The sequence below is a fragment of the Microcoleus sp. AT8-A3 genome (assembly GCF_036705675.1).
In the GTDB taxonomy this organism is placed as follows: Bacteria; Cyanobacteriota; Cyanobacteriia; order Cyanobacteriales; family Microcoleaceae; genus Microcoleus.
This window is the reverse complement of sequence record NZ_JAUBVD010000050.1, coordinates 1-43,167: the sequence shown is the minus strand read 5'-3', so window position 1 is coordinate 43,167 and position 43,167 is coordinate 1. Positions and strand designations below refer to the sequence as shown.

The following is a 43,167-nucleotide window of genomic DNA, read 5'->3' as shown; positions in this document are numbered from 1 at the left end:
CACCAGTCACGACAACGCCGACACCAGTCACGACAACGCCGACACCAGTCACGACAACGCCGACACCAGTCACGACAACGCCGACACCAGTCACGACAGGAACAGGGAACCCAAACATATTCCCGATCGGATTACCCAACTCTAACGAAACTCCCTTGGGAATAACGGAACCTAACAATCAGATTCTTAGTATTCCCACGGTAAATTTTTCCCAAGCTACTTACAAAGTCAATGAAAGTTCCACAGGAGTCGTTCAGACAAAAATTACTCTCACTCGCACTGGGGATCTAAGTAATATTTCCAGGGTGTACCTAGAACCCCATACTGGTTCAGCTACTCGGGGAACAGATTGGAACTTTCCCCCCATGTTCTCTGGTGAACTCACCTTTAACCCAAACGAAAATAGTAAACCTTTCACAATTGACATCTTACCGGATGATCAGGTTGAGGGAACACAAGAAATTGAGTTTCGGATCACCGATCGGGGTAATGCCAATATTGGCTCTCAAAGCTCTGCTACCTTGCAAATTTTTGATCCTGACTCACAGTTATTTGATCCTGACTCACTTTTCACCGACACGAACGTTCCGATATCTGGTGTGGGTTCAGCCATCTGGGGAGACTACAACAATGACGGCAAACTCGATATCCTCGGAAGTAGCCGAATCTACGACAACACCCGAATCTTCAACAAGACCGACGGGAGTTCTACCGAATATGGCTTTAACGAATCTAAGCGAAAAGACTTGCCAGGTAGTAACTCAGCGTGGGGAGATTACAACAATGATGGGCTACTAGATGTCACGCTGAGCCGCTACGAATTTAACTCTACTTCGCGTCGTAATGCTGAAAGCACACAAATCTACCGCAACATAGACAATGACTTTAACATAGGCAATGACTTTGCGTTTGAGAGACAGCTACCTGATGTTTACCCGTACGATTCCCAAGTAACTTGGGGAGATTCTAACAATGATGGTCGTCTTGATATCTTGCGAACAGGCGTTAATAATTGGGGGGGGTTTAGTACCAATCTCTACCGCAACGAAGGCGCTGTCAACGATCAATACAGCTTTAATAATTGGGCTCTCCCACTATCACTACCACGCAGTGGCGGTGCCGCTTGGGCCGACTATGACAACGACGGTAAACTTGATATTCTGCTGACAGTGCCGAATTCCAACAACTATCCAACCGCCAAACTCTACCGTAACCTGGGCGATGGCACTTTCAGTGACATTGGTTTAAAACTGCCCGGTTTGGGATATTTCGATTTTGTCTCTTCGGTTGCTTGGGGAGACTCCAACAACGATGGCAAACTCGATATCCTGCTCACAGGTCTGGATGGTGAAGGAAAACCTATTGTTAAAGTTTACCGCAATCAAACCAGCATCAACGATCCTAAAGGCTTTTACGACAGTGGTGTGCAAATACCTGGTTTGGAATATGCTCAAGCGACTTGGGGAGACTACGACAATGATGGGAGGCTCGATATTCTGCTAAGAGGTCGCGATCGCCCATATTACGAAGCAGGACAGTACATAACCAAAATCTATCGTAATACAAGCAGTGGAAGCAGCGATAGCTTTGACGACGGTGTACAGGTATACAGTGATTTAGAGCCTTTTGGTGGTTATGATCAAGTCCCTTCTACCACTTGGGGAGACTATGACAGCGATAACAAACTAGATATTTTGGTAGTACACGGCTCCACCACCAAAGTCTTCCACAACAATACCTCTAATACGAACACTCCTCCCAGTCCACCCACAGGGCTGATGGTTGAACCTGATGGCCGAAATGTGACTTTTAAGTGGAACCGGGCGATAGATGCTCAAACTCCAAGTCTCGGTTTAAGCTACAACCTGCGAGTTGGCACTACGTCAGAGGGCAAGGATATTATTTCCCCGATGTCTCTCGATGACGGAACTCGGCAATTGGTGGGCTTGGGCAATGTCAATCAAAACACCCAGTGGCAACTTAAAGACTTGCCTTTGGGGACTTATCACTGGAGCGTGCAGGCAATTGACACTGCTTGGGCAGGTTCGCCCTTTGCCGAAGAAGGGAGTTTTACTCTTGCCAACAGCTCTACAGGGCTTAACCTCAGCGTTCCCGAGACATTGATCGGGACACTCAGCAGCACTGACCCCGACAACCCCGCTCGTACAGGCCGCTACCGAGACGACTACAGCCTTGTTGGAGTAACGCCGGGGCAGAAGGTGAAAATCAACCTCGATGCACCCTTTGACACCTACCTGCAACTGGTTAATGCAGATACTAACGAGGTAATCAAATTTAACGATGACTTTGGCGGAAGTGCGAACTCGCAACTTAGCTTCAAAGTGCAGCCAAACATCAATTACCTCGTGCGAACCACCAGTTACAGTAGCGGTACGGAGGGCGGCTATAATTTGAGCGCCACCAAGATTACTGAGAACAGCCCACCAGAACAGCAGATGCGTTTAGGTGGGAGCTACACTGAGTTTAACCAAGCCATCAAAGATGTATACACCGACCTCGATGGCGGCCCGATTAATTACCAGTTAACTCTACCTGATGGCAGTCCTTTAGAAAACGGTGGCTCAAACACCAATTGGCTCAGACTTCAATCCAACTCCTCGGAAAACACCATCACATTCACCGGAACTCCCCCAACCGGTTCGCAACCCTTCGAGGTGAAGTTAATAGCTACAGACTCTTACGGTGCCAGTAGCGAACAGACTTTCACGGTAACAACCAAAGATGGGCGCTGGGTGATTGACGGTTACATAGACGGTGCAACTGTGTTCTTAGACGCCAACAAAAACGCCGTCCTCGACACCAACGAACCATCCACCACAACCGACACAGGCGGTAAATTCAATCTCAACATCCCCTTCGAGACATTCGACACCAACAAAAACGGAGAAATCGACCCATCAGAAGGCAATCTAGTAGCCATAGGAGGCACTGACACCGCCACCGGCTTACCCCTAGAAACACCAGTCACCGCACCGCCAGATGCGAGTGTAGTCACCCTCCTAACCACCTTAATCGCCGACTTAATCGACAAAGGAATTGAACCAGAATCAGCCCAATCTCTAGTCAAAGCTGCCCTTTCTCTCCCCGGCGATGTTGACCTAACTAGCTTCGATCCAATAGAAGCTACCAACAACAACGTACCAGGCGGAGTCCAAGTCTTAGCCGCAATGGTGAAAGTCCAAAACTTCATCACCCAAACTAGCGGTTTGATTGACGGTGCATCCAGTGCAGTCAATACCGATATTGTCAAAGCTGTTGTCAGTTCAATTACCAATCAAATTCAATCTGGTACAGTCTTAAACCTCAGCAATGCCGCAGCCTTAGAACCAATCATTCAGCAAGCAGCCGCTAAAATCCAGCAAATAGACCCCAGTTTCAACTCTCAACAAGTCACCCAAATTACATCGCAATCCGCGACAGTAATGGCAACAGCCAATCAACGCATTGATGCGGCTGTCTCCAACCCAACAGGAACATCAATTCCTGAATCACTTGCCCGCCTCCAACAAGTAGCCTTGGGCCCAACAACTCAAGACTTCAAAGAAGTTGGTGCAGGAAATAAACCTATTTCCCAGCTAGTTGCTGACAATACTGGTACTGCTTTAGATAGCAGAATTGAAGCTGTAGTATTACCTGTTGGGATTGCAACTCCTGTTGTCAGCGGCGATGCTGATTTGGGCAGCAATTCCCCGGATGCAATTCTCGGTACCAATGGCGACGATATCCTGACGGGCGACAGCGCGAATAATGTGTTGATGGGCATGAGGGGCAATGATTCCCTCGATGGAGTTCTGGGGAATGACACTATTTTCGGTGGCAAAGGTAGCGATACAATCCTCGGAAGTAGCGGTGATGATGTCTTATTTGGCAACCGTGGTGCTGACATCTTGAATGGCGATGATGGTAATGATATTCTTTACGGAGGTAAGGGAGATGATTTACTCAATGGCGGTTTGGGAAGTGATACTTTGGTAGGAGGAATGGGAGTAGATAAGTTCTTACTCTCTACCAATTCCGGTACTGATACGATTACTGACTTTGAAGTCGGTCAAGACTTGTTAGTATTGGGTAACGGGTTGAGTTTCTCGCAATTGGCGATTGCTCAAGATAGCGGTGCAACTTTAATCCGGTTGGCACAAACAGGAGAGATTTTAGCTTCTCTCAGTGGTGTTTCTGCTAGCAGTATTAGTGCCGTTAATTTCGGATTGATTTGAGATTGGGTAGGGAAACGGCATTGCCCATTAGTGTCAACTTAAGCTTTTAGTCCGTTAGTCTTCTCGCTCATCCGTCAGTCCGCCAGGGGTTGAAACCCCTGTCTAATAGCTAAAGTCCTCTGAAGAGGACTAATGAGTTCTTCAGTCCTCATAGCGAGGACTTTAGCTTTGAGACAGGGAATTCATTCCCTGTCGGACTATTGGTTTTACCTTAAGTTGACACCAATTGCGCTGTTGCCGTGTCCTCAATTGCCGTGTTCTCGATCGTTATATCCGATCGCCCAATCGGGCAATTTCATCATCCAATCCGGTTGATTTTACCCATTACCCGAAATCAGGATACGGCTGTGCCTTGTCCCTACAATCGATCGCGTGATGCTTAAATCCGAGCGAGGAAAATTGATTATTTTAGGGTAGGGAAACGGCAATGCCGTGTCCTCCGTTGCCTTCAATCCGCGCAGGGGGATTTTGTCTGTGTAGACGCGGTTTCAACCGCCGAGTATCTGTATAAAATGCGGATTTAATCTAACATTCCAAATCAGCACCGCTGATATCGCATTCCCGGTAACTGCGAAACTAATCCCAACAATTCCAACTGCAAAAGTATACTAGAAACCGTTCCCGCTTCTAATCCCGCTGCTTCCACAATTACATCAAAAGAAATCGGCCCAGATACGATCGCACTTAACACCTTAGCCAATTCTGGCTCCAACAGCGGCCCTTGCTTCTCAACCGTCGGATTTGGAGGAAATAGCGACAACTGCTCGGCTCTATCCAATTTTGGCATAGCTCCGAGCATTTCCAACAACCTGTCTTCGCTTAAGTGTCGATCGCTACTCGGCAGAATCGGATGAGCACCTTTACTCAGCAACTCCAAACACCCAAAGGAACGCTCATCATCCAATCTTGCTGTCAAAACATACACATCCCGACAAAAATCATTCGCTTGATAAGCAGTAATTAAAGCACCAGATTTATGCGGAGCTTCTATCACGATTGTAGCGCGACTTAAGCCAGCAATTATGCGATTTCGGCGCGGAAAATTAGTTTTATTCGGTTGAGTCCCCGCCGGATATTCACTAATTACCAATCCCTGCTGCAAAATGCGATCGCACAACCTCTCATTTTGTTTAGGATATACAATATCTACCCCCGTCCCCACCACTGCGAAAGTCCTTCCTCCCGCCTCCAAACAGCCTGTATGAGCCTCTGTATCAATGCCCGCCGCCAATCCCGAAACCACAGTAAAACCGCTTCTAGCTAAAGCCGTACTAATTTTGCGAGTCCACCTTCTGCCGTATTCCGTTGGGCTGCGAGTACCAACCATTGCCACCGTCGGCGTAATTCCTTGATTCTCTTTGCGATCGACATTACCGCGATAATACAACACTGGTGGCGGATTGGGAATTTCCAATAATAAGCGGGGATAATCTGAATCGGCGGGCGTCCAAAAACTGGGATTTTTTATAAGATGTTTTTCGAGAAATTCTTCAGGATTGAGTTTAGTTCGTTCTTGGGAAATTGTTTCAATTATCTGCTTACCAAACCCTTCGACTCGCATGAAATCTACTGGTTTTGCCGTCCAAGCTTCTGCCAAACTATTGAAATTTTGGTGCAATCTTTGCAACAAAATCGGCCCGATACCGTTAATTTGCGACCATGCCAACCAGTAAGCGCGTTCTTCTACCAAGGAGTTACCCTCAACTTATATGAAAATAATTTTATCATTTTTGGTTGAATATATAGAAATCCTAAATCATTTGTAAATTTCTTACTCCCTCCCCGAACCCGCGGGGAGGGTTGGGGTGGGGCAAAAAAATACTACTCCTGCAAAGATTGCTATAAATATTTTTTACGAACCGCGAAGGCGCTAAGAAGGCGAAGGGAATTAAGAGGGAGGTTGACAATTACTGGCTAAGGATCGCGAATTAAATAACTTACAATTTTAATTGTTATTGTGGGATGGGCTCTTATAGCCCGTCCACTCATGACGGGCTCTTATAGCCCATCCCACTTTCAAGAGTGGAAGTTATTTAATTCTCATTCCTAAGCTTTCCAATCAACGAAACGCACGTAAATATAACCAATAATTTCTCCGATCACAGTCCGAAAACCTTCGCTCGATTTCCACCATTCTTGGGGATTGTAATCTTGCGGTTCAGCAGCTATAATCCCGACTTTAATGTCAGGATTCAGCACTTCTTTGAAAATAATCCAACTTCTGCGGGCGTGAGGGCCAAAAGAATAAAGATTAATTGACTCAACTTTTATGGCAGAAGCACCTAGCCAATCCTGAAGTGCGATCGCAGAAGCAGCAGTGCGGTGTTTGAGAACACTCGCTGCTGGTACTGCTACTACTTTGTTTTTATCAAATCCTAGCGCAATACAAGTCGCGGCAGCTAGTTCGGCATAATTTTTATATTCAGCAAGATAGTAGCCTTTACTTAAAGGAACTCCTGTGGTAACTAATTGGCGGTATTCGCCTTTTTTGAATTCGGCGATCGCACTTTGGATCGCATAATCGGGCAACCAGCCTTCGACAACCAAAACATCTGCTTTAATCGGCGCATTTACCGCCAAAAACGGATGGATATTTGTGATAATTAAGAGCATTGTAATTATTAATCCCATCAGAGCAATTACCCAACCTTCCTTGGTAACTGCCCACATTTCTCGGCGGCGGATTAGACGAATTCTCATTTTAACTAGCTCTAGATGTTTTAGGGTATGGAGGCAGATTCGGCGAGACTGAGAAAGAGGGAAATAGTGGGAAAGTGATAGAATTTCCCAATGCCCCATGCCCCATTCCCAATGCCCCATTCCCAAATTATTGGTGTTTCAGATACTCAAAAACGCTTTTATCCCCGATATCCTGCGGCATTGGTTGAAAAAACTTACGCACAGCAAAGATGATAAACAAAGCCGCCCAAACAGCCAGCAAAAATTGTTCATTTTCGGCTGACAAAAATCCGAAAATATGTCCTAAAATTAACAGAGGGACTCCCGGAGTCAAAAACTTAGTTTCGAGGCGATTAAAGCAGAATGCTTCCTTAAAATAAATGCCATTTAAGGCTGCAAAAGTAAAGCCAATTCCCCACAATGTGGCGGGATGTTCGTACACTGCTAAAGCTAGAGGTTGGCTGCTTTGTAGGGCGACAAACAATGCTGCCGCGCCGCCGATCGCCCAAAACGCCTGTAGTGTGCGGTGCAGCGCAATCATGTAAATGTGAATAGTTGCCAAGCTGACGCCTAAAGCTATCCAGAAACAAGCAAAAACAGGCGTTACAGCTTGGATTGCCATCGGGTTGTCGCCCTGTTGCAGCACCAGAGTAGTGCCGATCGCAAAACACAGCGCCGCCACCCCCAATCCGGCGCGGTAAATCAACACTCCCGTGCGATCGTTTTGAGTAATCGTAAACTCGCCGAATTGTCCTTGATAGACTGGCGATTCATCAGGTGATTTCAGTAGTTGCATTACAGCTTCCTCCTATCAGACACAATGTACTTCTGCCAAGATATACTTTATTGATAAACCGAGCCAGCGAGACCGAGCGATGCCTAAATTTAACAAGCCTAAACTTAACCAGCCTAAAGTTAACAAATCTAAAGTTAACAAATCTAAAGTGGACGATCGCCCAGAGCAAAGCCAATCCCTTCCTTCACAATCCGAACTTCCTCCAGTTCAGCTTGATGAAACCATTGTAGCAGGCAGAAGACCCAAACCGGTCAACGACTTTCAGAGGCTGCTGGAGGAATTATCCGAATTGAGAGCGGGGTTCGATCCAGAAATGTTAGCGCATCTCGATGAAAATCTCCCATTTAATACCAAGCAATTTGAAACTAAAATCAGTAAAATTTTGGGGTCAAAAAATATTGATTTCAGCCTAAAAAATTCCGTCAAATATCTAGAGTACATCAAGCAAAATATTCAACTACCCTGCCACGTTACCGGCATAGAAGAGTTTGAATGGGAAGAAGAATATACAATGGGTTCCGGCAGCAAAAAAGAATATGCACGGCTCAAAAAAACTCAACCTTCTTATACTGATAGATTCACAATTAATCGGTTGGAGGATTTGGTGCTTCAGGAAGAAGGCATATTTGTGGAAGTGCAGCGCGTCAGCGATCGCCAAAAGTTTATGTTGCCTTTATCAGAGTTAGAATCCGTTGATGTAATCTCCCGAAACAATCAGTTATTAGATGATTATGCCGTGTGGTTTATCAATTATTAAGGAAGAGTGGAAAAGTGAAAGAGTGGGGGAGTGGAAGAGGCGAAGACTGGGAGAAGGGGAAGAGCGAGGGATGGGAAAAATCTTCCTTCTTCCTTCTTCCTTCTTCCTTCTTCCTTCTTCCTTCTTCCTTCTTCCTTCTTCCTTCTTAATTAAATGGAAGCCGGCAAGTGCGATCGCGAAACCAAAGCCAAAGCTTCAACCAAACTGCGAACAGCCGCAATCATCGCCACTTCGCTATTAAGTTGGCTGACAGCAGAACCGACACCAACACCCGCAGCGCCGGCTCCAATAGCGAGGGGTGCGGTGACGCTGGAGATACCGGAAGCGCAGAGTACGGGGATGGATACGGCGCGGGAAATTTCAAAAGCGGAGGCCAAAGTAGGCGCTGCTTTTTCAATTAATCCCAAGGTGCCAGCGTGAATTGGTTGAGCGCTAGTGCCACCTTCGGTTTGGATGATGTTAGCCCCAGCTTTGACTAATTCAATTGCTAATTGCACTTGTTTGTCGAGTGTCAAAATGTGGGGAACTGTCACAGAAAGAGTGATGTTTGGAAATAGCGATCGAGTTTCGCGAGTCAACTGCAAAACTTCCTCAGCTTCAAAGCGGCGGCCTTCTGCGTAGAAAGCATCAAAGTTACCAATTTCAATCAAATCAGCCCCAGCTTCTACCGCAGGCACAAACTTTTCCGGTTCCACAGCAGATACACAAATTGGCAAATCTGTCAACTGTTTTGCCATCAATACCAAATCGCGATCGGCAGCAATATCGACAAAGGAAGCACCGCCGAGATCCGCTGCTTTGACGACAGCAGCAACGTTGGCGGCATCAAAATTATTTAAACCGCTGATAATTTTCAGGGCGCGACCTTGCTCAAAAGCGCGCTGCAATTTAGAATTTACACTCATCGTTAGTTTTCCAACTCAAAAAATTTCTTAGACTCATTTTGACACGAATTAGAACAATTTTTGATTTTTAATTCTTAATTTTTAATTACTACGCGGCTGGCGAAATTTGTAAACATCTTTGATAACTTGTGCCCAGCCGTCAGAGAGAGATTCGAGAATACGAGATCCTTTTTCTTTCGTCGCCGCCGTCGCATCGCCCAACACACCGCTTTCAGTCAACTCTCGCGTCAGCCAAGCAAAAGGCAAATTCCCTTCCATACTCAGCAAACTCTCTGTTGGTAAACCCTGCGGATAGTCGCAAACTGCCAGTTCCATTTTCACCTGTTCGGGCAAAATTGACAACATCAAACTCGTTTCTGCATCACCCGCGTGAATTCCCAACTCCAACTCCTTGGCAGTTAATAATTCAGCAGCCACATTAGGAACGCGCCAAACAAACAGCGGAAAAACCGAAAAATCCTGATATTTTTGATGAATATCCCGCGCCGCAATTTCCATCACCTGTGGCTGTCCGCCGTGACCATTCATTAACACTAATTTCCGAAATCCAGCCTGATAAATACTGTCTGCAATTTCGCCGATTACTGCTAAAAGTGTCTGAGCACTGAGCATAATTGTACCGGGAAAATGGCAGTGTTCGTTCGACTTACCATAGTACAAAGGCGGCAAAGCATAGGCGGGAATATTTGCCTCTAACTTTGCCAGGGCTTTGCCTGTAACTGCCGCGCTAATTGCCGCATCTACAATTAAAGGCAAATGAGGGCCGTGCTGTTCGATCGCACCTAGCGGCAGAATTATCACAGTATTTTCCTTATCCGGCATAGACTGAATTTCTGTCCAAGTCAGATATGGAAAAAAGCGTGATTCTGGAATAAAATTGTGCATATTACGATTCTACAAGCTCAAGGGCAAAAGTTATGAACACATTTGAGCGCCTAAAGATCGAGGGGTTTCGCCGTTTGTTTTCGGCAGAGGTGGAAATGCGAGATCTGACAGTGATGATTGGTGCTAACGGTGTTGGGAAAAGTTCTTTCTTAGAAATATTCTCACTTTTAGCAGCATCAGCGAACGGTCAGTTACAGTCCAAAATTTCAGAGTTGAGCGGTCTAACTCAGATGATAACATTAGACCGGGCTGATAGCGTGTCAATCTCCTTATCGATGCCTATAGAGAATCAGGAACCGCTTAACTATTCTCTGAAACTTGCAACCAAAGGTCAATTCTATGAAATTGGTTCAGAAACTCTAATCCAACAGCGCGATCCCAATGCTTCTCAACCTTTTAAGTATATTGAATCTCGCGGTTTAGATGTCAAATATTTCAGTCCAGACGATGAAAAGCTACTACGTCCAAACTGGCAGTACAATCCTTTGGAAAGCTCACTCGCTCAGGTTCCTAAGATGTATCGGGAACCAGAAACATTGAGACAGCACTTAGCTTCATGTAGCTTTTATAAGGCTTGGGAATTGAATCTTTCCCCTCAAAGTCCTATACGTTTACCTCAATCTATGCGTCCTGCAACTTTGCCCGGTACTAAGGGAGAAGATTTAGTTTCATGCCTTTATTATCTGCGAGAAACAGATCCAAATCGATTTGAAATTATTCAAGATACACTGGCGGCAGCTTTTCCTGATTTTGAAAGGTTGAGTTTTCCGCCAGTAGCAGCCGGAACTTTAGCAATGACTTGGAAGGATCGAAATTTTTCTCATCCTTTTTATATGCACCAACTATCCGAGGGAACGCTGCGATTTCTATGGTTAATCACCTTACTGCAAAGTCGAGATTTGACCGCTGTCACGCTGATTGATGAGCCGGAAGTTAGTTTACATCCAGAGTTGTTACAACAACTAGCTCATGCTATGAGAGAAGCTTCTCAAAGAACTCAACTAATTGTAGCAACTCATTCAGATAGACTGATCGGATTTTTAGAGCCTAAAGAGGTGCTTGTCTGCAATACTGAAGATGGATTAACAACTCTAACTTGGGCTGACTCTATAGAATTAGAACACTGGTTAAAAGATTATAGCTTGGATCAGCTTTGGGCAATGAATATCATTGGAGGCAGACCGTGAAGATTGCTATTTTGGTTGAAGGAGCAACGGAAATGGCATTTAAGTCTAACCTGCAAGAGTTTCTTCAGTTACGCCTGGGACAGCAGATGCCAAAATTAAAGTTTATACCTTGTAACGGTCGCATTCACAAAGGAAAGAAACTCAGGGTCATCGTGGAAAATTTATTGACTGGTAAAGATGCCTGTGATGCTGTAATTGCATTAACTGATGTTTATACAGGCACTAAAGATTTTAAAGATGCAGCGGATGCTAAGGCTCAAATGAAAAATTGGGTAGGGAACAATCCTAAATTTTATCCCCATGCAGCTTCCCATGACTTTGAAGCTTGGCTGTTACCTTTTTGGTCAAAAATTCAGCAAATATCAGGAGGCAATAGAGCCGTTCCTAGCGGTTCTCCTGAACTGGTCAATCACAATAATCCACCTTCTTATCGGATTAAAGAAATATTTGAACAGGGAAAACGTCGCAGTTATGATAAAGCACGGGATGCCAAAAGAATATTAGAGGGACAAAATCTCATGGAGGCTGCCGCAGTCTGTCCAGAATTAAAGGCTTTTCTGAATACTATTTTATCTCTTTGTGGGGGCGAATTGATTCCTTGACCCGCCCAAAAACGGATACGAGCCCGCCATTCCTGTTGTGGAAAAAGCGAGATTTTAGACCAAGCTCTGGCGCGGGTTTCAGACCTTGCTCGCTATATGTATATAATGTGCTGTGCGGTCACGCAAGCACTCCTAAACAACGCTTTTTACTTTCCCAAGAGCTCCTCCTATCATCAAGCGTGCAAGCTTTCACTCTTCGTGCGAGCATCTTGGCCGCTAAAAATATATAAAGCGATCGGGATGCTCGCACTCCTAAAAAAGGCTTTTTACAAAATTCGACTGCTCCCAATCAACTAGCCTGAAAACTAAAAAGTAATTTCCAAGATAGCTCACATATTCTGTATGTGGGTAGATAATATATAAATATAGCAGATGCTTTAACAGCGTGGTGATAGACGCTCGCCAGCTCAAACCGAAAGACGTAGAGATGACTAATTGATGGAAGCTTGGCAAACCCCACAAACTAATTTAACCGACATTCCGATCGCCGAGGAACTGTCGCGCCGCATCCCTCGATCGCACGATCGAAAAGCAGAAAACCGAGCGCTGCAAACGCTGGCTCGACAATTGGCAACCTCACCGCACAGGCTGCTAAAAACACTCGTTGCGATCGCTCAAGATTTGTGCGACGCCGGAAGCGTCGGAGTCTGCTTGCTAGAAGAAAATGCAACTTCCGAACAAATATTTCGCTGGGAAGCCTTAGCGGGCGCGTGGGAAGCAGCAGAACATAAAAACACACCCCGCAAATTGCGTTTGTCGGGCACCGGGATCGATCGCCAAACTCCCCAGCTTTACTTTGCTCCCGAACAATATTTTACCGACTTACAACAGTTAGAATTGCCGATCGCCGAAGCGTTAGTCGTGCCACTGCAAGCAGAAAATCAATCGCTGGGGGCAATATGGATTGTATCTCACGATGCCGATCGCCAATTCGATGCCGAAGACTTGCGGATCGCGATCGCCTTAGCAGACTTTGCCGTTGCCGCCGTACAAATCGATCGCGCCCATCAAACCAAAGAAGCTTTGCGAGAAAGCGAAGAACGCTGGCAGCTAGCCTTGCAGGGCAACAACGACGGCATTTGGGATCAGAACCTGCAAACGAATTGCCAGATCCTGAGCGATCGGTGTTTAGAGATTTTGGAACGTCGGCCCGAAGAAGTCAAAAACTTCAGCCAATTTTTGAGCTACGTTCATCCCGATGATGTGGAGATCGTGCAAAGCAATTGGCAGCAGCACTTGCATCGAGAAACCTCACATTACTGCTGCGAGTACCGCATCCGTTGTGGGGACGGGCGCTACAAATGGGTTTTAGCCAGAGGGCGAGCAATTTGGGACGAGTCAGGCAATCCCGTGCGCGCCGTGGGTTCCCTCACAGATATCAGCGAGCGTAAACAAACAGAAATTGCCTTAAAACAAAGCGAAGAACGTTTGAGCATCGCCATCGAAGGCTCAGGCATGGCAACCTGGGATTTAGACGTGCGAACAAATCGAGTAATTTGGTCGGCGACCCATTTCAGCATTTTGGGCTGCCAACCGGTACCAGGCGGGGAAGCAAGCGCGGTTGTGTGGGAAAACTGCGTGCATCCAGACGACTTCAAGCAAGTCATGCAAGCAGCCAAAACAGCTCGGCAAACCCGATCGCTCTACTCCCCCGAATACCGGATCATCCGCGCCGACAACGGAGAAATCCGCTGGTTGAGCGCGTTCGGGCGCTATCTCTACGACGCAGCAGGCGAAGCAGTGCGGTTTATCGGAGTATTATTTGATGCTACCGATCGCAAAAAAGCCGAACTCGCCCTACAAGAAAGCGAACAAACCGTGCGGCGTCAACTTGTAGAGATAGAGTCGCTCTACCAAACAACTCCCGTGGGTTTAGCCGTTTTAGACACAGATTTGCGGTTCGTGCGGATCAACCAGCGGTTTGCCCAAATGAACGGCTTGGCAGTAGAAAGGCACATCGGCCATACCCTGCGCGAAATTGTCCCCGACTGGGCAGACACAGCCGAACCTTTGTTGGGACACCTTCTAGACACCGGAGAACCGATCCGGAATTATGAACTCACCGGTGCAACTAGGGATCAACCCACAGTTGTTCGCACTTGGCTCCAGAATTGGTGGCCGCTCAGAGACAGGGGCCCAGAGATTGTGGGGATTCATATCGTGGTACAGGAAATTACCGCTCGCAAAATGGCAGAACTCGCCTTGCAAGAAAGCTACAACCGTTTCCAATTAGCTACAAGGGCGATCGACGGCATGGTGTTTGAGTGGGATTTGGCAGCAAACTCAGTTTACCGTTCCCAGGGACTGTGCTCGATCGTCGGTGTCTACCCAGAGGATGCACCTGCAACACCAGAGTGGTGGAGAGAACGCATCCATCCGGTCGATTTGGCACGCATCCAAGCCGGGGGGCAATCAATCTTGAATATTCCCGATCGCTATGAAATCGAGTACCGAGTCCGGCACGAAGACGGGCGCTGGATCGATGTTTGGGAGCGCGGCTGTTCGATCCGCAACCAGCAAGGTGAAGCGACCAAAATAGTCGGCTTCACCAGCAACATTACCCAGCGTAAACAAGCAGAAGCAGCACTGTGCGATCGTGAAACCCACCTGCAGTTGATTCTCGACAGCGCCAAAGACTACGCCATCTTCACCATTGACACCGACGGACACATTACCAGTTGGAACGCAGGGGCCCAGAGATTGCTGGGCTATTCCGAAGCCCAAATCGTCGGGCAGCACGGACGCATCATCTTCACCCCAGAAGACTCAGCAGCCCGGATGCCGGAAGCAGAAATGCACAGCGCCCTGACTCAAGGAAAAGGAGAAAACGAGCGCTGGCACCTCCGCAAAGACGGCAGCCGCTTTTGGGGCAGCGGGCTGGTGATGCCCCTGCGCGACGCAGCAGGCGAGGTGCAAGGTTTCCTGAAAATTATGCAGGACAAAACCGAGCGCCGGCAAATAGAAGAAGCACTGCGGCACAGCGAAAATCTCTACCGCACCCTCGCCGATGGCGTCCCGGAATTAATGTGGATCAACACCGCCGACGGCAGGTTAGAGTTTTGCAACCAACACTGGAAAACCTATACGGGCATGAGGCCAGAATTGCCGATGCCTGCGCCGGTGCTGCAATTATTTCATCCTGATGATCTGCCAGCAGTTGTCGCCACGCGCACTCCTGCGATTGCAGCCGGGGAAGCCTACGAATTCGAGTGTCGGGTACGCAGGTTTGATGGTAATTACCGCTGGCATCTAGCGCGACTTGTACCCGTCAAAGACAGGAAGGGAAAGGTGGTGCAATGGGCTGGTATCGGCATTGATATTGACGATCGCAAACGAGCAGAAGAAAGCTTAGCAGAAAGCGACCGCCGCTTTCGCTTCCTCGCTGAGTCGCTGCCCCACCTGCTTTGGAACGTAAGTTCCGGCGGGGAAATTCGCTTTACCAATCAACAACAATGGTTGGAATATCTGGGAATGTCTTACGAGGAAGCCGCTCAAAGCAATTGGCAATACCTAGTCCCGCCCTCGGATTTGGCAGAATCTTGGGCCCGCTGGGAAGAATGTCTAATCAGCGGAGAAGTTTATCAAATTGAGCTGCGCCTGCGGCGGGCAGCAGACCAAATGGAACGCTGGCATTTGTCCCGCGCCGTGCCAATTCGCGACGCAGGGGGGCAGATTGTCGAGTGGATCGGCACAAACACCGATATTCACGATCGCAAACAAGCCCAACTCAACGAGCAGTTTCTCTCCGATCTCGAAGCCCGCTTGCGACAGCGCTTCAACCCCACAGAAATGTTGTGGGAAGCCATGAAAAGTCTGGGAGAATATTTAAAGGTCGATCGCTGCATCTGGCACGAAATCGATTTAGAAGCCGATCGGGCAATTGTCCACCAAGACTGGCACCAGTCCGACATTGCCAGCGCCGCCGGCACCTATCAAATCTCAGACTTTAAGACGCCAGAACTGAAAGCTCTGTCTATGGCAGGTCAAACCCTTGTCATCTCAGATATCGCTACTTACCCCCATACAGCGCATTTATTCGATAACTACGGTGCCGTTTGTATTCGCGCTTTGGTCGATGTTCCCTGCCTTCAGGAAGGGCGCTGGGTGGCTCTTTTGCTGGTGACATCAAGGGTGGTGCGGCACTGGCGGCCCGATGAAGTTTGGCTGATGCAAGAAGTGGTGGCTCGCCTCTGGACGGTGATCCTGCACGCGCGAGCTCTGCATGAGCTGCACGAAAGCGAGGCTCGGTTCCGCGCTCTAGCTGACAACATCGCTCAGTTGGCTTGGATGACAGATGCTGCTGGGGGGATTTTCTGGTATAACAAACGCTGGTTTGACTACACAGGCACCACCCTAGAAGAAATGCTAGGCTGGGGCTGGCAAAAGGTGCACCACCCGGAACACCTCGATGGCGTTGTGGAAAAATTTAGGCGCTGCATTGAAACAGGCGAACTCTGGGAAGATACTTTCCCCTTACGGGGCAAAGACGGATCGTACCGCTGGTTTCTCTCCCGCGCCGTGCCGATTCGCGACGAGCAAGGCCAGGTGCTGCGCTGGTGTGGCACTAACACCGATATTACCGATCGCAAAGTTGCAGAAGCAGAACGGGAAAGCCTTCTAGCACGGGAAAAGGCAGCGCGGGAAGAGGCAGAACAGGCTAACCGCGTCAAAGACGAATTTTTGGCTGTTTTGTCCCACGAATTGCGGACTCCCTTAAACCCGATTATGGGCTGGGCGAAGCTGCTGCAATCGAATCTTCTGACACCCCAAAAGCAGCGTTATGCCTTAGAGACGATCGAGCGCAACGCCAAACTGCAAACCCAGCTTATCGAAGATTTGCTCGACGTGTCGGGGATTCTGCAAGGCAAGGTTAGCTTGAATATTGCACCTGTGGATTTAGCCGAGGTCATCGGCGCTGCTATTGAAACGGTGCGTCTGGCGGCCCAAGTCAAGTCGATTCAAATCACCACTCAATTTGCACCGGATCTGGGCCCGGTGTTGGGCGATGCGGGCAGACTTCAGCAGGTAGTCTGGAATTTGCTGTCAAATGCCGTCAAGTTCACCCCGCCGTCGGGCAAAATCCAAGTCGTTCTCGATCGGGTGGACACCTTGGCCCAAATTACTGTAACTGATACGGGAAAAGGTATCGAACCTGATTTTCTGCCCTATGTATTCGACTACTTCCGGCAAGCTGACAGCTCGATGACGCGCAAGTTTGGCGGATTGGGTTTAGGATTGGCGATCGTCCGCCATCTCGTCGAACTCCACGGCGGTACAGTGAAATCTGACAGTCCCGGCGAAGGACAAGGTGCAACCTTGACTGTCAGGATACCTCTGATGCCGATCCAGTCTCAGACAAGTCCTGCGGGAACTGCGTCGCCGGATCAATCCTTCAATTTGAGCGGTGTCAAGGTGTTAGCGGTGGATGATGAGGCCGATGCGCTAGATTTAGTGGTTTTTCTGCTTGAGGAGTGTGGGGCAAGTGTTACAGCAGTTGCTAACGCGGCCGATGCCTTGGCGGTTTTAACTGAGTCTGTGCCGGATTTGCTGTTGAGCGATATTGGAATGCCCGACACTGACGGTTATATGTTGATGCGACAGGTTCGGGCTCTGGCGCCCGACAAAGGGGGACGGATTCCGGCGATCGCCCTCACGGCTTATGCTGGAGAAATTAACTATCAGCAGGCCCTGGCTGCGGGGTTCTGGCGCCACATTGCTAAGCCTTTAGACCCCGACAAGTTGGTGCAGGCGATTGGGGAGGTACTCGAGCGATCGGGCAAAAACATTGTTTAAAGTGTTTTTGTGTCGGAAAAGTATTTATTTAATGAACCGCGAAGACGCAAAGAACGCAAAGGAGGGAGGGAAGAAGATAGGAAGAAGTTAATCATCTCAATTCCGCTTATATCTGAGATATTGCACCATTTTTATGAACAGGCTTTCCGGCCTGTTCATAAAAATCTGATTGACAATGGTACAATATCTCAGATGTAACCAATTTAATCGTCGATCGATCGCGCATCATCTCCAATAAAAAAACCTCACAGATGGAGGTTTTTTGATGATTATTGGTGCTAGTCGGACAGGTTAAAACATCCTGTCCCTGCATGATGCCCACAGCACTAAGACTCAATTCTTAGCGGTAGTCACTTCGCACGGCAGGCTCGCGATCGCTGGTTGTAGTTGTATAGCGGACATTTTCTTCACGTTTGCGGGGAATCAAGCCCAACAAACCAGACAAACCTAACAATCCCAACCATCCCCAATCAAAATCGCGATCGTTCTCAGCATTGTAGACATCGGAGCGAGGAGTGGTGGTGGTTGTAGTGTTGTTAGTACCGCCAGTTGTATCTGTCTGAGCTGAAGCAGGCAGATGAGCTGGTGCTAGGGCTAACCCAGCAGCTATAATACCTGCACCGATTGCTTTGGATAAATCAGAACGTTTCATAATTCAAATGCTCTCTGTTGGCTAAAATCTTTAACTATCAAAACTATATCGATTGGCTTTTAAAGTTAAATCCATCTCTAGCGGTAAACATTGCTAAGTTCCACGTATAACTACAGATTGATATCAAATTTTTAGCAGGCGCACAAAATTAAAAATTGCTCGCAGAGGCACTCCGACACTAGAAATAGCGGGTCTGACCGAAAGCATCCAGGATACCCGCCACGTGATTCATTCCGAAAGCAGACTCAGGACCGGTGAAATAAAAAACCTATATCCGATGAAACTTGCCGAACGTATTTATCCGTAAGGTCAATGCTTCAATCTAAAACCTAAAATCTAAAATCTAAAATCGATTGACACCTCACCCGGTTGTGAGGCAGTGCGACAGTCTCGACAATAGACAAGGTGTTGTTGACAAAAAAAGGTAAACTCAGATATTGCACAGATAAGTGTTGGAACTCGATCGACGGAGATAGAAACTTTTGGGTATAGAGCTACGCAGCTACGTATTTCTAGACAACTTGCAGCCACAGCACGCAGCATACATCGGCACAGTCGCCGCCGGATTCTTGCCGCTGCCGGGGGATGCGTCGCTGTGGATAGAAATCTCGCCCGGTATCGAAATTAACCGAATTACCGATGTCGCCCTCAAATCTGCCTCCGTGCGCCCGGGAGTGCAGATAGTCGAACGCTTGTACGGCCTTCTGGAAGTACACTCGAGTCAGCAGGGGGAAACGCGGGCCGCAGGCAAAGCAATTCTAGAATTCATCGGACTCCGCAGAGAAGAAGGTATCAAACCGCGAGTGATTTCCAGTCAAATTATTCGCAATATTGACCCCCACCAAACACAATTAATTAACCGCACCCGCCGCGGACAGTTGCTGCTGGCGGGACAAACGCTTTACGTCTTAGAAGTAGAACCGGCGGCCTATGCAGCGCTGGCGGCCAATGAAGCAGAAAAAGGCGCATCTATTAACATCTTAGAGGTTCAGGCTGTAGGCAGTTTCGGACGGCTTTACCTCGGCGGCGCAGAACGAGATATTATAGCAGGTTCCCAGGCAGCAATTGCGGCGGTGGAAAACGTGACGGGTCGAGAAAATCCAGCAATTGTTGGTCGCAAGGAATAGCCGTTAAAGGAGATGTAATTATGGCAAATACACAGCATTTAGCGCTGTTAAAAAAAGGTGCAGTTAGTTGGATTGAATGGAGAAGTCTCAACCCAAATATAGAGCCGGATCTCAGCGAAGCTAACCTCGCCGAAGCAAATCTCAGAGGTGCGTATCTTTGGCGCTCGAACCTTTTTAAAACAGATTTGTTTAAGGCTAAATTAATTGCGGCAAACCTCGCAGAATCTAATTTTAGTTTAGCAAATCTTGCAGGAGCGCAACTGCTGGAAGCTAATTTAATTAAAGCTAATTTAACTGGAACCAACCTCCAAGCGGCTGACTTCAGAGGATCTGATTTGAGCGGTGCTAATTTAATTGGGGCGGACATTAGCGGTGCCAATCTCCAACAAACCGATTTTGGAGAGGCGAATTTAATCGGTGCGGTGATGTTTCGAGTTAATGCGATGGGCGCGAACCTCAACTGTGCTAATCTCAGTCAAGCCAATCTGACTCAAGCCGAATTGATTGAAGCACATTGCTATGCAGCCAATTTCTCTAAAGCTAACCTCGCGGAAGCTCACTTCACAGCAGCATATCTTTTCCGGGCAAATCTCTGTTTTGCACAGTTGAGCGCGGCAGATTTCCGGTGGGCAAACCTCGGCAAAGCTGATTTGAGAGGGGCTAATTTGACCGGGGCAAATCTCCGGGGAGCGAACTTGGCGGGAGCGAATTTGGGGGAAGCTATTTTGAAAGGAACAATCATGCCTGACGGCAGCATTGTTTCATCATAAGTCTGAGCAACGGAGGACACGGCATTGCCGTTTCCCTACCCCAAAATAATCGATGGCGCTCGCGAGAGATGTAACTATCGCCCGATTAATTGCAGGAAACGGCATTGCCCATTGGTGTCAACAAACACGTTAAACCGATATTCCGACAGGGGTTGAAACCCCTGCCTCAAAGCTGAAGTCCTCTAAAAGAGGACTAAGGAATTATTCAGTCCTCTTTGAGAGGACTTTCGCTATTAGACAGGGAATTCATTCCCTGGCGGACTGCCGGGTAGGCGGGAGGACTAGCGGACGAAAAGCTTAATTTGACACGCCTGGGGCATTGCCGTGTCCTGACTGTGGGTAATATTAATTCGGATGCAACCGGAAACTTATACCGAACTGGCAGTTAATTTCTACCAGGGGGCGATACTTGATAAAGTCCTCTAACGGGCCCTTGATCGGTCGGTGAATTTTGCTGCTGCGTTGGAAGTGTAAACTGATCTTGGAGTCCGCCGGGAGTAGGGAAACAGCCGCTTGGTTGAGGTCCTAGCTGACAAGCTGCAGGCAGTGCCATGATTGAGGCATCGAAGGGATTGACGGCATCTGGGACGCGGAGAATCGGGTCGCTGGAAACTTGCCGCTGCATGACTCGTCGGTAAAGGCCGCTGAGGCGACTAGCATCCCGCTCGATTTCTTTTTCGGGAAAGGCAACGACGCCGCTGGGGGAACCGATGCCTAAATAGTCGCCCAAGTAACCTTGCAAGCTGACGTTGTGGTAAAAGTCTCCTGAAGCTTCAAAGTATTGTCGGTTGAAGTCGTCGGCAATCGGGTGAAATCGCTCTGTTTGTGCTTGAGCTGGTTTGACGTATGCCAGTGCGGCAGAGGCGACAGCGAGAATCAACGCGCCGCTTAGGCTTTTTAACTTTTGACTCATATATTTGGGCCTCCTTAATTAATTCCGATTCCAATTTGACACTCCCTGACCTAAAGGACAGGGATTCTTAATTCAGCGACTGACCTTAAAATGTTGCGTCCTTTCGGCAATCCTTAAACTTTTCAACCGTGCAATTGCACCAATTGACGAGCTTAACTCACAACCACCCCAGAGGGTCTATCTCCAAAAGCGTACTAGGGTACGAACCTAGAGTTCGGGTGTGCCCCACCCTACTTGATTGAAACAAATTATTGATTTTCTGGTGGGTGAGAATGCGTTGATTCCCCAGCTCTGTTTTACAAGGTTTTCGCTACCCTTCTTTTTGCTTTTAAAAAGCTTTCAGGTTCGAGGGTGCCGACTAAAAGCCGCTTCACAACCGCCCACCTTGGGAATTACAACCATGTGTATTCTATCAAAAAGCCGTCAAGCGATTTTAGATTTTAGATTTTAGATTTTAGAATTGAAGCATTGACCCCACGGATAAATACGTTCGGCAAGTTTCATCGGAGACAGGTTTTTTATTTCTGGGTCCTGAGTTGGCGCGTTGGAATGAATCCGGGGGCTTTTATCCTGGATGCCTTCGGTCAAGCGAAAGACGGGATTTTCAACCCAATTTTTTGATAAACTGATTATCGGCGGATTATTTGTGTTTTTTATAGGGTGTGAGTTATGGATGCTGCGGATTTAAAGGTGTTGCGCGATCGACTTCTAGATTTGCTGTGCGAGTTTGCCTATCGCGAAGGCGATTTTATGCTGTCTTCGGGGCAGAAAAGTTCTTATTACATTAACTGCAAACCGGTGACGCTGCACGCTGAAGGTGCTTTGGCAACGGGACGTTTGTTGTTGTCGATGCTGTCGTCGGATGTGCAAGCTGTGGGCGGTTTGACTTTGGGTGCTGACCCGATTGTAACTGCTGTGAGTGTGGTTTCGGCTTTGGGCGATCGACCTATACCAGCTTTAATTGTCAGAAAGGAGACGAAGGGACACGGGACAATGGCGTATATTGAGGGGCCGCTGTTGCCAGAGGGGACGAATGTGGCGGTTTTGGAGGATGTGGTGACGACGGGTAAGTCGGCGATGCAGGCGGTGGAAAGGCTGCGGGCGGCTGGTTATAAGGTCGATCGCGTTTTGTCGCTGATTGATCGAGAGCAAGGTGGTGCGGAGTTTTATCAATCTGTTGGATTGGACTTTGAAACAGTTTTTACGATTAACGATCTGCAAAAGTGGATGGCTAGCAAAAAATAGGCAAAAGTGCGATTCCCCTCGTTACCAGGTTCTACCTGGTAACGCAGATGCTTTCGCTCTGCCTCATGTTAAAAATGGTGCAAGATATCAATCTTAACCACCCAGTTTAAGGCTATGCCAAAAATCCGTTTTATTGACTTATTCTCAGGAATAGGCGGCATGAGATTAGCGTTTGAATCCGCCGCTCGTTCCTTGAATCTGCAAACAGAATGCGTATTAAGCAGCGAAATCAATCCCGACGCTCAGTTAGTTTACCAGAAAAACTTTGCCGACACACCTTTAGGCGACATCCGATTAATTGACAAACTCCCTGAACATGAAATTTTACTAGCGGGATTTCCTTGTCAGTCTTTCTCCTATGCGGGCAAAAAAGAGGGCTTTGGAGACACCAGAGGCACCCTATTTTTTGAGATTGCAAGGTTAATTGATACCTTTAAACCTCAAGCATTTATTTTCGAGAACGTGCGGGGGCTTGTCAGCCACGACGGCGGCAGAACCCTCGAAACTATTAAGGGCGAAATCAAAAGCCGAGGTTACAGCTTCGATTATTTTTTGCTCAACAGCTCTAACTTTAGTTTACCTCAGAACCGTGTCCGAGTTTACCTAGTAGGAATTTTAAATGTTTTGCCCCAATTTAAGCTAATTTCCGACTTAGGCCCAAAAGATTCGCATTCCTCTAGTCATCAACAGCTATCGTTCTTTTCCCCGTTAAGTCAACCTGTCACAGTTGCAGATATTTTGGAAGACAATCCAGATCCAAAATATGATTGTTCGCCCGAATTTGTTAATGCCTTGAAACAAATAGTTAACAATGATTTCAGCCGACTGCACGGTAGGCGGCTAATTGACTATCGCGGTGGCAATTCGATTCATTCTTGGGAACTGGGTTTGCGAGGCGAGTGCAGTTTAGACGAAATTGAATTAATGAATCTTTTTATATTGAAAAGGCGCAATAAAGAATTTGGAGCTGACCAAGATGGCAAGCTATTAACTAAAGAGCAAATAGCTACTTTTTTTGCTCATCCCAATCTCGATGAAATCCTGGATTCCTTGGTGACAAAAAAGTACCTGCAACGGAACAACAATCAATACAAACCTGTATCCGGTAACTTTTCCTTTGAAGTATATAAATTTCTCGATCCACAGAAAATTTCTGTAACAATTGTTGCCAGTGATGCTAATAGATTAGGGGTTTACTATCATAACCGAGTCCGCAGGATAACTCCCCGCGAGGCGGCGCGGTTACAAGGTTTTTCCGATAGTTTTATTTTGCATCCTAATGATGATAAAGCTTATCATCAACTGGGTAATAGTGTAAGTATTAATGTAGTTAAAGCTGTTGCTCTAGAAGTTATCCAGAATGTTTTGTGCTCTACCCAACAAAAAGTTAGCGCCCGGTGAATTGGGAAGGGTGGGCGGAGTGTTTCCGCTCACCCTAGCAACTAGCTTTGCGCTACAGGTTCCTTAGCCAAAAAATTATCTAATTCCGCCAAAGCATCGGCATCAAGGTTAGATCGGTGTTTTATGGGGTGGGATTAGAAACTATGTCTGCTCTAATTTTATCAAAATCAGCTCCGGCACTTGCAGGATAAGGGAAAATAAAGTTTTCGGTGCTAAACAAGCGCAAGCTTTCAGGTTCAGAATCTATACCAATCGGCTGATTTTAGCAGAGGGAAATTATAACCTGAGTGAGATATTAACTAGAGAAGATTGTTTTAATATATTAGATGACGACGCAAGGAGAAGCAGTAATGATCTTACCTGCATCTATTAAAAGAAAATGGAAACTACTGGCAACAGCCTTTATTTGTCCTCTGACACTAATTGGTGTTGGCATTCAGCCACAACCCATTCAAGCACAACAAAATCCATCGAAGACTAATGTTGCTGCTTTGCCAGATGGTATTTACCTCTACGGAGATTCGCCACAGCCCAACCAAGTTCTTCAAAACTATATCGTGTTTCAACGCCAGGACGATCGCGTCGTTGGTGCAATCTACGCGCCGCGATCGGACTTTGCGTGCTTCACTGGTAAAATTGAGGGAAATACATTGTACGGGAAGGCAATCTCAGCCGGAAAAGTTCAAACAATTGAAGTCAATACTCAGCTAACAAATCTGCATTCTATTCGCACAATTAGCTCAAACGATCGCCGCATTCTTTCAATGTGCCAAGATACAGCGCAAGTTAACATACCCAGGTAAATCTTTTACCAAGAAATTGGGTCTAAAGCCCCGTCATAAGCTTGACGGCTTTAATTAATTATCAACTTTTGTTAATTGTTTTCTTGAACTTTTTTGCATTGTGTTCATTGTAGAGTACAATAACTAGACTACAGGTTGAATAACCGCCGATACACATGAGACACCACGCTCAAACGACTGGTCGGAAAACAATAATGGTTGGTGGGTGGCGAAAACCACGAAAAACATAGCTGGGCTAACTAATGTAAGCCAAAATCAGAGACTAAACTTTTTATTTCTAAAATGTACTGTGGGGCACACAGAAACAAGAGAAGCAATTCTCGAAAGCTTGGGGAGACAAACCCTCGCGAGGCTATCTAAATTAAGCTCGATATTTGGTTCTTTTGAACGGATACCAGGTTTAAACACTGCCGCAAGGATAGATAGTTTTAAGGTATGTCGCAGAACCAAGAATCCCCTCGCCTTCAGGCAGGGGAGTGTCAACTAGCTAAAATGGTGCATGAGGCTGGCGGTGCGTTACACGGCGTTAACGCACCCTACGAATTAATCCAATTAGCTTTGGGCTACAGGTTCCTTAGCCAAAAACTTCTCTAATTCTGTCAAAGCATCCGCATCAACCTTAGTCTGCATCGGACAGAACTTAGGCCCGCACATCGAACAGAATTCAGCAGTTTTGTAGATATCAGCCGGCAAAGTTTCGTCGTGATATTCCTTTGCCCGTTCTGGATCTAATGACAGCTCAAATTGACGGTTCCAATCGAAATTGTAACGCGCTTTCGAGAGTTCATCATCGCGATCGCGCGCACCCGGACGGCCCCGTGCAATATCTGCAGCATGAGCCGCGATTTTGTAAGCAATCAGCCCGTTTCGGACATCCTCAGCATTCGGCAATCCTAAGTGTTCCTTCGGCGTCACGTAACACAGCATTGCAGTACCGTACCAACCAGCCATCGCCGCCCCAATTGCTGAGGTAATGTGGTCGTATCCAGGCGCAATATCTGTTACCAACGGCCCCAAAACATAGAATGGTGCTTCGGAACATTCCTCCATTTGTTTCTTGACATTAAACTCAATTTGATCCATCGGAACGTGGCCCGGGCCTTCCACCATTACCTGCACGTCATGTTCCCAAGCTTTGCGAGTTAATTGTCCCAAAGTTTTGAGTTCAGCTAATTGAGCTTCATCCGACGCATCGTGAGTGCAACCTGGGCGCAGAGAATCTCCCAAACTAAACGAAACATCGTATTTTTTGAAGATTTCAATGATGTCGTTAAAGTGAGTGTAGAGGGGATTTTGTTTGTGGTGATGCAGCATCCACCGCGCCAAAATGCCGCCGCCACGAGAGACAATCCCAGTCAACCGATTTTTTACCAAGGGCAAATGCTCAATCAAAATTCCGGCGTGAATTGTTTGGTAATCAACACCTTGTTGAGCGTGTTTGTCAATGATGTGAAGAAAGTCATTGGGCGTCAGACTTTCCATATTACCATGAACGCTTTCTAGTGCTTGGTAAATTGGTACAGTACCGATCGGCACTGGTGAAGCTTTGATAATCGTGGTGCGAATTTCATCCAAATTCCCGCCGCCGGTGGACAAGTCCATCACGGTATCAGCGCCGTATTTCACTGCTAATTTAAGCTTGTCAACTTCTTCTTCCATATTGGAAGAGTTGGGAGATGCACCGATATTAGCATTGACTTTGCACTTGGAGGCAATGCCGATCGCCATCGGTTCCAAATTCGGGTGATTGATATTAGCGGGAATAATCATCCGTCCCCGCGCTACTTCCGCGCGGATCAGTTCTGGCGGGAGATTCTCTCGCTTAGCCACAAAGTGCATTTCCTCAGTAATTACACCTTGGCGGGCGTAGTGCATTTGAGATACATTGGTGTGCCCCTGACGCTTAGCGATCCATTCGGTACGCATATTTAATTTCCTTGATAAACAGCTTCCCTCCGCTGGTATTACCCAGACTCAGGTTCTAAGGGTGTTTTCTCAGCCCTGATATTCGGGCACCCCTAGCTAAGCTGTTGATTGTATCACCGATTTCTGTGCGCCACGGCAGCAACTAAGGAAATCTTAATATTGAGAGATAGATGAGGGGAGCGATCGGTCTATAATATCTAATAACTCAGGCAGAAAGGAAGCTACAAGATGAATACATTTGAGTCAAACAGTGAGCCATCTTCCCCCAACGATCTAGGGGATGAGGAACAGGAAAACGATATTCAGGATAGCGGGGAAGATGATAGCGCGGAAGATGAGGAGGACATTATTCCCTCCAGATTCTCCCTAGCAGTTGATCGAAGAGATTTTGATGTAGAGGGTCTAGTTAGACGCCTGGAAAGCGAAGACGTATTTATTCCAGACTTCCAGCGTGCTTATGTCTGGAAACCAAAACAAGCATCGCGTTTTATAGAATCACTCTTGCTTGGTCTTCCAGTTCCCGGCATCTTTCTAGCAAGAGAGCGAGATACAAAAAAACTGCTGGTGATTGATGGTCAGCAAAGATTACGTAGCCTTTTATATTTCTACAAAGGCAAGTTTCCTAACAGTCGGCAGTCGTTTGCTCTGAAAGGGGTTCATACAGAATTTGAGAGAGAGACATATAAATCACTGAAAGACCCATACAGACGCCAATTAGATGACTCGCTTGTATCCGCTACAATTGTCGAGCCACTTTCTCAAGGCGAGGACAGTAGTATTTATTATATCTTTGAAAGGCTAAATACCGGAGGTACTATCCTTAAACCGCAGGAAATTCGTGCTTGCATCTATCACGGCGAACTCAATAATTTGCTAGGGCAACTCAATCAAAACCCAGCGTGGCGTGACATATTTGGTCTCCCAGATAAAAACGGGAAAGATCGAGAACTTATTTTGCGATTCCTGGCTTTTTACTTCGAGGGCAACGATTATAAGCCTTCTCTAAAAGAATTTCTAAATCAATACATGAGGCAAAATAGACACCTTGCCCGCCAATCGGAAGAACAAATAATAAACGCATTTATCCCAACGATTGAAGCGATCCATAAAGGTCTTGGTAACAAAGCTTTTAAACCTCAAAAAATATTGATACCTACTTACTTTGAAGCTGTAATGGTCGTTATTGCCCGCAGGTTAGAACAAGGCAAAATTAATAATCTTGAACAACTGGGAGAACGCTATAAATCACTTATAGAAGATGAGAATTTCAGTGGAGTCGCTCAAAAAATACGTAATCTTACTAGCGCCGATAATGTTAGGGATAGGTTAAAATTTGCGTCCAATTATTTAGGAGATTTGGAATAGTAAGTGTTGCAGAAAAGTAGCGTTAATTATGATTATAGATTCCTGTGTTTCAGCTCTAACCTCTCGCTATAAATGAGCCACAAATTCTCTATAAGTGCAAGACAGCAGTTGATTGCCCACCTAATAGAACTTGCGCTGATTTGGGCTGTTAAATATATTGTAAGGCAAGATAGCAGTATGTTTGCGAGTGGCGCGATCGCCCTAACCCAATATAAAATCAACGCTCACTTCTAAATCGGGAAAAGCCAGCGGCGCAACTTGTTGACCGCGCCAAAACTTGAGCATTAAACTATAACCGTTCGGGCAGGGCTGACGGTAAACTTCTAAACAATTTTCAACTAAATCTACTAGCCAAACTTCTTGAATGAGCGATCGCGCGTAAATCGATACTTTCACATCTCTGTCATAATCAACCGTACTATCTGAAACCTCAACTAACAGCAAAACTTCAGACGGTACTGGATGGGCTGTGGCGTAGTAATCAGCGCGAGGTTGCAACAATACAACATCCGGTTGAGGTTCAGTGCGCTCAGTCAACTGGATAGGGTCTTGGACACCCAGAGTGGCCCGATCTTCTGGAATGAGGCTGAAGCGCCTGGTGAGACGCTTAACACAACTTGCATGACGAGTACCAATTGCAGCCATTTTAACAATCTCTCCTTCAATCAATTCCACCCGATCGCCCTCCGAGAGAATACCAGCCTCAGTCATCAAATGATATTCTTTTACTGTAAATAACCGTTTTTGAAGCTGAACAGACATATAACTATTCTCCTTGTTTGCAGCTTACCTAAATTTACCATAAAAAAAAACCGCCCCAAACGCAGCGGAAAAAAAACGAAAAATTTAGATGACAATCCTTAGACAAAAAGCATTTAAATGCCCGCTATCAAGTCTCGTTAAATACTCGTCAACAACGGGAGGGATGCACCTATAAATTTTGAACAACCGGATTGGGACTGAATTTAATAGTCGTGGACGCATAAATACCAAAGAAACCGGGTTTTTACCAGTTTTAAAGGTCGGGATGCAGTATTTTCGCAAAAAACCCGGTTTCTGACCACCCGTGCATCCAGGACTATTTAAGTCTCTTTTTCACCCGATTCATTTCCGTGTGTATCCTGTTTTAATTCCGATACAATTGCGCCTCGATCGCGCCAAGCTTCCGCATTGTCAGGTTTGATGGCAATAGCTCGATCGTAAGCTGCCATTGCTTCCTCATAGCGCTTTAATGCTGACAAAGCTGTGCCCAAGTGATGCCAAGCATCGTAGGAGTCTGGCTTAATAGCAATCGCTTTCTCATAAGCTGCGATCGCTTCTTCAGGGCGCTGCAATTTTGCCAAAGATTCGCCTTTGCCAAACCAAGCTTCGTAACACTCGGAATTAAGGGTAATTGCTGATTCGTAAGAGGCAATTGCTGCTTCGTGCTGCGACAGTTTGTCGAAAGCTACGCCTCGGTTGTGCCACACTTCAAAATCCTGCGGTTTAAGGGCGATTGCTTTGTCGTAGGATTCGATCGATTCTTGATATCGTTGCAATTTTCCGAGCACAGCCGCTCTATTGTACCAAACTTCGTATTTGTCTGGCCGGATGCCGATCGCCCGATCGTAAGAATCAATAGCATCGCTGTAGCGGAGTAGTCTCCACAGCATATTGCCTCGATTGTACCAAGTTTCGTATCTGTTGGGATTGAGTTCAAGAGCGCGATCGTAAGAATCAACTGCGGCTGCGTACTGCTGTACTTTGGCCAGCATCGCGCCTCGGTTGTGCCAAATTTCGCTGTCGGTTGCTTTGATAGCCAGGGCGCGATCGTAACTGGCGATCGCTTCTTCGTAATGCTGCAATTGACCCAACAAAGCCCCTATGCTGTGCCAACAAGCGTATTTTCTGGATTCGCTCAAACTTGCTCGCTCGTAACAGGCGATCGCCTCTTCGTACTTCTGCAATTTTCCTAGCAAATGCGCTTTATTATACCATGCTTCGTAGTTATCCGGTTTAATAGATATTGATTGGTCGTAACAGGCGAGTGCTTCTTCCGGGCGCTGCAATTTTATTAACACATTTCCGCGCCAATACCAAGCCTCATGCAAAAATTTATTCGCTAAAACAGCTTTTTCCAAACAGACTAATGCTTCATCATAATTGCCTTGAAAATAAAGCCCTTCGGCTTGCTTGATATAATCGTCAGCAATCAAATTTTCATTGCTAGCCGGCGCTGTTTGCGAATTTTGGGAATTGTTTAAAGCCGGTTGATGTGCGACTTTGAGAGCTTCTTTGGCAACAACTGCGGGAACTTGGGCAATTTCTTGAACAATTTGAGATTTTTTATCGTCAACTTCTCTCAGCAAAACTTGCAGGTGCATAATAAATTGAGATTTGAGAGTCTCAATTTGCTCCACGGAAGATTTGGAAAGTTCAGTTTCTCTAGTTAAAAAATCAAGGGATTGTTTAGCTGCACCCATTTGCGCGGCTAATTCATCCCTCAACTTTTGATTCAATTGGCTAGAATTTATGAGTTCTGATTCCAATACACCAATACCCTGCAATCGTTTATTGGCATCAGCCACCAACTGTTTGATTATCAGCCGTCGCATCATCCAAAAAAATGCAATTGTCACCGGTGGAAATACAGTACCAAGAATTAGTAAAATATTGAGCAGAGTTATGGTAGTATTAAAACCATATCCAGATTCAGATTCAGAACTACCACTAGACGGGGAGATAAAAGCGAAAACCTCGCGAACTTGAGGATTGCTTTCAGCCCCGGTTTCGATTAATTTAGCTAGCCAGGTTTCTTGTAAAGATTTTGTTAGTTCATCGCCGGATGCAGCCGGAGGATTCGCCTTGGTTTTTGCACTAGCAGATACATCCGGTTGAGCGGCAGCTACGAGCAAACCTGTCGGCGATTTTACAGCAATTCGCGGGGAAAATTGTTCGTGAGCGATCGTCTCAGGCTCGCTAATTGACTCAGCCCGACGGGATACAGTAATATTTGGGGAAAATTGTTCGTGGGCGATCGTCTCGGGCTCGCTAATTGACTCAGCCGGACGCGATTCAGTATTATTTACCGCATCAACAAAGTTGCTAGCCTGCGGTGTCTCAGGAGAAATAGGATGTGCAGCAGGATTGGCGCTAGTATTAGCAGTTAAATTGTGGGATGCGAGGGCAGCCAGAGTCAAGAGAGCTAGATTAGAGACGCGCATAAACGTCAACTCATTTACATTTAGGAGAAATTGGTGCTTGGTTGTCAGCGATCGGGCGATCGACCTCATACTCTCAGCAGTTAGAATAGCTGACTAGAGGAATGCTGACTTACTATCTCCAAAATACGCGCGCAGCCTGACTTTTCAGGAAAAGTGCCAATAATTCTGGCTGTGGAACTTTTGTCCAAAAATATATTCTCGCGCCTAATCCGGTTGAAAAACTCTCGGAATCATCATTAGGCTGGTAGGGCGGGCTTCACCAATCTGCACAATTAGCCAAAGATCCGGGTGAACCCGCCCCAAACGATGCGATTTTTAAATCTAAACCTTAGCTAAAATCGCTTCCGGCTGCTGACTTTGTGCCGCCACTTCCTCTAAATCAGCACCGTAAATTTCACAGCTATTATTCGGACTTTCAATCAGTTTAATCTTGTGCAACTCGGCGCCCAATTCCCGAACGGGCGATCGCAATAATTGCCCGATCCGAACAGCTATATTCTCCGCAGTAGGCACAACCTTCTCAAAATAAGCAATATCCTTATTTAAAAAAGTGTGATCGAACGGTTCAACAACATAATCATCAACGGCTTTTTGCAAAGCTCCCAAATCAGCAATCATGCCAGTCCGCGCATCCATTTCCCCTTTAACAGTCACCTCTAAATGATAATTGTGACCGTGACCGTTGGGACGAGCACATTTGCCGTAAATTTCCGAGTTTTCTTCAAAGCTCAAATCGGGACGAGCCAACCGATGGGCCGCGCTAAAATGAGTGGACAAAGTTAGATAAGCTTCCATTCCGTTTCCTAAATATTCAGCCCAAAGTTCGGGATGTTCAAACAATTGAATTTTGGTCACAGGCAAATGAGGGGCTAGGCGCAGCCAAATTTGCCGTGCTATGTTTTCGGTAGTTGGCAGAGTCTGCTCAAATTCCGGCCACGCTTCGTTGAGAAAGGAAAAATCGAGATCCTTGATAACTTCCCGCTTGATGACGTGCTTGACATCAGACAGGTTGAGCACCATGCCGTACTCGTCGAGTTCGCCTATCATGGAAACGTAAAGAACGTAATTGTGTCCGTGTCCCGGTGCGCGGGCAGTTGGGCCAAACCGCTCAAAGTTCTCGGCTTCGCTTAACTCCGGCAGCCAGTACCGGTGACTCGCCGAAAACTGTGCCCGACGATTGATGATGCACTGCATAAAAGTCAAGTAGGGTAAGCTTGTTAAGTTCTGTAAAGGACTCGCTTCTTAAGGATAAACTAATTTTTGCTGGAATTTTTCGATTATTTGAGGGTGCTGTAAATGAATTTCTACCAATTTTCCCAATATTGGCAACAAGTCGGCGATCGATCGAGCCACAGATCCCATTTTACGCCACAACACAGATATCCGGCAGAAAATACCGCTACAAAACAGTTTCTCGCCATCTGTTACTAACCCATCAGTTACGAGTCTTTGAGAAAGTACGCGCGTGCGTATCTATCCCCTTGGCGAAGCGTTCCCGAAGGGTAGGGAATAGACCTTTTTTGCCACACAGGACACTCCACAGTTCGAGTTTTTCCCCTAAGCTCTGCAATAGTTAGCAGTTTGCGGTTCAGTTGCGCTAAAAACTAATCACCATTTACCCATTACCAAATATTAATGAATTCGATTACTGCACGAGCCGATCGCTTTTTTGAACATTTCTGGGGTGCGATGACAACCCCGCTATTCTATATCGGGGACACTCATCTGTCCATCAGTGCGATCGTCAAACTCATAATCTTAGCTATATTTGCCTTGATTATAGCTAAGATTATCAGTGAAGGAATCAAGCGCAGTTTGCTAGTTCGGATGGGATTGGATCGTGGCAGTCGAGAAGCAATTTCCACCATCATTAGCTATATTTTAGCAACTCTTGGCTGTATATTTGTCCTGCAAAGTGCCGGCCTCAACCTCACGTCTCTCACCGTTTTAGCTGGGGTTGTCGGCATTGGTTTCGGCTTCGGCTTGCAAAATCTAGCCAGCAACTTTATCAGCGGTCTCACCCTGCTATTTGAACACCAAATTAGAGTCGGAGACTTTATTGAAATAGACAATTTATTAGGAACAGTCGAAACAATTTCGATCCGTTCCACAATTATTAAAACAATTGACGGACTATTTGTGATCGTACCAAATATTAAGTTTGTCGAAACTAACATTATTAACTGGAGTTACAGAGACCCCAGATGTCGCCTCCACATCCCCGTCGGCGTTGCTTACGGATCTGACCCAGTAATAGTTACGGAAGCACTATTAATTGCGGCGCGGATGGAATCGAATGTCTTGTCCCATCCTTCTCCTAAAGTATGGTTTCGCGGTTTTGGAGATAACGCTTTAAATTTTGAACTTTTAGTTTGGATTGACCAGCCACAGGAAAGCGATGCTATTAAAAGTGCAGTAAATTTTTTAATAGATTACGAGTTTCGCCACCGAAATATCGAAATCCCTTTTCCACAGCGGGATTTGTGGCTGCGAAATCCGCAAGAGTTAACTCATTTTTTTCACAATAACAAAGACGAGAATTCCAACGGCAAAGTTTTTCCGCAGAATACCAAACATTCAGCAGATTTAAAATCTAATTCCACCCTTTCTGAACCTAAAAATCCCGTACCTAAATCCCCTAATAATTGGACGCTGCGAGATTTATTGCGGCGAGTAACTTATTTTGAACAGTGTACGGATTTAGAACTGCGGCAGTTAATTGAATATGGCTACCGACAACTGTTTCCAGCGGGACAGGTGGTATGTAAAGAAAATGACCCAGGCGATTCTTTTTATATTATTCTTTCGGGTACTGTAGAAGTTCTTTCTCAAAAAGCCGATCAGTATATTGCTACGCTTCATGAGGGCGAGTTTTTTGGGGAAATATCTTTGCTGTTGGGTACTCCGAGAACGGCGACTGTTAAAACTAGCGAAGATGCAATTTTGTTTGTGGTGGAACGTCACGATTTGCAAAAACTTTTAAGAGAACAACCCAATTTAGCCGATCAGATTGCTCAAAAATTGTCGGAACGCCAGCAAGCTTTGAGAGACTTGGGATTGTTGGATGGCGACTCTCTGGGACAAACTCCTTTTATTAAAATTCGCAAGCGCATTCAAGTTCTTTTTGGAATTTGAAAGAGGGAAGTTCGGCAACGAGCAATGTACGGGATGTAAAGGATAGAAGGAAGAAGGAAGAGGGAAGTTCGGCAACGGATTTTGTAACGGATGTAACGGATGTAAAGGATAGAAGGAAGAAGGAAGAGGGAAGAGGGAACAATCTGCTTTTATTAAACTTTAATTTTTAATTCCTCCTGCGCTTCCCGCCGCAGTCTAGCGGCAATTCTAAACAGTTCTTGACCGGTGTGCAAGTGGCGATCGTCATAATTGAGGGTAAATAAATACAATTCTTCTATGCCGTCTCCGACTTGATTGATAGAGTAGTAGAGATGAGCGGCAACTCCGGCTACATTAGATGGATTAGGCATTGATGTAAGAAAGTTATGAGCTTTTTTGAGGAACTCGCGGCTGGTTTCGATATAAAGTTGAAACTTTTCTATCAGTTCGTCATCAAATGGATCTGCGGACAATTCGTCTATTTCTTTTTTAAGCGGCTTCAAGATACTGTTGAGCATTCTATTGACGGGTTTGTATACTTTAATCAGCCACTGTTCCATTAGTTCATCCGCGTCCCTTGCTGTTTGTGTTTGCTGGCGGCTGACGTTTGGTGCGGCTGGTGATTGCTGTTCGGTTTGCTCGGAAAATTGGCGATCGTAAGATTGTCTGTGCTGGGGGTCTCCTAATATTTCATAGGCTGCATTGAGGCGGACAATCTCTTCGTGACCCGCTGTGTCGCTGCGACTGTCTGGATGAAATAATTTGACTAAACGGCGGTATGCTTGTTTAATCTCGGCTTGTGTTGCGCTTGGGCTAATCTTTAGGGTTTTGTAGTGATTGATAACGGAAGACACGCTGTTATTTCCTTGAAATCTGGATAATCTGTGAAAAAGTGCTTGACAAAAATATCATTTTTTGCTAAGTTTTTAAGTATTTATCTGATATAAATGTCAAAGATTGTCAGTAAAAAAACTCAGTTTTCAACTTATCATAAATCTATTTTAGAAAAACATTGAGGCTTTGGAAGTGGTAAGCCGATCGACCTTGGGAACTCATATAGCGCTGCTCCCGCCAACAGTTAGCTCCTTCTTTTCTTTTCTCTTCCTTCGCCACAAAAGCGGTCAGCGCCCGCTTCGCTAACACGCCGAAAGCGGTTCAAAAAAAAGCGCCTTCAGAAAATCGGCATCATATCAAATCCGGTAGCATCGTCCTGTATTCATCTCTGTATTCTCTCCCTCTGCGTTCTCTGCGCCCTCTGCGGTTAAATCATTCCGATGCAACCGGAAACGATATCGATCGCGATCGAGAAAGCTACAATCTATCGCCATTCTTTCATCTACTAAAAAGCCAAGCAGAGCGTACAGTCTACGCCCTGCCCTGTGTTTCTGCGACTTGGGCCGGAGGCTAGCCTAGTTGAGGGCCATCGCCAGATTGAGTTCTGGATCTTGGAACAAGGGAGTGCTCAGATAGCGTTCGCCGAAGCTAGGCTGAATCATCACAATCAATTTCCCTGCATTTTCGGGACGCTTGCCGACTTTCACCGCCGCACATAGTGCCGCACCGCTGGAAATACCCGACAAAAGTCCTTCTTCTCTGGCTAAGCGACGGCCGTAGGCGATCGCCTCGTCATCCGTAACAACTATAATTTCGTCGATCGAATCCACATTCAGCACCGGCGGTACAAAACCAGCACCGATACCTTGAATTTTGTGAGGCCCAGGCTTTCCGCCGGAAAGTACCTGACTGTTAGCCGGCTCAACTGCGATCGCCTTAAACTCGGGTTTCCGGGACTTAATCACCTCCGAGATACCCGTAATCGTACCGCCAGTCCCAACCCCAGAAATCAGGAAATCCACTTCGCCGTCTGTATCTTCCCAAATTTCCTCAGCCGTTGTCGAACGGTGAACCTGCGGGTTTGCTGGATTCCGAAACTGCTGCAACATATAGGCATTGGGAGTTTTGTCCACAATCTCTTGAGCGCGGCGGATGCAGCCACTCATGCCCTCAATTCCGGGAGTCAGTTCTAGTTGGGCCCCGTAAGCTCGCAGCATCGATCGGCGTTCCGTGCTCATCGTATCCGGCATGGTCAAAATCAACTGGTAGCCCTTAGCCGCTGCCACCATTGCCAGAGCAATTCCGGTATTGCCAGAAGTCGGTTCCACTAAAACCGTTTTTCCCGGAGCAATCAGCCCTTCGGCCTCGGCTTGATTGACCATATTCACACCGATCCGGTCTTTCACCGATGCTGCCGGGTTCATGCCTTCGAGTTTTACCACAATCCGAGCCAAGCAGCCTTCGGCTTGGGGAATGCGGTTGAGTTGCACCAAGGGCGTCCGCCCTACCAATTCTGTAATGTCGCCAGCAATACGCATAATCTTTGTCAGTTTGTGGTTGAAAGTAAATGTTAATTCCTAGTTGGCAATATTAACTAGATGTAATACATGATATCGAGCTGCCGTCTGCCATTGCGCTTTTCGCACAGATCCTGTAGCGTATATTTTTGCAAAACTGAGTTGGCAATCGATCGAGCTTCTTGCCAAACTTCCCAAATCACCGCACTTTCTACAGTTTGAGCGGGCGAGTCTTTTTCAGAGCGATCGAACTCTGAGCCTTCGAGACAGTTGATAATTTCTAGGAGTGTAATTTTCCACGGTTCTCTCGCCAAAATATAACCTCCCTTAGCTCCTCGCTGGCTGCGAATCAGCCCGCAGCGTCTCATCGTAGCCAGCAACTGCTCTAAATATCGATCGGGAATATTTTGCTGAGCCGCTATCTGGCGAATTTGCAGAGGCTCGCCTTCATCGTAGCAATCGGCAAGCTCCAGCAAAGCTAAGATTGCGTATTCGCTTTTACAGGAGAGTTCTACCATAATTGCTTCCAATACCAGAATTATCAACTCCGAAGTCAGATGTTAAAATTATCCTCAATGTTGAGTTCCCAATTCTAACTCCTAACTTTACCTTTTATTATACCCCGGTTTTCCACTGAACTTAATCGACTTTCATCACTTCATCCTTGGAACGATCGGCAATCTGAACCCAACAAACCCAGTTTCTCGTTTCGACTCCCTCCCCTTCCACCCATGTCTTACCTCACGAAATTGGTTGTCTGCCTCCATGACTGATAATTTTTAATTTTTAATATATTCTTGACGCCCCCTTCGTCCCGCAAACAAAAAAGCCCTGCGCTCGGCAGGGCTAAACTTGGCCTTTAGAGTGGCCAGCAGAGAGGGTATAACCTCCCTGCCTCCTCTAACCCGCTCTTAGAACGTGAAAGTAGTTCTCAGAGTACCAATAATGATGTCGTCGTTCTGGTCATTTTGATTGGGATTAGTTACCCAAATCACGCCCGGAGTAACAGAAATGTTGTCCGATAGCTGAAACTTGTAGAACCCTTCGACGTGATAAGAATCATCGTTGCGGAAGCTCCGCAAACTGCTTGCAGCTTCAAGTTTATCCAAGTAAGGCTCACGACCTACCACGAACCCTAGCAAGTTGCCTTCTTTCCCTAAATCAGGCAAAGCCAAGGTGACAGCGTAGTTCCAAATTCTCGCATCGCCGATGCCGAGAATGCGGGCATTGGTTAAACCAGCCCAGCCGCCAAGGATAAACCTCGGGCTCAGTCGCAACGAAGCCTGAGCACCGTAGGAGTTGCTGACAACTTTGCGAGCGCGGAAGCCATCAAAGCCTTCGTTCAAACCGTTGAGAGAATTAGCCACGCCGGTACCGGTGAAACCGCCGGGGACGCTGGCCCCGAAACCGTTGTCAAACCCAAAGTTACCTCTGCTAAAGTAACCGTGGTTGTAGTTGAAAGCAACTTGCAAGTTGCGTCCGGGGGTAAAAGTCAACTGACCCATCGCCGTGTAGTCGCCGTTCGTCAAGCCTGCACCCCTAGCGGGACTGGCTGCATTTGACGCCAAATAGCCAAAGGACAAAGAAGTTGGGCCGAACACGCCCCCCAGCAAGCCCCTGCCGCCGAAGGCATAGTCAAAGCCGATACCTGCGCCACCGCCCAAGCGGTAGATGGGGTTGCGCTGTCCAAAGGCGCTCAGCGAGCCGTTGCCACCGTCAAAGTCTTCAAAGTAAGGGTTGACAGTCGGCAGAATGTCGTCCCACACAACATTGTTGGCTGCAAGGGTAACGTTCAGTCGCTGACCGACGGGGAACTTATATAGCAAGGTGTCTAGAGCAACAACGTTGTCGGTTCTGCCGACTACGTTCCAAGTTTGAGTGCCTTCGCTGGTAGCCCCAAGGTTGAAGTTTTGGCCGTTGCCGACTTGAAGCCGGGTCAGCAGCAAGTCTCTGCCGGTGAAGCTCGTATTTAAATTGAGACGCACCCGCTGTTGGAAGACAGCTTCGTTATTGTTGCTGCCGATTCTTTCGCCGTCTCTGCCAAAAACGCTAACGTCGCTACTAAAGTCGTCGCTGAGAGCGAAAATAGCTTCCCCAGTCAGCTTGGTAGTGGTGGAGAATTGGTTGGCTTCGAGTTCGGATGTCCGAGCTTCCAGAGCATCGACGCGACCGCGCAGGGTTGCCAGTTCCGCTGCAAATTCTTCTTGGAGCCGTTGGAGGGCTGCCAAGTCATCTCTCGTAGCGAAGTTGCCAGTGCCACCTCTAATTAGCTCGCTCACCTTGTCTAAGCAAGCATTTAAACCGGCTGCGAATTCGTAGCGGGTCATTGCCCGGTTGCCGCGGAAGGTGCCGTCGGGATAACCGGCAATACAGCCGTAGCGCTCGACTAGGGATTGCAGTGCTTGGAATGCCCAGTCTGTGGGCCGCACGTCGGAAAGTTGGGAAACAGAGGTAACTTGACCTTCAGTTTCGCCGCCGGCAGTACCTTCGGTGGTGTACTGGTTGAGCTGTTCTAATGTGGCGGCTGGGTTTTGCTCTTGTGGTGCGGCAGTTTGGGCTAAAGATTCAGCCGGTTTTGGCAAACTTTGTTCTGCCGACTCTGCCACTACTGGGGCTGGAGTTTCTAATTGAACTGCACCGATTTGCTCTGGGAGAGCGGTAGCTGCCGGGGCTGGAATTTCTAGTTGGGCTGCCGGGGCAGAATTTTCTACTGGTTGAGCGACTGTTGGCTCAACTGCGGCTAAAGATTCACTTGTAGGTTGTGATGCCGCTTGGGGTTCTGCCTCCGCAGGGGCTGTGTTGGCTCCGACGATCGCACTTTCAGTTGCAGGCGTGGCCAAATCTGCCATCGCTGCCTGGGTTTCGCTGCCAGCGACTTGGGAAATTTCTTCTACTGGCTCGGAGGCTGCAGTTGTTTCGGAAACAGCAGCTAAAGCATTTAGTTTCGCTTCGGAGGTTTCAGCGGTTTCAGCTTTTGCGACAGCGGGATTGAGCGCATCAGCAGCCTGCTGAGCGTCTGCTGCCATAGCGCTCGAAGAAACTACTAGGGTAGCTCCTAAGACTGCTGGGCTGATTAGTAAGTAACTCCACAAAAATTTCGACATATTCACTCTCATCCTCACACCGATTACAGAGAAACTTTTCTAGTCTTCTATGTGGTCAGTCGTTGCTCAACTAGCATACTCTAAAAAGAGACCTAAAATTCACTTTTTCTTTTGATTCTTTTGGGCTGACTGAGTATATAGATGTGACTGACGGCTGCAGAAAGCCTGTTTTTAAACCTTTACTCAACGGCGTCAAAACCATGCCAGGATTGGGCTGTGGCTTGATTTGACGGATAACACTAGACAGCACCCGATCGCCTATTTACTTTTTAGCACAGCACGCCCGACTCGTCTAGGCTGATTCGACTTTAACATCCAAGCTGTGTCCCAGAACGCTAAAGACTTGGCGGTGATCGAACAATTCTAACAAATCGGCGTTGATTTTATTGTGAGCTGCTTCTTGCCGCAAAATTTTCATCGCTGCCTCTGTTCGCAGAGCTCGCTTGTAGGGGCGATCGCCTGCTGTCAGGGCGTCGTAAATATCCGCGATCGTCATCAATTGTGCTTGAATTGGAATTTCTGACTTGTTTAAACCTCGCGGATAGCCTGTGCCGTCGAGTTTTTCGTGATGTCCGTAGGCAATGTCTGGAACATTTTTTAAATCTTTTGTCCAAGGAATTTGTTTCAGAAACTCGTAAGTGTGAGTTACGTGAAATTCTATTGCCGATCGTTCTTCCGGCGTCAGGTTGCCCCTCGACACCATCAGTTGCAATATCTCGTCTGGGTTCAGCAAAGGTTTCTTTGCCCCATCTATATCTCTGTAAGTTTGTCGAGAAATCTCTCGCAGTTGAGCTAGGGGTTCTGCTGCCAAAATGTGAGGCTCGTTTGCCTCTAGCAGCACTTCCCAGTATTCTGCTAATCTGGTTTTCGCCTCTGCTAGCTTAGTGTCTAGCTGTTCGATTTGCTGGCAGTGAGCGCACTCTGGCTCCTGGATCGGGTGTTTTCGGTAGGCTGAATGCTCCAGCAAGTATTTATATTTAGACTGGACGCATTCCATTTCCAGCGTCCGTTGAGCTAAGCCAAAGCGGTGGCGAATGATTTCTAGCTGTGCGGGGTAGAGCTTTTTCTGTTTGGTCAAAACTGCTTCTGGCACTCCTATTTTGCCAAAATCGTGCAGCAGGGCGGCGTAGCGAAGTTCTTGAATTTGGCGGTTGTTAAAGTAAATAGAGCGCAGTCGTCCGCTGCTGACGGTGTTTACTTCTTCTGACAGGCGTACTGTCAGGGCTGCTACTCGTTCTGAATGGCCGTAGGTACAGGGGTCTCTGGCTTCTATGACTTGCACCGAGGCTTTGACGAAGCCCTCGAACAAGTGTTCTATGCTGTCTTGGAGTTGATTGCGCTCGATCGAGATTGCTGCTTGAGAAGCGAGCGATCGAACTATCCTTTCTTCCCACTCCGAATACTGCTGCGTCGCTTCCCAGGCATTGTCTGCTGTCAGCACCGTATCTGGCTTTGTTTTGCGGTTGATCAGTTGCAGTACACCTATTGTCTCCCCCTGTCGGTTTTGCATCGGCAGTACCATTACCGAGCAAGTGCGGTAATCAATATCCCTGTCAAAACTGCTATCTAGCCGATAGGGTACGCCGGGGGGTAAGTCGTAGGCATCAGATAGGTTCAAACTTTGACCGGTAATTGCCACGTATCCCGCCAAACTTTTGTCTGTCAGTGGCAGGGCAAACTCTTTAAACGACAGGCTCGGTTTAGAAGCATTTTGGGCTACCTTGAACAGCAGCTTAGATGTATCGTCGCTGTGATCTACTAAGTAAACGCTGCCAGCATCGCTGTAGGTAATTTCCCTACTTTTGGATAAAATTAAGTTTAACAAGTCGCCCAAATCTTGGGCGCTCGACAGAGCAGCGCCAATATCTAAAAGCTTTTCTATCAGATCGGTTTTTTCGGCTGCAGCAGACTCGTTCTTGAACTCTGGCTTTTCAAATACGATCATGGTCGGATGATGGGGAATAGCCTGTTATACATTGAACGTTGGGCCTCTCGACTTTTTCACACCCGATTTTAACCCCAAGTCGATTTTTTATTTGCGAGCTTTTCTCTAGCGGGGACTCTTGTTGGGTCAACTGGCACTCTTTTAATCTAGCGCAGAAATCTCTTGGGCTAGCGCAAAGTCTTTCTCAGTTAAGCCTCCGGCATCGTGGGTTGTTAAGTTAACTGTAACTTTGTTGTAGGAAATTTCTATATCGGGGTGATGTGCTGCGGCTTCTGAGGGGGCGACCAACTTATTCACAAAGGCGATCGCTTCGATAAAATCTTTAAATATACGGGTAGAGCGCAGTTGTTTGCCTTCAACCGTCCAGCCTGACAATTGACTGACGCGCTCTTGAATTTCAGTATTGTTAAGTAGGTTAGCCATAATTTTTTTTCTTTGGGATTAGCAGTGGCAGATTAACTGCCCATGTGTAGAAACCCTGACCAAAAACTATCCGCTCTCACCAATAGTGTTGAGCCTCAAGTTTTAATACTCAAGATTTAACACTATTTGAGGTGAGAGCGGTCTAGCGGGTCTTCAGATTAGAACCTGACTGCCGGGAGAATCCCTAGCTCAGCCTGGTTCCCCGTGGAAGTCGTTTCCCGTTGGAGACGACGGCTGACTGCTAGTGAGCGGCCCCGGCGCACAGCCGGTAGTTTCCAATCTGATGACCCATGCGTTTACTACTTTCTATCATGGGCATCACCTCCAGGTTTAGCTAAATGGCTTAATATTGGAACGCACATCACCTAAATACAAGATTTAAGGTGATGATTTGTGCGCTAGCCATTGCCAGCGTTACCAGAAGAACTTGCGTTCTGAGTATCATTCTAGTATTCACAATTATTAGAATAACACAAGGAATTAGAAGTGGGGGATGCAAATTGAGATTTTTGTAAGATGAGGGCAAATTACTGCTGCTGCAAGGTCTTTGATCGATCTCTACAGCAAGCGGACGATCGCAGTTTTAGCCATTTGTCTATATTTTCTTCAAAATCCGGGCTGTGCGGTTATCAGGTGCATTGCAAATCTGGCGGCGCGGAAAGGTCGATCGATTTCTTGCCAGATAGATAGGATAGTTCACGAGATATAAAGACACAAGTTGTTCTAGCTACAAGGAGAGTTGGTTTTTGTACAAAATCAACTTTTTTTAGGGCGCTAATTCGATCGACTCCTGGAAACAAAAAGCTCCCGCCACCAGGCAGGAGCTTTTTAAGCATTAAGGGTAAAGCCTAAACTGCTTTATCTTACCCTTTTAAAAAGTTGGAATTTTTGATATTTCGCGCTGATTACAGTGCGTTACCGCGAGGCAGAACTTCTTCAGGGAAGATGAAGTTTTCGTGGGGTTGGTCAGTCGGAGCCATCCAAGC

Annotated in this window: 31 protein-coding genes and 1 riboswitch; of the genes, 13 read left to right on the top strand and 18 right to left on the bottom strand. The window is 46.9% G+C overall.

Annotated elements, in window-relative coordinates:
• Window positions 1-155: 155 nt before the first annotated feature.
• Together QUB51_RS23500 and QUB51_RS23495 are read left to right on the top strand one after the other, a co-directional pair.
• Window positions 156-4,235 carry an FG-GAP-like repeat-containing protein gene (locus QUB51_RS23500; protein ID WP_333263475.1) on the top strand — a complete coding sequence of 1,360 codons (4,080 nt, stop codon included), beginning with the start codon at window positions 156-158 and terminating at the stop codon, window positions 4,233-4,235.
• 132 nt (window positions 4,236-4,367) lie between these two features.
• Window positions 4,368-4,550 carry a hypothetical protein gene (locus tag QUB51_RS23495; RefSeq protein ID WP_333263478.1) on the top strand — a complete coding sequence of 61 codons (183 nt, stop codon included), beginning with the start codon at window positions 4,368-4,370 and terminating at the stop codon, window positions 4,548-4,550.
• A 223-nt stretch (window positions 4,551-4,773) separates the two neighbouring features.
• On the opposite strand, the gene dprA is transcribed toward QUB51_RS23495, so the two are convergent.
• The 3 genes from dprA to QUB51_RS23480 all read right to left on the bottom strand — a co-directional run bounded on the left by dprA (window position 4,774) and on the right by QUB51_RS23480 (window position 7,710).
• Window positions 4,774-5,925: a DNA-processing protein DprA gene (gene dprA / locus QUB51_RS23490; RefSeq protein ID WP_333263481.1), complete on the bottom strand. Its 1,152-nt coding sequence runs from the start codon at window positions 5,923-5,925 to the stop codon at window positions 4,774-4,776.
• Between the two features lie 356 nt (window positions 5,926-6,281).
• A complete protein-coding gene (locus QUB51_RS23485) occupies window positions 6,282-6,935 on the bottom strand; it encodes a YdcF family protein (protein ID WP_333055171.1) in 654 nt (217 codons plus the stop codon).
• A 127-nt stretch (window positions 6,936-7,062) separates the two neighbouring features.
• Window positions 7,063-7,710, bottom strand: coding sequence for a DUF2301 domain-containing membrane protein (locus QUB51_RS23480; RefSeq protein ID WP_333055172.1), 648 nt, complete (start codon window positions 7,708-7,710; stop codon window positions 7,063-7,065).
• A gap of 79 nt (window positions 7,711-7,789) precedes the next feature.
• Between QUB51_RS23480 and QUB51_RS23475 the strand changes: the two genes are divergently transcribed.
• Window positions 7,790-8,467: a calcium-binding protein gene (locus QUB51_RS23475; protein ID WP_333055173.1), complete on the top strand. Its 678-nt coding sequence runs from the start codon at window positions 7,790-7,792 to the stop codon at window positions 8,465-8,467.
• 149 nt (window positions 8,468-8,616) lie between these two features.
• Here QUB51_RS23475 and QUB51_RS23470 read toward each other — a convergent pair whose 3' ends face one another.
• Window positions 8,617-9,372, bottom strand: a complete 756-nt coding sequence (locus QUB51_RS23470; protein WP_333211608.1) for a DUF561 domain-containing protein — start codon at window positions 9,370-9,372, stop codon at window positions 8,617-8,619.
• Window positions 9,373-9,453: 81 nt separating this feature from the next.
• On the bottom strand, window positions 9,454-10,257 hold the full coding sequence (locus tag QUB51_RS23465; RefSeq protein ID WP_333211606.1) for a creatininase family protein: 804 nt from the start codon (window positions 10,255-10,257) through the stop codon (window positions 9,454-9,456).
• Window positions 10,258-10,289: 32 nt separating this feature from the next.
• Here QUB51_RS23465 and QUB51_RS23460 point away from each other — a divergent pair, with 32 nt between their 5' ends.
• The 3 genes from QUB51_RS23460 to QUB51_RS23450 all read left to right on the top strand — a co-directional run bounded on the left by QUB51_RS23460 (window position 10,290) and on the right by QUB51_RS23450 (window position 17,839).
• Complete coding sequence (locus tag QUB51_RS23460; protein ID WP_333211605.1) at window positions 10,290-11,444, top strand: AAA family ATPase; 1,155 nt, start codon at window positions 10,290-10,292, stop codon at window positions 11,442-11,444.
• The gene (locus tag QUB51_RS23455; protein WP_333211603.1) at window positions 11,441-12,046 is read left to right on the top strand and encodes a DUF4276 family protein; all 606 of its coding nucleotides are present in this window, start codon (window positions 11,441-11,443) and stop codon (window positions 12,044-12,046) included. Before QUB51_RS23460 ends, QUB51_RS23455 begins: the two co-directional genes overlap by 4 nt.
• 438 nt (window positions 12,047-12,484) lie before the next feature.
• Entirely contained in the window at window positions 12,485-17,839 is a 5,355-nt protein-coding gene (locus QUB51_RS23450; RefSeq protein ID WP_333263485.1) for a PAS domain S-box protein, read from the top strand.
• Between the two features lie 340 nt (window positions 17,840-18,179).
• Here the strand turns inward: QUB51_RS23450 and QUB51_RS23445 are convergent, their stop codons facing one another.
• Window positions 18,180-18,491 carry a WGxxGxxG family protein gene (locus QUB51_RS23445; protein WP_333055180.1) on the bottom strand — a complete coding sequence of 104 codons (312 nt, stop codon included), beginning with the start codon at window positions 18,489-18,491 and terminating at the stop codon, window positions 18,180-18,182.
• Between the two features lie 482 nt (window positions 18,492-18,973).
• Here QUB51_RS23445 and QUB51_RS23440 point away from each other — a divergent pair, with 482 nt between their 5' ends.
• Both QUB51_RS23440 and QUB51_RS23435 read left to right on the top strand, forming a co-directional pair.
• Window positions 18,974-19,618 carry a hypothetical protein gene (locus QUB51_RS23440; protein ID WP_190661578.1) on the top strand — a complete coding sequence of 215 codons (645 nt, stop codon included), beginning with the start codon at window positions 18,974-18,976 and terminating at the stop codon, window positions 19,616-19,618.
• 20 nt (window positions 19,619-19,638) lie between these two features.
• The gene (locus QUB51_RS23435) at window positions 19,639-20,388 is read left to right on the top strand and encodes a pentapeptide repeat-containing protein (protein ID WP_333055181.1); all 750 of its coding nucleotides are present in this window, start codon (window positions 19,639-19,641) and stop codon (window positions 20,386-20,388) included.
• Between the two features lie 385 nt (window positions 20,389-20,773).
• Here the strand turns inward: QUB51_RS23435 and QUB51_RS23430 are convergent, their stop codons facing one another.
• Window positions 20,774-21,301: a hypothetical protein gene (locus tag QUB51_RS23430; RefSeq protein ID WP_333233264.1), complete on the bottom strand. Its 528-nt coding sequence runs from the start codon at window positions 21,299-21,301 to the stop codon at window positions 20,774-20,776.
• A 669-nt stretch (window positions 21,302-21,970) separates the two neighbouring features.
• Between QUB51_RS23430 and pyrE the strand changes: the two genes are divergently transcribed.
• From pyrE to QUB51_RS23415, 3 genes are all read left to right on the top strand, one after another.
• A complete protein-coding gene (gene pyrE, locus QUB51_RS23425) occupies window positions 21,971-22,546 on the top strand; it encodes an orotate phosphoribosyltransferase (protein ID WP_333211597.1) in 576 nt (191 codons plus the stop codon).
• Window positions 22,547-22,660: 114 nt separating this feature from the next.
• Window positions 22,661-23,947, top strand: coding sequence for a DNA (cytosine-5-)-methyltransferase (dcm, locus tag QUB51_RS23420; protein ID WP_333263488.1), 1,287 nt, complete (start codon window positions 22,661-22,663; stop codon window positions 23,945-23,947).
• Window positions 23,948-24,273: 326 nt separating this feature from the next.
• Entirely contained in the window at window positions 24,274-24,750 is a 477-nt protein-coding gene (locus tag QUB51_RS23415) for a hypothetical protein (RefSeq protein ID WP_333240779.1), read from the top strand.
• Window positions 24,751-25,302: 552 nt separating this feature from the next.
• On the opposite strand, the gene thiC is transcribed toward QUB51_RS23415, so the two are convergent.
• Complete coding sequence (gene thiC, locus QUB51_RS23410) at window positions 25,303-26,676, bottom strand: phosphomethylpyrimidine synthase ThiC (RefSeq protein WP_333055192.1); 1,374 nt, start codon at window positions 26,674-26,676, stop codon at window positions 25,303-25,305.
• Window positions 26,677-26,683: 7 nt separating this feature from the next.
• Window positions 26,684-26,780, bottom strand: a riboswitch (TPP riboswitch).
• Window positions 26,781-26,904: 124 nt separating this feature from the next.
• Here thiC and QUB51_RS23405 point away from each other — a divergent pair.
• Window positions 26,905-28,041 carry a DUF262 domain-containing protein gene (locus QUB51_RS23405; RefSeq protein ID WP_333055193.1) on the top strand — a complete coding sequence of 379 codons (1,137 nt, stop codon included), beginning with the start codon at window positions 26,905-26,907 and terminating at the stop codon, window positions 28,039-28,041.
• 201 nt (window positions 28,042-28,242) lie between these two features.
• Here the strand turns inward: QUB51_RS23405 and QUB51_RS23400 are convergent, their stop codons facing one another.
• The 4 genes from QUB51_RS23400 to QUB51_RS23385 form a co-directional block, all read right to left on the bottom strand.
• The gene (locus QUB51_RS23400) at window positions 28,243-28,803 is read right to left on the bottom strand and encodes a Uma2 family endonuclease (RefSeq protein WP_333055194.1); all 561 of its coding nucleotides are present in this window, start codon (window positions 28,801-28,803) and stop codon (window positions 28,243-28,245) included.
• Window positions 28,804-29,123: 320 nt separating this feature from the next.
• Entirely contained in the window at window positions 29,124-31,313 is a 2,190-nt protein-coding gene (locus QUB51_RS23395) for a tetratricopeptide repeat protein (protein ID WP_333263491.1), read from the bottom strand.
• A gap of 252 nt (window positions 31,314-31,565) precedes the next feature.
• Window positions 31,566-32,438: a 6-carboxytetrahydropterin synthase gene (locus QUB51_RS23390; protein ID WP_333055196.1), complete on the bottom strand. Its 873-nt coding sequence runs from the start codon at window positions 32,436-32,438 to the stop codon at window positions 31,566-31,568.
• Window positions 32,439-32,486: 48 nt separating this feature from the next.
• Entirely contained in the window at window positions 32,487-32,621 is a 135-nt protein-coding gene (locus tag QUB51_RS23385) for a hypothetical protein (RefSeq protein ID WP_333055197.1), read from the bottom strand.
• A gap of 258 nt (window positions 32,622-32,879) precedes the next feature.
• Between QUB51_RS23385 and QUB51_RS23380 the strand changes: the two genes are divergently transcribed.
• Complete coding sequence (locus tag QUB51_RS23380; protein ID WP_333055199.1) at window positions 32,880-34,379, top strand: cyclic nucleotide-binding domain-containing protein; 1,500 nt, start codon at window positions 32,880-32,882, stop codon at window positions 34,377-34,379.
• 152 nt (window positions 34,380-34,531) lie between these two features.
• On the opposite strand, the gene QUB51_RS23375 is transcribed toward QUB51_RS23380, so the two are convergent.
• The 6 genes from QUB51_RS23375 to QUB51_RS23350 all read right to left on the bottom strand — a co-directional run bounded on the left by QUB51_RS23375 (window position 34,532) and on the right by QUB51_RS23350 (window position 42,181).
• The gene (locus QUB51_RS23375) at window positions 34,532-35,212 is read right to left on the bottom strand and encodes a J domain-containing protein (RefSeq protein WP_333055200.1); all 681 of its coding nucleotides are present in this window, start codon (window positions 35,210-35,212) and stop codon (window positions 34,532-34,534) included.
• Window positions 35,213-35,767: 555 nt separating this feature from the next.
• Window positions 35,768-36,730, bottom strand: coding sequence for a cysteine synthase A (gene cysK / locus QUB51_RS23370; RefSeq protein ID WP_333055201.1), 963 nt, complete (start codon window positions 36,728-36,730; stop codon window positions 35,768-35,770).
• Between the two features lie 56 nt (window positions 36,731-36,786).
• The gene (locus QUB51_RS23365; protein ID WP_015176708.1) at window positions 36,787-37,227 is read right to left on the bottom strand and encodes an RrF2 family transcriptional regulator; all 441 of its coding nucleotides are present in this window, start codon (window positions 37,225-37,227) and stop codon (window positions 36,787-36,789) included.
• Window positions 37,228-37,620: 393 nt separating this feature from the next.
• Window positions 37,621-39,813, bottom strand: coding sequence for an iron uptake porin (locus tag QUB51_RS23360; protein ID WP_333263495.1), 2,193 nt, complete (start codon window positions 39,811-39,813; stop codon window positions 37,621-37,623).
• Window positions 39,814-40,105: 292 nt separating this feature from the next.
• On the bottom strand, window positions 40,106-41,758 hold the full coding sequence (locus QUB51_RS23355; protein ID WP_333211581.1) for an HD domain-containing phosphohydrolase: 1,653 nt from the start codon (window positions 41,756-41,758) through the stop codon (window positions 40,106-40,108).
• Between the two features lie 141 nt (window positions 41,759-41,899).
• Window positions 41,900-42,181, bottom strand: a complete 282-nt coding sequence (locus QUB51_RS23350) for a 4a-hydroxytetrahydrobiopterin dehydratase (RefSeq protein ID WP_333263498.1) — start codon at window positions 42,179-42,181, stop codon at window positions 41,900-41,902.
• Between the last annotated feature and the right edge of the window lie 986 nt (window positions 42,182-43,167).

Excerpts from the sequence above, each read along its gene's own strand:
- QUB51_RS23495 (WP_333263478.1), top strand. The coding sequence starts at position 4,368 with ATGAGTTCTTCAGTCCTCATAGCGAGGACTTTAGCTTTGAGACAGGGA.
- QUB51_RS23485 (WP_333055171.1), bottom strand. The coding sequence starts at position 6,935 with ATGAGAATTCGTCTAATCCGCCGCCGAGAAATGTGGGCAGTTACCAAG.
- QUB51_RS23480 (WP_333055172.1), bottom strand. The coding sequence starts at position 7,710 with ATGCAACTACTGAAATCACCTGATGAATCGCCAGTCTATCAAGGACAA.
- QUB51_RS23475 (WP_333055173.1), top strand. The coding sequence starts at position 7,790 with ATGCCTAAATTTAACAAGCCTAAACTTAACCAGCCTAAAGTTAACAAA.
- QUB51_RS23470 (WP_333211608.1), bottom strand. The coding sequence starts at position 9,372 with ATGAGTGTAAATTCTAAATTGCAGCGCGCTTTTGAGCAAGGTCGCGCC.
- QUB51_RS23465 (WP_333211606.1), bottom strand. The coding sequence starts at position 10,257 with ATGCACAATTTTATTCCAGAATCACGCTTTTTTCCATATCTGACTTGG.
- QUB51_RS23460 (WP_333211605.1), top strand. The coding sequence starts at position 10,290 with ATGAACACATTTGAGCGCCTAAAGATCGAGGGGTTTCGCCGTTTGTTT.
- QUB51_RS23450 (WP_333263485.1), top strand. The coding sequence starts at position 12,485 with ATGGAAGCTTGGCAAACCCCACAAACTAATTTAACCGACATTCCGATC.
- QUB51_RS23445 (WP_333055180.1), bottom strand. The coding sequence starts at position 18,491 with ATGAAACGTTCTGATTTATCCAAAGCAATCGGTGCAGGTATTATAGCT.
- QUB51_RS23435 (WP_333055181.1), top strand. The coding sequence starts at position 19,639 with ATGGCAAATACACAGCATTTAGCGCTGTTAAAAAAAGGTGCAGTTAGT.
- QUB51_RS23430 (WP_333233264.1), bottom strand. The coding sequence starts at position 21,301 with ATGAGTCAAAAGTTAAAAAGCCTAAGCGGCGCGTTGATTCTCGCTGTC.
- pyrE (WP_333211597.1), top strand. The coding sequence starts at position 21,971 with ATGGATGCTGCGGATTTAAAGGTGTTGCGCGATCGACTTCTAGATTTG.
- dcm (WP_333263488.1), top strand. The coding sequence starts at position 22,661 with ATGCCAAAAATCCGTTTTATTGACTTATTCTCAGGAATAGGCGGCATG.
- QUB51_RS23415 (WP_333240779.1), top strand. The coding sequence starts at position 24,274 with ATGACGACGCAAGGAGAAGCAGTAATGATCTTACCTGCATCTATTAAA.
- thiC (WP_333055192.1), bottom strand. The coding sequence starts at position 26,676 with ATGCGTACCGAATGGATCGCTAAGCGTCAGGGGCACACCAATGTATCT.
- QUB51_RS23405 (WP_333055193.1), top strand. The coding sequence starts at position 26,905 with ATGAATACATTTGAGTCAAACAGTGAGCCATCTTCCCCCAACGATCTA.
- QUB51_RS23400 (WP_333055194.1), bottom strand. The coding sequence starts at position 28,803 with ATGTCTGTTCAGCTTCAAAAACGGTTATTTACAGTAAAAGAATATCAT.
- QUB51_RS23395 (WP_333263491.1), bottom strand. The coding sequence starts at position 31,313 with ATGAGGTCGATCGCCCGATCGCTGACAACCAAGCACCAATTTCTCCTA.
- QUB51_RS23390 (WP_333055196.1), bottom strand. The coding sequence starts at position 32,438 with ATGCAGTGCATCATCAATCGTCGGGCACAGTTTTCGGCGAGTCACCGG.
- QUB51_RS23380 (WP_333055199.1), top strand. The coding sequence starts at position 32,880 with ATGAATTCGATTACTGCACGAGCCGATCGCTTTTTTGAACATTTCTGG.
- cysK (WP_333055201.1), bottom strand. The coding sequence starts at position 36,730 with ATGCGTATTGCTGGCGACATTACAGAATTGGTAGGGCGGACGCCCTTG.
- QUB51_RS23365 (WP_015176708.1), bottom strand. The coding sequence starts at position 37,227 with ATGGTAGAACTCTCCTGTAAAAGCGAATACGCAATCTTAGCTTTGCTG.
- QUB51_RS23360 (WP_333263495.1), bottom strand. The coding sequence starts at position 39,813 with ATGTCGAAATTTTTGTGGAGTTACTTACTAATCAGCCCAGCAGTCTTA.
- QUB51_RS23355 (WP_333211581.1), bottom strand. The coding sequence starts at position 41,758 with ATGATCGTATTTGAAAAGCCAGAGTTCAAGAACGAGTCTGCTGCAGCC.
- QUB51_RS23350 (WP_333263498.1), bottom strand. The coding sequence starts at position 42,181 with ATGGCTAACCTACTTAACAATACTGAAATTCAAGAGCGCGTCAGTCAA.